General features: G+C 68.4%; 45 protein-coding genes and 6 pseudogenes (1 of these 51 only partly in view). 24 read left to right on the top strand and 27 right to left on the bottom strand.

The features are described from left to right. A protein-coding gene (locus tag OG730_RS40970; RefSeq protein WP_327309069.1) for a GNAT family N-acetyltransferase crosses the window boundary here: on the bottom strand, positions 1-131 show its beginning. Its footprint begins 505 nt before the window's first position; the window shows 131 of its 636 coding nt (coding positions 1-131); it begins with the start codon at positions 129-131; its stop codon lies beyond the left edge, outside the window. 116 nt (positions 132-247) lie between these two features. On the opposite strand from OG730_RS40970, the gene OG730_RS40975 reads away from it, so the two are divergent. From OG730_RS40975 to OG730_RS40985, 3 genes are all read left to right on the top strand, one after another. Beyond that, the gene (locus OG730_RS40975) at positions 248-1,312 is read left to right on the top strand and encodes an alpha/beta hydrolase family protein (RefSeq protein WP_327309070.1); all 1,065 of its coding nucleotides are present in this window, start codon (positions 248-250) and stop codon (positions 1,310-1,312) included. A 190-nt stretch (positions 1,313-1,502) separates the two neighbouring features. Next, positions 1,503-2,432: a site-specific integrase gene (locus tag OG730_RS40980; protein ID WP_327309071.1), complete on the top strand. Its 930-nt coding sequence runs from the start codon at positions 1,503-1,505 to the stop codon at positions 2,430-2,432. After that, positions 2,425-2,781 carry a hypothetical protein gene (locus OG730_RS40985; protein WP_327309072.1) on the top strand — a complete coding sequence of 119 codons (357 nt, stop codon included), beginning with the start codon at positions 2,425-2,427 and terminating at the stop codon, positions 2,779-2,781. Before OG730_RS40980 ends, OG730_RS40985 begins: the two co-directional genes overlap by 8 nt. Before the next feature lie 69 nt (positions 2,782-2,850). Here the strand turns inward: OG730_RS40985 and OG730_RS40990 are convergent, their stop codons facing one another. Next, positions 2,851-3,756, bottom strand: a complete 906-nt coding sequence (locus OG730_RS40990) for a hypothetical protein (protein WP_327309073.1) — start codon at positions 3,754-3,756, stop codon at positions 2,851-2,853. Between the two features lie 167 nt (positions 3,757-3,923). Here OG730_RS40990 and OG730_RS40995 point away from each other — a divergent pair, with 167 nt between their 5' ends. Beyond that, the gene (locus OG730_RS40995; RefSeq protein ID WP_327309074.1) at positions 3,924-8,588 is read left to right on the top strand and encodes an AAA family ATPase; all 4,665 of its coding nucleotides are present in this window, start codon (positions 3,924-3,926) and stop codon (positions 8,586-8,588) included. Positions 8,589-8,803: 215 nt separating this feature from the next. Beyond that, a complete protein-coding gene (locus OG730_RS41000; protein WP_327309075.1) occupies positions 8,804-12,094 on the top strand; it encodes a hypothetical protein in 3,291 nt (1,096 codons plus the stop codon). Between the two features lie 95 nt (positions 12,095-12,189). On the opposite strand, the gene OG730_RS41005 is transcribed toward OG730_RS41000, so the two are convergent. Beyond that, positions 12,190-12,387 carry a hypothetical protein gene (locus OG730_RS41005; protein WP_327309076.1) on the bottom strand — a complete coding sequence of 66 codons (198 nt, stop codon included), beginning with the start codon at positions 12,385-12,387 and terminating at the stop codon, positions 12,190-12,192. Between the two features lie 741 nt (positions 12,388-13,128). Between OG730_RS41005 and OG730_RS41010 the strand changes: the two genes are divergently transcribed. Continuing rightward, entirely contained in the window at positions 13,129-13,836 is a 708-nt protein-coding gene (locus OG730_RS41010) for a restriction endonuclease (protein WP_327309077.1), read from the top strand. Between the two features lie 119 nt (positions 13,837-13,955). Here OG730_RS41010 and OG730_RS41015 read toward each other — a convergent pair whose 3' ends face one another. Then, the gene (locus OG730_RS41015; RefSeq protein ID WP_327309078.1) at positions 13,956-14,603 is read right to left on the bottom strand and encodes a putative DNA-mimic protein; all 648 of its coding nucleotides are present in this window, start codon (positions 14,601-14,603) and stop codon (positions 13,956-13,958) included. 54 nt (positions 14,604-14,657) lie between these two features. Continuing rightward, positions 14,658-14,801 (bottom strand): hypothetical protein, encoded by a 144-nt coding sequence (locus OG730_RS41020; RefSeq protein ID WP_327309079.1) that lies wholly within the window; start codon positions 14,799-14,801, stop codon positions 14,658-14,660. 78 nt (positions 14,802-14,879) lie between these two features. Here OG730_RS41020 and OG730_RS41025 point away from each other — a divergent pair, with 78 nt between their 5' ends. Both OG730_RS41025 and OG730_RS41030 read left to right on the top strand, forming a co-directional pair. Beyond that, complete coding sequence (locus OG730_RS41025; RefSeq protein ID WP_327309080.1) at positions 14,880-15,401, top strand: hypothetical protein; 522 nt, start codon at positions 14,880-14,882, stop codon at positions 15,399-15,401. A 60-nt stretch (positions 15,402-15,461) separates the two neighbouring features. Further along, positions 15,462-16,361 (top strand): zeta toxin family protein, encoded by a 900-nt coding sequence (locus OG730_RS41030; RefSeq protein WP_327309081.1) that lies wholly within the window; start codon positions 15,462-15,464, stop codon positions 16,359-16,361. 206 nt (positions 16,362-16,567) lie between these two features. On the opposite strand, the gene OG730_RS41035 is transcribed toward OG730_RS41030, so the two are convergent. Together OG730_RS41035 and OG730_RS41040 are read right to left on the bottom strand one after the other, a co-directional pair. Continuing rightward, positions 16,568-16,912 carry a hypothetical protein gene (locus OG730_RS41035; protein ID WP_327309082.1) on the bottom strand — a complete coding sequence of 115 codons (345 nt, stop codon included), beginning with the start codon at positions 16,910-16,912 and terminating at the stop codon, positions 16,568-16,570. A gap of 253 nt (positions 16,913-17,165) precedes the next feature. Then, positions 17,166-18,209: a polyprenyl synthetase family protein gene (locus OG730_RS41040; protein ID WP_327309083.1), complete on the bottom strand. Its 1,044-nt coding sequence runs from the start codon at positions 18,207-18,209 to the stop codon at positions 17,166-17,168. A 621-nt stretch (positions 18,210-18,830) separates the two neighbouring features. Between OG730_RS41040 and OG730_RS41045 the strand changes: the two genes are divergently transcribed. After that, a complete protein-coding gene (locus OG730_RS41045; protein ID WP_327309084.1) occupies positions 18,831-19,694 on the top strand; it encodes a site-specific integrase in 864 nt (287 codons plus the stop codon). Between the two features lie 139 nt (positions 19,695-19,833). Here the strand turns inward: OG730_RS41045 and OG730_RS41050 are convergent, their stop codons facing one another. The 4 genes and pseudogenes from OG730_RS41050 to OG730_RS41065 all read right to left on the bottom strand — a co-directional run. Beyond that, on the bottom strand, positions 19,834-20,085 hold the full coding sequence (locus tag OG730_RS41050) for a hypothetical protein (protein WP_327309085.1): 252 nt from the start codon (positions 20,083-20,085) through the stop codon (positions 19,834-19,836). A 444-nt stretch (positions 20,086-20,529) separates the two neighbouring features. After that, on the bottom strand, positions 20,530-21,126 hold the full coding sequence (locus OG730_RS41055) for a hypothetical protein (RefSeq protein WP_327309086.1): 597 nt from the start codon (positions 21,124-21,126) through the stop codon (positions 20,530-20,532). Between the two features lie 200 nt (positions 21,127-21,326). Further along, the gene (locus OG730_RS41060) at positions 21,327-21,659 is read right to left on the bottom strand and encodes a hypothetical protein (RefSeq protein WP_327309087.1); all 333 of its coding nucleotides are present in this window, start codon (positions 21,657-21,659) and stop codon (positions 21,327-21,329) included. Between the two features lie 259 nt (positions 21,660-21,918). Continuing rightward, positions 21,919-22,254 (bottom strand): annotated as a pseudogene (locus OG730_RS41065) (RHS repeat-associated core domain-containing protein); the annotation flags it as partial. 116 nt (positions 22,255-22,370) lie between these two features. Between OG730_RS41065 and OG730_RS41070 the strand changes: the two are divergent. The 3 genes from OG730_RS41070 to OG730_RS41080 all read left to right on the top strand — a co-directional run bounded on the left by OG730_RS41070 (position 22,371) and on the right by OG730_RS41080 (position 24,162). Further along, a complete protein-coding gene (locus tag OG730_RS41070) occupies positions 22,371-22,925 on the top strand; it encodes a hypothetical protein (protein WP_327309088.1) in 555 nt (184 codons plus the stop codon). Continuing rightward, positions 22,912-23,637 carry a ricin-type beta-trefoil lectin domain protein gene (locus tag OG730_RS41075; RefSeq protein ID WP_327309089.1) on the top strand — a complete coding sequence of 242 codons (726 nt, stop codon included), beginning with the start codon at positions 22,912-22,914 and terminating at the stop codon, positions 23,635-23,637. The genes OG730_RS41070 and OG730_RS41075 overlap by 14 nt, the downstream gene beginning before the upstream one ends. 282 nt (positions 23,638-23,919) lie before the next feature. Further along, the gene (locus OG730_RS41080) at positions 23,920-24,162 is read left to right on the top strand and encodes a hypothetical protein (RefSeq protein ID WP_327309090.1); all 243 of its coding nucleotides are present in this window, start codon (positions 23,920-23,922) and stop codon (positions 24,160-24,162) included. Between the two features lie 84 nt (positions 24,163-24,246). On the opposite strand, the gene OG730_RS41085 is transcribed toward OG730_RS41080, so the two are convergent. After that, positions 24,247-24,648: a transposase family protein gene (locus OG730_RS41085; protein WP_327309620.1), complete on the bottom strand. Its 402-nt coding sequence runs from the start codon at positions 24,646-24,648 to the stop codon at positions 24,247-24,249. Then, the gene (locus tag OG730_RS41090; RefSeq protein WP_327309091.1) at positions 24,588-25,118 is read right to left on the bottom strand and encodes a helix-turn-helix domain-containing protein; all 531 of its coding nucleotides are present in this window, start codon (positions 25,116-25,118) and stop codon (positions 24,588-24,590) included. The genes OG730_RS41085 and OG730_RS41090 overlap by 61 nt, the downstream gene beginning before the upstream one ends. 113 nt (positions 25,119-25,231) lie before the next feature. Between OG730_RS41090 and OG730_RS41095 the strand changes: the two genes are divergently transcribed. Then, positions 25,232-25,753, top strand: coding sequence for a hypothetical protein (locus tag OG730_RS41095; protein WP_327309092.1), 522 nt, complete (start codon positions 25,232-25,234; stop codon positions 25,751-25,753). Positions 25,754-25,877: 124 nt separating this feature from the next. On the opposite strand, the gene OG730_RS41100 is transcribed toward OG730_RS41095, so the two are convergent. Next, positions 25,878-26,297: a nuclear transport factor 2 family protein gene (locus OG730_RS41100; RefSeq protein ID WP_327309093.1), complete on the bottom strand. Its 420-nt coding sequence runs from the start codon at positions 26,295-26,297 to the stop codon at positions 25,878-25,880. Between the two features lie 169 nt (positions 26,298-26,466). Here OG730_RS41100 and OG730_RS44410 point away from each other — a divergent pair. Beyond that, positions 26,467-26,688 (top strand): annotated as a pseudogene (locus OG730_RS44410) (transposase); the annotation flags it as partial. A gap of 22 nt (positions 26,689-26,710) precedes the next feature. On the opposite strand, the gene OG730_RS41110 reads toward OG730_RS44410, so the two are convergent. Together OG730_RS41110 and OG730_RS41115 are read right to left on the bottom strand one after the other, a co-directional pair. Further along, positions 26,711-26,956, bottom strand: a complete 246-nt coding sequence (locus OG730_RS41110; protein ID WP_327309094.1) for a hypothetical protein — start codon at positions 26,954-26,956, stop codon at positions 26,711-26,713. Then, positions 26,922-27,263 carry a hypothetical protein gene (locus OG730_RS41115; RefSeq protein ID WP_327309095.1) on the bottom strand — a complete coding sequence of 114 codons (342 nt, stop codon included), beginning with the start codon at positions 27,261-27,263 and terminating at the stop codon, positions 26,922-26,924. Before OG730_RS41115 ends, OG730_RS41110 begins: the two co-directional genes overlap by 35 nt. Positions 27,264-27,286: 23 nt before the next feature. Here OG730_RS41115 and OG730_RS41120 point away from each other — a divergent pair, with 23 nt between their 5' ends. Next, the gene (locus tag OG730_RS41120; protein ID WP_327309096.1) at positions 27,287-29,047 is read left to right on the top strand and encodes a HEAT repeat domain-containing protein; all 1,761 of its coding nucleotides are present in this window, start codon (positions 27,287-27,289) and stop codon (positions 29,045-29,047) included. Positions 29,048-29,109: 62 nt separating this feature from the next. On the opposite strand, the gene OG730_RS41125 is transcribed toward OG730_RS41120, so the two are convergent. After that, positions 29,110-30,303, bottom strand: a complete 1,194-nt coding sequence (locus tag OG730_RS41125) for an IS110 family RNA-guided transposase (protein WP_327309097.1) — start codon at positions 30,301-30,303, stop codon at positions 29,110-29,112. A gap of 313 nt (positions 30,304-30,616) precedes the next feature. Here OG730_RS41125 and OG730_RS41130 point away from each other — a divergent pair, with 313 nt between their 5' ends. Continuing rightward, on the top strand, positions 30,617-31,105 hold the full coding sequence (locus OG730_RS41130; RefSeq protein WP_327309621.1) for a DUF4265 domain-containing protein: 489 nt from the start codon (positions 30,617-30,619) through the stop codon (positions 31,103-31,105). A 277-nt stretch (positions 31,106-31,382) separates the two neighbouring features. On the opposite strand, the pseudogene OG730_RS41135 reads toward OG730_RS41130, so the two are convergent. Continuing rightward, positions 31,383-31,643, bottom strand: a pseudogene (locus OG730_RS41135) (ATP-binding protein); the annotation flags it as partial. 20 nt (positions 31,644-31,663) lie between these two features. On the opposite strand from OG730_RS41135, the pseudogene OG730_RS41140 reads away from it, so the two are divergent. Continuing rightward, positions 31,664-31,924: pseudogene (locus tag OG730_RS41140) on the top strand (ATP-binding protein); the annotation flags it as partial. A 449-nt stretch (positions 31,925-32,373) separates the two neighbouring features. Here the strand turns inward: OG730_RS41140 and OG730_RS41145 are convergent. Further along, a complete protein-coding gene (locus OG730_RS41145; RefSeq protein ID WP_327309098.1) occupies positions 32,374-32,826 on the bottom strand; it encodes a lamin tail domain-containing protein in 453 nt (150 codons plus the stop codon). Positions 32,827-33,421: 595 nt separating this feature from the next. On the opposite strand from OG730_RS41145, the gene OG730_RS41150 reads away from it, so the two are divergent. After that, entirely contained in the window at positions 33,422-34,087 is a 666-nt protein-coding gene (locus OG730_RS41150) for a non-ribosomal peptide synthetase (RefSeq protein ID WP_327309099.1), read from the top strand. Between the two features lie 195 nt (positions 34,088-34,282). Here OG730_RS41150 and OG730_RS41155 read toward each other — a convergent pair whose 3' ends face one another. Beyond that, on the bottom strand, positions 34,283-34,738 hold the full coding sequence (locus OG730_RS41155) for an HAD family hydrolase (protein WP_327309100.1): 456 nt from the start codon (positions 34,736-34,738) through the stop codon (positions 34,283-34,285). 31 nt (positions 34,739-34,769) lie between these two features. On the opposite strand from OG730_RS41155, the gene OG730_RS41160 reads away from it, so the two are divergent. Continuing rightward, the gene (locus tag OG730_RS41160) at positions 34,770-35,126 is read left to right on the top strand and encodes a hypothetical protein (RefSeq protein WP_327309101.1); all 357 of its coding nucleotides are present in this window, start codon (positions 34,770-34,772) and stop codon (positions 35,124-35,126) included. A gap of 149 nt (positions 35,127-35,275) precedes the next feature. On the opposite strand, the gene OG730_RS41165 is transcribed toward OG730_RS41160, so the two are convergent. Both OG730_RS41165 and OG730_RS41170 read right to left on the bottom strand, forming a co-directional pair. Then, complete coding sequence (locus OG730_RS41165; RefSeq protein WP_327309102.1) at positions 35,276-36,157, bottom strand: hypothetical protein; 882 nt, start codon at positions 36,155-36,157, stop codon at positions 35,276-35,278. A gap of 156 nt (positions 36,158-36,313) precedes the next feature. After that, positions 36,314-36,490 carry a helix-turn-helix domain-containing protein gene (locus OG730_RS41170; RefSeq protein WP_327309622.1) on the bottom strand — a complete coding sequence of 59 codons (177 nt, stop codon included), beginning with the start codon at positions 36,488-36,490 and terminating at the stop codon, positions 36,314-36,316. 187 nt (positions 36,491-36,677) lie between these two features. On the opposite strand from OG730_RS41170, the gene OG730_RS41175 reads away from it, so the two are divergent. The 3 genes from OG730_RS41175 (at position 36,678) to OG730_RS41185 (ending at position 39,083) form a co-directional block, all read left to right on the top strand. Continuing rightward, positions 36,678-37,931 carry an IS256 family transposase gene (locus OG730_RS41175; protein WP_327309103.1) on the top strand — a complete coding sequence of 418 codons (1,254 nt, stop codon included), beginning with the start codon at positions 36,678-36,680 and terminating at the stop codon, positions 37,929-37,931. Next, positions 37,928-38,332: a hypothetical protein gene (locus OG730_RS41180; protein WP_327309104.1), complete on the top strand. Its 405-nt coding sequence runs from the start codon at positions 37,928-37,930 to the stop codon at positions 38,330-38,332. The genes OG730_RS41175 and OG730_RS41180 overlap by 4 nt, the downstream gene beginning before the upstream one ends. A gap of 562 nt (positions 38,333-38,894) precedes the next feature. Beyond that, positions 38,895-39,083 (top strand): hypothetical protein, encoded by a 189-nt coding sequence (locus tag OG730_RS41185; protein ID WP_327309635.1) that lies wholly within the window; start codon positions 38,895-38,897, stop codon positions 39,081-39,083. Between the two features lie 59 nt (positions 39,084-39,142). On the opposite strand, the pseudogene OG730_RS41190 reads toward OG730_RS41185, so the two are convergent. Next, positions 39,143-39,823 (bottom strand): annotated as a pseudogene (locus OG730_RS41190) (IS5 family transposase); the annotation flags it as partial. Positions 39,824-40,145: 322 nt separating this feature from the next. On the opposite strand from OG730_RS41190, the gene OG730_RS41195 reads away from it, so the two are divergent. Then, a complete protein-coding gene (locus tag OG730_RS41195; RefSeq protein WP_327309105.1) occupies positions 40,146-40,871 on the top strand; it encodes a DsbA family protein in 726 nt (241 codons plus the stop codon). Here OG730_RS41195 and OG730_RS41200 read toward each other — a convergent pair. From OG730_RS41200 to OG730_RS41215, 4 genes and pseudogenes are all read right to left on the bottom strand, one after another. Then, positions 40,868-41,959, bottom strand: coding sequence for an IS630 family transposase (locus tag OG730_RS41200; protein WP_327302727.1), 1,092 nt, complete (start codon positions 41,957-41,959; stop codon positions 40,868-40,870). The genes OG730_RS41195 and OG730_RS41200 overlap by 4 nt on opposite strands. A 151-nt stretch (positions 41,960-42,110) precedes the next feature. Further along, positions 42,111-42,410: pseudogene (locus tag OG730_RS41205) on the bottom strand (transposase); the annotation flags it as partial. Between the two features lie 49 nt (positions 42,411-42,459). Further along, on the bottom strand, positions 42,460-43,317 hold the full coding sequence (locus OG730_RS41210; protein ID WP_327309106.1) for an IS3 family transposase: 858 nt from the start codon (positions 43,315-43,317) through the stop codon (positions 42,460-42,462). Beyond that, on the bottom strand, positions 43,314-44,555 hold the full coding sequence (locus tag OG730_RS41215) for a HEAT repeat domain-containing protein (protein WP_327309107.1): 1,242 nt from the start codon (positions 44,553-44,555) through the stop codon (positions 43,314-43,316). The genes OG730_RS41210 and OG730_RS41215 overlap by 4 nt, the downstream gene beginning before the upstream one ends. Before the next feature lie 386 nt (positions 44,556-44,941). On the opposite strand from OG730_RS41215, the gene OG730_RS41220 reads away from it, so the two are divergent. Further along, a complete protein-coding gene (locus tag OG730_RS41220; protein ID WP_327309108.1) occupies positions 44,942-45,268 on the top strand; it encodes a hypothetical protein in 327 nt (108 codons plus the stop codon). Positions 45,269-45,744: the final 476 nt, after the last annotated feature.

Consider the following 45,744-nt stretch of genomic DNA (forward strand, 5'->3'; position numbering starts at 1 on the left):
TTCAGCGCGGGGCCGAGTTTCCGGCCGAAAGCCTCCCAGTACAGCTCGGCCGCCCGCCGCTCGGCGCCGGCCGGAAGGCCCCGCCGGACCGTCAGCGGTCCAGTACCGGCGCCTGCCGTGTCCAGTCCCATGCCGTGCCCTCTTCTCCTCCACTGCAACGCGGAACTCAAAACTATCATTCCTATGACGATCGTGCTCGCAGTGATAGTTTCCAGACTGGTTCACCGAACAGAGGCGGTCCGATCCCATGCATCCGAAGATCCAGCCCCGACGGCGCGGGCTCCGCATAGCCGTGTGGTCACTCGTCACGGCCCTGTTCGTGGCGGCCGGTCTCGGCGGTGTCGTGCTGTGGCAGAACTCCTACGCCATGGACGAGCAGCGGGTATCGATCCGTCATGGCGGCCACACCCTCAACGGGGTACTGGCCACCCCCAAGGACAGCCGAAAACGCCACGGCCTGGTCGTGTACGTCCACGGCGACGGCCCCGTCGACGCCACCCATGACGACGGGTACAAGCCCCTGTGGGAAGCGAACGCAAAGGCCGGCTACGCCTCACTGTCCTGGGACAAGCCCGGCGTCGCGGGCGCGCCCGGGAACTGGCTCGGTCAGTCCATGGACGACCGGGCCGACGAGGCGGCCGCCGCCATCGCCTGGGCGCGCGCCCGCCCGGACATCGACGGTGACCGAATCGGCCTCTGGGGCGTCAGCCAGGCGGGCTGGGTCCTGCCGAAGATCGCCGCCAAGACGCCCGTCAGCTTCGTCATCGCCGTCTCGCCCGCGATCAACTGGCTCCAGCAGGGCCGCTACAACCTCCTCGCCGAGCTGCGCGCCGACGGCGCGTCAGCAGCCCGTACCGACGCGGCGATCGCCCGGAGTGACACCACCCGACGGCTGCTGGAACGCCGCGCGGCCTTCGAGGAGTACGTCAAGGCCATGGGTGGCGACGCGGAGGGCATGACCGCCGACCGCTGGGGCTTCATCTCCAAGAACTACACCGCGGACGCCACGCAAGACCTTCGCGCCCTGCGCGGCGTACCGGTGCTGCTGGCCCTCGCGGGTCATGACATCAACGTGGACATCGCCGACACGGAGCGCGTCTACCGCGAGGTGCTGGACACGGGCGGTGCATTGACGGCCGAGCGCTACCCGGACGCGACCCATTCATTGCTCAAGCAGTCCGTCGAGCAGTCGGACCTCAAGCTCACGCTCACCGCGCTCTTCTCGCCCCGCTCGCTCTTCGCGGACGGATTCCTGGACGGCCAACGACGGTTCCTCAAGGATCTCGACCGAGGCGGCAAGGCCACTCCGTGACAGTCGGGAGAAGTCCGCGCCGGCCCGGAGGCGCCCTCCCCAGCCCTCCGCCCCGCTGGACGTGGAACGGCTGCCGCCGAGCTCTCCCTCGCCCACCCAGCTCCTCGACGGCCTTGACGGCCTCGACCAGCGTTCCCAGTCTGCGAAGCCTGCCGCTCCGGCGTTCGGGCCGAACCGCTAATTTGGTCCGATGGAACACGATGTCGCCGCAGGGCTGGTCGAGGAGTGGCTGGCGGGGCCGAACTCCGAGGCCAGCGGCCACTTCAGCTACCAGGCCATCGAGCACTACCGGCCGGCCGTCCTGCACTGGCTCACCACCGGCCGCGGCACCGGCGACGGGAGCCCGGACCCCGAGGTCCACCTCCGGCCGACCCCGGCGGCCCTGCAGGACTGGGCCGTCGGCTATGCCGGCGCCGCCCGCTCACGCGACGCCGCCTGCGGGGCCGTAGGGTCCTTCTACCGCTGGCTCGAAACCCCGGCGGGCGCGGGCGGACCGGGCCTCGTGCCGGCCGGGACCGCCAAGTCGCTCCAGTTCCAGCGCGGCGGGAACTTCGCCGCCGGGCTGCCCGGCCGCGAGCTGTGGACCCCCGACCAGTGCCGCTGGCTCGCCCAGGCCGCCGACCGCTACCAGGGCACCCGGCGCGAGGGCCCGCACCGCGCCCGGGCCCTCGTCTACCTCTGCCTCAACCACTACCTCTGGGGCCGGAGCTCGGAGGCCGACGTTCTACGGCCCGGCCAGATCGCCGCGATGCGGCTGAGCGGCCGCCACCAGGAACAGCACCGCACCACCTGGGACGTCCCCCAGAAGAACGCCGCCAGCGACGCCACCCACCTACAGCCCGTCCACCACGACGCCGTCCGCGCCATCGACGAGTACCTGCCCCACCGCGCGGCCGCCCTCCCCGACACCGGCCACCTCTTCACGACCGTCAACGGCCGCCCCCTCGAACCCCAGTCCCTGCTGCGGATCCTGCGCACCGTGGCCGCCACCCACCCGGACCTGGGAGAGACCGCCCGCACCCTGTCCGCCGACGCGGTCACGCACTCGCCGGCGGACCCTGCCCGCCCCGCGGCGGGTTCGTCCGGGGACGGCCCGAACACCGGAGGCACCCGTGCATGAAGACCTCATCGCCGCGCGGGCGAGGGAGTACGAGAGGGCGTACGAGGAGCTCCTCGCCCTCGCCGACCGCCTCGATGTGCTCCGCCACCTACAGGAGGGGGTCGAGCCACGCGCCGGCGCGGCCCTGCACGCGGTCCGGTTCGCCGCCTCCATCCTGCGGGCCACCGATCCGGACACCCCTGTGCCCGGCTTTCGTCAGGACACCGGACGCCTGCTCGCACTGGCCGCCAACTGGCGCGAGGCGGTATTCGAGATCGGCGAGTTCGCCCTGCCGGACACGGAACCCGCTGAGCCTCCGGCCGTTGCCCCGCCCCTGCGCCTCGTCACCGATCCGAGTACGCCGTCGTAAAACGCCGCGCTGAAACCGGGAGGGTGCCCTGGCCGCCTCGCTCCGGCACCCGCCCGCCCCGCGCGGTCTTCAGAGCACCCGCGCCTTCGCGATGCGTTCCGCGACCACCGGCTTGTCGAGGTAGCGGCGGACGTCGTGGGCATTCAGCGTGCCGTTGTCCACCTTCACGTCCGTGACCCCGGCCGCGAGGTGGGACAGACCCCCGCGCCTGCTCACCAGGTCGTTCCCCGCGTAAAGGTTCGTCCACTCCACCCCGTCCGGAACGGCCAGCGGGGCACCGCCCGTGTGGACGCCCTTCCTGACGGCCAGCCAGCCCAGCGGGGACCCGCAGGTGATCAAGGAGGTCATTGCCGGGCCGCTCCCGTCCGTGGCGGCCGGGACCTCGCCGCGGCTCAGCATGTCGTAGAACACGACGCTGCCCAGGGAGTGCGCGATGACCATACGGGCGCCCGTGGCCGTCAGTGCGGCTCGGATCTCGGCGCGTACGGCGGCCCCCGTCTCCTCCTGACGCAAGTAGCCGTGCGCCTCGCGCACCAGCCACAGCAGACGGTCGGTCACCCCCCTGCCGGCCACTCGGTCCACGGCGCGGGCGCGCCTGAGGATCCGGGGCGTGAGCCGGCCCTCTCCCGGGCCCAGCGTCTGGCCGGCCATGGGGGAGTCGTCCTCCTCGGCCACGGCCGACGGGGCGTACGCGGCCAGGGACCGGAGGATGAACTCCTCTTCCTCCTCGCCGACGGGTGTGTCCTCGTCCGGACCGGCGGTGTCCGGGCCCAACCGCATGTGCCGGGTCATCGTCTGCGGGTAGACGCCCTGGTACGAAGGGACGGTGAGCCTGACCGGGCCCGCCGTCGCGGCATGCCCCGAGTCGGCCAGCCCTTCGTCCACCGGTACCTGCCAAGTGCGGCTCAGGGTGGCTGTCGTGGCCGACTTGCCCTGCTTGATGCCGTGCACGCCGACGATCTGCAGCATCTTCACGCTTCCCCCGTTGCGCCGTTGAGCCGTTCCGCCGGGCCCGTTCCGTCCGGCCCCGCCCCAGAGGCGATCGTATCCGCGGCAACCCTCCGGCCGCCGTCGCTGCCGCGGATAGGCTGGGGCAGCCGTGCGCCGCACCTCGCGCGCGGGCCAGGGGGAGAGCTGTGGGTATGGAAGAGTTGGGCGGGAGCATCCGGCGGCGGCGGCTGATCGTGGTCGCGGTCGACGGTTACGAGGAGAGCCCCGTCGGGTTCGACGAGGCGATAGCCGCCCAGGTGGAGCGGATCACGGGCTGGCTCGCCGACCCGGAACTCGACGCGCAGCGCCGCTTCGAGGTGAGCCGTGCGCCCTCGGTGCGTTCGGCGGCAGAGTTGCGCGAGTTCCTGCGCAAGGAGGACCTCGCCGCGGCAAGCTACCGCGACGCCGTCGTCGTCTACATCACCGGTCACGGCATGCAGCGCGGCGCGGCGCACCGCCATTTCCTCATGCTCCCCGAGACCAAACCCAATCGTCTGTTCGCCACGGCCTTCCCCACGAGCGAGCTCATCACGGAGGTTCTGGACAGCCACTCCGAGCACGTGCTGGTGCTCGTGGACTCGTGCTTCTCCGGCATCCTCGACGCCGAGCTGACCGGCCTGCTCCTCGCCCTGTCCGAGGAGCGTCGGAACCTCACCGGTGCGGCCGTCGTCACAGCCGGCGACTACGACGAGCAGCCCCTGGTCGGCTCGTTCACCGAGCGGGTGGCCCTGGCCTGCGCCCGCATGCGGGACGAGGCTGCCGGATTTACCGCATCGCACTTGTCGTTCGCGGAGTGGGCGAAGCTCCTGGACGACGTCGGACGCGACGCGCACGGCATCGAGAAGGACCTCGTCGACGCCGAGTGGGTCGTCCCGAGGAAGTTCCGGCACGGCCCAAGCGCCTGTCTGCCCAATCCCCGTTACCGGGCGCCCGTCAGCACGGTCGCTCCCGCTCTGCGGCAACTGGCCCTGCCCTCGATGGCGGATGTACCCGCCGAAGCAGACGCAGCCGACACAGACACAGGCACAGATGCAGCGCTGACCGATCTTCCGATCCCGGGATCCCTGGACGATTTCTGGATCGACCGCGCCTCGGGACGCGCCGCCGACGACGACATGGGCTGGTACTTCAGCGGCCGGACCGCACAGATGACCCGCCTGACCGGCTTCCTACGAGGCTCCGAGGAAGCTCTCGTGGTCACGGGTGCCGCCGGCTCCGGGAAGTCCGCGCTGCTGGCCCGTCTGGTCACCCTCTCCGACCCGGGGTTCGTCGCGGATCCGCGGAACGCGGCCGTGGTGGCGGACACTCCCGCCGGACTGCGGCCGGAACCGGGGTCGGTCGACGTCGCCGTGCTGGCCCGCAACAAGCCCGCCCAGGTGATCGTCCGCGACCTGCTCAACGGCCTCGATACCCGGCTCGGTAGCCTCTTCAGCCCCGAGCACTGGGCCCCCGCCCCGTCGCTGCGCCAGGAAACGGCACCGCCCCTCCAGGCCCTGCTCCAGCGGGTGCTGGACCGGGCCACGGCCGCGGTGCGTCCCGTCGTCGTGGTCATCGACGCGCTGGACGAGGCCGACGACCCGCTCGCCGTCTTCAACGACGTGATCCTGCCACTCGCCCGTCTGCGGGGCCCGGGCGGGGGCCGCCTGGTCCGTCTCCTCCTCGGCATCCGCAGCTCCCCTGACCTCGCCGACACAGCCGACGCCGCCGGAGCGGACCTGCGCGACGATCGTGCCGACCACCTGCTGCTGCGGCTGACCGAAGCTCTGAAGGCCGAGGGCCTCACTCCCGGCCTGCTGCGCAGCGACGGCCCGGACTGCACGGTCGACATCGCCGCCTACGCCGCCACGCTGCTGCTCCAGACGGCCGGGAGCCCGTACCAGGGCGCCCCGGAGGAGGCCGCCGAAGCCGCGGGCGTCATCGCGGACGCGGTCAAGCCGTCCTTCCTGGACGCCCGGATCGCCGCCGACCAACTGCGCCGGGCCGAGACCCGCCAGGCCCTGGCCGAGGAGGGGTGGTTGAGCCGCCTCGCCATGAGCACGATCGGTCTCCTCCGTGAGGACATCAGGGACGTGTCCCGGGCCACCGACGTACCCGCCGCCCTGCTGGTCGCCGCCCTGCGGGCGACGGCCTTCGCACCAGGGGCCGGCCTGCCCTGGGCGGAGGTCTGGCCCGCCGTCACCCGCGCGCTCGCCGGCAGCGAGTACGGGGTCGGCCACGTCAGCGTGAGCGTGAGCACCGCCAGGGACGCCGTCCGCACGCTCCGCGACAGCCGCCTGACCGGGTACCTGGCCACGGCCGAGGAGGAAGCGCGTACCGTCTACCGGCCCGTCCACCAGCGACTGACCGACCTCCTGATCGCGGACCCCAGCTGGCTGCTGACACCGGCATCGGCATGGGCATCACCCTCGGCCACGGGCTCCCCCCTGCGGTTCGCCGACACCGGCCCGGAGGTACGCGTACGCGCGCACGCCTCGATCGCCCGCGCCCTGGCCACCCTGGTCGAGGACTCCCGGCCGCACCCCGCCCACCCGTACATCCGCAGGCACTTCCTCCACCACACGGCCGCCGGGGAGGTGCTGGACGATCTGCACGTGTCGCTGGACCTCCTGGCCCAGGAGACCTCCGGAAGCCTGCGGACCCGCCTGGGGTTGCCCCTGCCGACGGCGGACCCGTCGCTCCTGATGCTGACGGCCGCGGCGCTGATCGAGCCGTACGTCGACGAGACGGTGGACGCGGCCTCGCGCGCGGGCAGCATCGCGTTCCAGCGCGGCGTACGGGACGGGTCGTGGGAAGGGCCGGCCGGGCTGCCGGCCTTCCTCGCCTGGGGCCGGTGGGCCGCGCGGGTGAACGTACTGGCGCCGACCCGCGGGAGTACCAGGAGCCTGTGCGTACTGCCCACGCTGGACGGACGGGAGCTGATCGCCGTGCTGTCCGCTGCCGGGAACGTTCGGATCTGGGACTCCACGACCGGCCGCCTGGCCGCCGAAGTGACCGCCGAACCGGCGGGCGCGCAGCGCTCGGTGCACGGCATGTGCCCCATCCTGGCGACCGGGGGCCGGACGTTCCTGGTCACATGGCACCGAGAAGGGGTCACCATCCACGACCCCGGTTCGGGGCACCCCATCACCGCGATGTCACTGCCCGAGGTCCACACCGTCCGCGTCCTGGAGGAGGGAGCGGCGCGATGGAAGCTGCTGGTCCTCACCCCGTACGGATCCTTCCTGTGGAAGCCGAGCTCGCGCGGCACCGGCCCGGGCAGCACCGTCAAGACCGAGGGTATTGCGGCCCTGTCCCGTGAGGACGGGGCCTCCGCGATCGTGGTGCGCCGCGCGAGCGGACACGCGCTCGTGGCCATCCCCTCGCCCGAGGGAATCCGGCTCTGCGACCCCCTCTCGGGTCCGGTCGCCGACCTCCCGTTCGGCGACGCGCGAGCCCGCCCGGCCCTGGTCGTGTCCAGGCCAGGGGAGGACGACCTGCTCGTCATCTTCCGCGGACGGGTCGGCATGTCCCTCGCGCAGGTGTGGAACCCCTTCCTCGGCGAACAGGTGCTGCACGCTCGCATCATGGGCCGGTCCCCTATCGCCCTGCCGGACGGCAAGGCACTGGCATCGGTCGACGGCAACCGCATCGTCATGCGGGACCTCGACGGCAGCGGGGGCAAGACCCTCGACGCGGAGGTCCCGTCTGTCCAGGCTCTCGCCGTACTGGACGCGGACTCGGGCGTGCGTTTCGTTTCGGCCGGTCCCCAGGGGATCAGACTGTGGGACCTCCGTCAGGACACCCCTCTGTACGAGGACGGCCTGGCGGAGACGCTGTACGACGAGCCCCGGGGGTGGTCCGGGCGTCGCCGGATGTGGCCACTGTGCCGGGCCGGCCATCCGGGTACCGAAGGGGCCAGGGAGGTCGTCGTGCTCGGAGCCCGTGACAAGCCCGGCACCGGTGGAGTCCCCGACGCCCGACTCCAGCGCGGGGCCCACGGCTTCCTGGAGCTCCGCGACGCGATGACGGGACGGTTGGTGACCTATCTGAACACCGGCCCCGTCCTCGCGGTCGAGACGATCCCCTCACCAGCCGGTACCGCCTACGTGTCGGTAGAGGGCCGTGAGTCGTGGTCGGTCTGGGACCTCGTGTCCGGCAAACCCGTCCTGTCCGTGGCGAGCCGACCCACCACCTACTCGTCCATGTGCTTCATCACAACGCCGGACGGCATGCCGATGGCCGTCTGGGTGAATCGGAACCGGATCTTCCGCGTGCTCTGGGACCTGATCGGCGGCGCGGACAAGGCCTCTTCCTTCTTCCTCAACCATGACATCGGCGAACCGGACTCACTGACTCCGGTACCCTCACCGGACGGCGTCACCACCGCGATCGCTGCAGTGGGCAGGCGTGGGATCACCCTCATCGACCTGACCTCCGAAAAGATCGTCACCACCTTGAGGCCCCAAGGCCGCACCGGTACGCGCTTCCTGCGCCCGTGCGTCTTCGGGACCCACGACCGGATGCTGCTGGCCTCCGCGACCTCCACGGACATCCAGCTCTGGGACACCGCCGACGGATCGCCGGTCGCCCACTGGAACACCCCCGACACCCTGGCCCTGGCCGCGATCCCCCTCGACGACGGCCGCACCCTGCTCGCCTCGGGCGACCAGAGCGGCGTCCGCATCTGGGATCCCCTGACCGGCGAACTCCGGCACACCCTGCTCACCGGTGCCCCGGTCCACGCCCTGGCCGTCGGCACCGGCCCGACGGGCCCGGCCCTGCACGTCCACGGCCCGGCCGGCCTGGCGACACTGACACTCGACCCGCGACTGCTGTGACCGGCAGCGCCGTTGCCGGGCGGCACGCTCTCAAGTGAAGCCCAGCCCCAGCCGGGGGCATGACCGGCCTCGGGAAGTCGAGGCCGACGCCCGGCATGCGGTGTTTTGCCTGGTCAACAGGGGGGATGGCCGTGCCAAGCCTGTCCGGGGCGGACCGTACAGTGTGACGCCCATGTGGAGGTCCACATCGGAGACATCGCTTCGGGGGGAACGAAATGCTCAACTCCGCGCGTTCGCGCGCCGGGTCCAGATCCGCGAGAAGGCTGCTGGTCCCTGCTCTACTGGCGGCGCTGCTGACGCCCGTCGTCCCGGCCGGGAACGCGTTCGCCGCGACGCCGCCGGTCACCGCGCCCACGGGCGCGGCGCCCGTACCCGAACCTACGCCCGTACCTGCGTCGCAGGCTGAACCGGTGCAGCGCCCGGCGAGCCCGGCCCGCGCGGACAAGGCCGCGGATTCAGGGCCGAACCGGGCAGGTTCGGCCGCCGAACCCTGCACAACGCTCGCGCTCACCCCGCTCGGCGAGCCGGGCACCGCAGTCGGCGCCACGACGATCCCATCCCAGGGCACCGCCTGCTTCACGGTCGCCGTGACGACGCCGGGCCTGCACCAGATCCTCGTCTCCACCCCGTACCTCAAGCCTTCGCTGAGCTCCGGTGGGAGCCAGATCGAATGCGGGGACGTGTACGGCTACAGGTGTGAGCTCGCGGCCGGAACGTACACGCTCTCGGTCTTCAACAGCTCCTCGAAGGCCATCAAGAACCCGGTTTCCCTCGTCCCGCTGATCGACGGCCCCGGGTGTCCGGCCGTGGCCGGCACGCGTTACGACTCCGCCCCGGCCACCGGGCAAGTGACGGGCACGTTGGGCATCGTCTGTCACGCCTTCACTGCCGCGCCTCGTGAGCGGATCACCGCCGACTTCCAGCTGCCCGGGTTCGGGAGCTACGAGCACTGGATCACGGACGGCACCGGCAAGCACATCTGCGCAAGTGAGCCGTGCGTCCTGCCCGCAGGCGTGGGCGGCTACCGCGTCCTCGCCACGGTCAGTCACTCCATCGCAGGTTTCCCCAGCGCCTACAGCCTGAAGGTCCGGCGCCTGTCGAAGCCCGAGGGCTGCGTACCGGTCGCCATGACCTCGTATGGCTCCGCGCCCGCGCAGGCAGCCCCGCAGACCGGGTGCAGGACCTTCACTCCCGCCGCCACCGACCTCTACGACGTCCAAAGCGTCGACGCCCTGGGCAAGGCCTCCGGGATCACGGTGTACGCGGTGAACGGCACTGTCGTCTGCGCCGTCGGGCAGAACTGCTCACTTACCGCCGACACCCCGTACACCCTGATCACCGACGTTGCCGTGCGGATCCTGTCCCGAACGGCAACGGAGGGCTGCGAGAACGGGGTCGCACTCGCCCGCGATCACAAGGGCACGCTCACCGCGCCCGGCGAGGTCGACTGCCTGAACCTGCCGGTACCCCAAGGTGCCCACATCGCCGTCATGTCGGACGAGGCGGCATCCATCACCCTCATCGACGCCAAGGGGGCGGCCTTCTGCACGGAAGAGGGCGTCCTGCACAACGGCACCTGCACCCTGGGCGGCACCGCCCCGTACCGCGCACTCCTCTCCAAGCGGGACCCGTCCCAGGACGGCGACGTCTACCGTCTCGTCGTCCACCGCACGGATACAAAGAGCACCTGTCGCACCTTCCTGCCCGGCGACTTCACGGCGAAGCCGGTCCGGATGAGCTTGAAGACCGGCACGGAGGTCTTCGCCGACTGCCTGTCCATCGCGGCCGGCGACCACTCCGCGCACGAGATGTTCCAGGTCCAGCGGGTCTCGGGCGACTCGCATGCAACGGTCAGCGTTCTCGACGAGAAGGGCACGCCGGTCTGCTCCATCAGCACGTACTACGGCACCTTGGCCACCTGCTCCCTGGCGGCCAAGGTCGCGTACACGGTCCTCGTCCGGAGCCGGAACGTGCCCGCCGAGTTCGCCCTGACCCGCCTCGACATCACCTCCACCGCGCGCGGCTGCGTCCCGACGCCTGCCGTAGCCGTGGGCGGTCCCTCCACCAGCGGCGTACCGGCCAAGCCCGGCACGTTCCTGTGCCACCAGGTGACCACGGCCTCCGCCGCGGACACCCTGCACCTGAACGCCCGGGACGCACAGGGCACCGTCCGCCTGCTCGGCTACAAGGCGAACGGCGAGGCCGTCTGCGACTACTTCGACGCGGGCTGCGCCGTCACCGGCTCCACCCGCTACCAGGTCCTCGCCCAAGTCCCGGAGGGCAAGACCGCGGCACCCGCCTACCGACTGGACGCACTGCGCATCGGCACGGCGGCCGGCCCCGCCCCGGAGTGCGTCAAGGTCCCGGACGTCAGCAACGGGTTCGGGCCGCTGACCGCCACTCTCAGCGAACAGAAGACGGCGATCTGCGCCGTGCTCCCGACGGTGACGGGCGACAGTTTCGACCTGAAGTTCACACCCACCGGAACCTACGAGCAGTCACCGACACCCTGGCTGTACGACCGGTCGGATCTGAAGAACGGTTGCTGGGGCTACACCTGTTCCCTCCCGGTGGCCGCCCCTCCGACGGCCTCCCGGCCGAGCACGCTCGTGATCGGTCTGCCGGAGAAGCCCGCGAAGGCCTCCACCGTGGTACGACTCGAAGCCACGTGCTCCTCCCACTCCTGCGGGCAGGAGGACCCGGTCCCCAGCGCGGTGGGGCCGTCCACGATAGGCCGGGGCAAGGTCACCATGACCGTCACGGGCACCGGTCTGAACAAGGACGTTGAGGTCTATGTGTCCAACGACAGGTTCGGGATCCAGGCGACGATCGTGTCCATCGCTTCCGACCGGCACAGCATGACGGTCGCCCTGGACCTCAGGGAGGCCCCGCTCGGCCCGCTGTCCGTGAGAGTGACTGCGCGCGGCGACGAGTGGGTCAAGAGCACCGTCACCGTCGTCGCACCGATCCGTTCGACAGTCGCCCCCACCGTCAAGGGCACCGCGGTCGTCGGTGGCAAGGTCACGGCGACGACCGGCTCCTGGTCCCCGGCCGCCGACTCCCACACCTATCAGTGGCAGGCGGACGGGAAGAGCATCGCCGGGGCCACCTCCGCGTCGTACACCCTGCCCTCCGCGCTCCAGGGCAAGCAGCTCACCGTGGTCGTGACGGCCCGCAAGGCCGGACACCCCACGGTCAAGGCCACCAGCGCCGCCGTGCTCGTCAAGGGCGTCGCACCCAAGGCGACGACGGCCCCGACCCTCACGGGAACGGCCAAGGTCGGGCGCGTCCTGACCCTGAGCCGCGGCACGTGGACTCCGACGCCGACCTCGTACACCTACAAGTGGTACGCGGACGGCAAACTCATCACCGGCGCGACCAAGTCCACCTTCACCCTGACCAGCGCACAGCGCGGCAGGCGCATCACCGCAAAGGTGACGGCCACTCGAACCGGCCACCTGACCGGCACCGCGACGACTTCCGCAACGGCAACGGTCGCCGCCTGACCCACCCGCACGAAGCAAAGCCCCTGGGGCGGCCATCCGGCTGTCCCGGGGGGCTTTTCCGTCGAGATAGCGCCGGCAAGCTGGGCCTGCGGGCTTCACTCCACGCTGAATCCGCCACCGCCGGCCGTTTCGCGCAGCCACCCGATCCAGTCACACCAGAGTTGGTCGGCCTCCAGCTCGAAGCGGAGAGTCGGAGCCGAGATCTCGTAACGGTTCAGCGCCTCCTCGACCTCTCCGGCACCTACCAGCCAGGGGCCGTTGCTCAGCAACTTGAACGCGGGGATCCCCGTCATGCCGGGCACCGTCTGCGCCGAAGCGGCCCGCTCGGCCTCGTTGAAGGAGTCTCGTCGACTCTGCTCGGCTGTCTGCCAGTCGTCCAGCCCGGTGAACGGCCATCTGGGGAACGCTCGCGGCTCTGCCTGGAATGGACATCCCCGTACGCCGCATCCCCTCACGGCAGAGCGCCATACCAGCGGCATTGAGGTGAAACTGGTAGGGCTCCGGGGCTGAGAGGTAGGCCTCCGCGCAGACCGAGTCGTGCTCGCACGGCAGGCCCAGGTCAGTGCATGCCTCGAAGCGCACACGAGCAGCAGCAGCCGGCTCAGGCAGCTCCACCCACTCCAAGTCGTGACTCACAAGCCCCCCACTCGGCATTCGGCACAGCGAGCACAGGATGCCACCCGCACCGAACCAAGATCTCTCCCGGGCCGTCTCGCGACAGACTGCGTTCTGTCCTGCCGTCAAAACCCGCTTCGAGGTGCCCCACCACCTGAGGGGAGAGACGGGCATCCTGCCGACAGTCGAACTGGCCGGGAACTACCCACCTGCCCAACCAACTCCGAGCTGTCGACCGGCACGCCCGCCCACCCCGGCATACTGACCCCGCTCTCACGCCCCACCCGGCGGCCGCGCAGCGCATGGCCCCGGGCAGACCCAGGACTGGATCCGTGGACTACCTGCTCGTACACCCCCGATCCCGAACAATGAGCACCCCCCTACCCCCGCATGTCCGTAAGGAGCTGACCCTCAGGGCGATGACGAGCAGCCCCCTGTCGGACGGCACGCGCTACTACTGCGGGGATCACACCCCTGGCGGTGAACACCCGTGTCTGCTGCCCTTCCACGGCAAGTACGGCTGCCCCCTGCACGGCTGGTACGACCGCATGCACGAGATACTGCGACGGGACCCTGCACGCGCCACCCTGCCCGCGGCGCAGCGCCCATCGTCTCCGCCCTGGAAGATCCTGATCCAGCGTGCCGGCCGGACTCCCGAAACGGCGCCGCTCTACCGGCAGCTGGAACTGGAGTGGCGCTGGTACGGGTTCATGGAGGACTGGCAGCAGCTCGAAGAGATATGCAGCCGGTGGCTCCGACAGGAGCGGTGCGAGTGCATCCAGATCAAGGGCAAGTCCGGTGACGGCGGCGTGGACGTGGTGATGCGGACACTCGGCGGGCGGGTCGTCGCGATCCAATGCAAGCGCTACGAGCGGGATGTTTCCCCGGACGACATCAAGCGGTTCCACTTCGACACCACCTTGGGGTGGGAACAGACCGCCGCATGGAGGGACAGCCGGTCACCGCACCCGGACCACCGCGTCTTCGTTACGACCGGCAGGTACAGCGAGAACGCGAAGCGCTCTGCCGGTCACGCCGGAATCCACCTCGTGGACGGATCGACCCTGGCCGTGTGGTGCGGGTTCCGCATCCCCCTCCAGGATCTGCTGGGCCTCGACAGCTGGTGAGCGCCTACCTGGGTGCTATCCGCAGCTAGGCCGCATGTGGCCGCCGTGGCCTGGCCTACTGCCGCGACCCCATGCCGGACGAGGTCAACTTGACCCGTTCGCCACATGCGGTGTGTTTCTCAGGTGAAGGCGATGGCTGCGCCGGTCGAGACCGAGAGTTTCGCAGCGCGGAGGAGCTGGAGACACACGTAGGACTCGACGTGGTAGCGCTGCCACCCCTCGGCGGCCGGATCTTCGGCGTCGAGGGCGTCGGATACCTCTTCCGAGTCCGGATCGAGGTGTTCCGGAAGACCGAGGGCTTCAGCGAGTCGGCGGGTTTCCGCAAGGAGTCGCACCGAAGAGCCCAGGGAGCGGCCCGGTGCCTTCTTGTCGACGATGACGTGGGCGAAGTCGACGGGGACGTAGTAGCCCTCGCAGTCCGAATGATGGACCAAGTGGTCGAACGGTCCGGGATGATCGCTCGGGGCAGCCTCGTACACCTGGCTCAGGAGCGGGTCGTCGGTCGCCTGCTGGGTCCTGTCGAGCGGTTCGGGCAGGCGCCCGTCCGCCGCAAGGTGGACGGCGAGACGGCGAATGGTGTGCAGGCCCGAATAGCCCCACACCTCGAACTCCGCGCCCTCGTCCCCATCCAGGTCGGGCTCAGTCCACTGTGGCGCTCCCGCACGCGCCAGTAGCTCGCTGATCGCGACGAAGTCAGCGCGGACCATCTCGGTGTAGTCGTCGTCCTCGGCATCGACGAGGGCACCGACGACCATGTTCAATCCCATGACCCGATCTTGCCATCGGCCATCGGAGGACCACACCCTGCCCTGCTGCCGGGGTCACTCCGCCTGGTCGTAGCCGTCGGCCTCCTGCCGGCCGTCTCCGCGCAGCGGGCTGAAGCCGACGTGCAGGTGCGGGTCGTACGCCTGTCCTCCTTGGCCGAAGCCAAGGAGGACAGGCCCGATCCCGACCGTAGAACTCACGAGTCTCGCCAGTTTTTCTGAAACTTCTCCTATCTCCTGAAAGTTGGCTACTTTGATGGAATCGACGGAGGGGGTTCCATGTCGGAGGCCGAGGGCACGCCGCGCGCCCTGCGCATCAGCTTCGAGTTCCACGTTCCGAGGGCGGGACGCCGCAACATTCACTGGTCGAAGGTCGAAAAGGCGCTGGACACCATCACCGAGCGGGTCCTGGGGCTTGCCGGGGAGGTCTTTCCGGCGGCGGACAAGGCCACCGTCCGCGGGGAATGGATCTATCCCTGGGCGGACCGGCGCCAGGAGTACGTCCTGGCCGACGGCAAGGCCGAGCTGGTGGCCGAGGTGGACACCGTCGAGGCGGGACCGGGCACGCCGCGCGCCCTGCGTGTCAGCTTCGAGTTCGAGGTACCACGCGGGTTCCGGAGCGTGCGCAGCGCGGAGTTCGAGCGGGCCCTGGATGCCATCACCGAGCGGGTGCTGGGACTGGCCGAGGGCCTGTTCCCCTGGGCGGCCAAGGCGGTGATGCGCAAGGAATGGCTCTACAACTGGACCGACTATCCCGACGTACGCACGCTGGCACCGACCGAGTTCAACACCCCCGAATAGTCGTCCGCGGTGAGGGGCTCGTCCTATGGACGGGTCCCTCACCCCTCTTCAGGAGAACCGGTGAACGCAGCGGACACCGCCGTGAGCGGGCTGCCTGGTGAGGAGAGGCGTGCGGTCCTGGAGCAGGTGATCCTGCCCGAGGCCACGAGGGGTGCGATGGCACAGGAACGGCCGGTAGTCGTGGTCGTCGCGGGGCAGCCGGGGGCCGGCAAGACGCACATCGCCGACCTCGTACAGCGCACCCTGGACGGCCGGGGCGGTGCCGTGCGGGTCTGCCGTGATCTGTACAAGCCGCTCCACCGCCGGTATGCCGAGGCGTTGGCCACCGACGTACGCACCGCCGGCGCCGCGATCCGCCCGGACACCGCAGCGTGGCAGGAGGCGGTTGAAGAGTACGTCCGGCTGCAGGGGTTCAACGCGGTGGTGGAGTCGTCGCTCACCGATCCGGACGAGTTCCGCACCTCCTCGGCTGCCTACCGGGCATCCCGTGCGCGGATCGAGATCGTCGCGGTGGCGGTGGCCGAAGCCTGGAGTCAGCTCGGAACCCTCGACCGGTTCCTGGTCGGTGGCGGAGTCCGTTACGTGTCCCGGGACAACCACGACAGGTGCGCGGCTCAGATGCTGGTCACGCTGGCAGTCATAGAGGCCGAGCAGCTGGCCGACCGGGTTACCGTCGTGCGGCGCGACGGCACGGTGCTGTACGACAACGAGCTCGTCGAAGGGGCATGGCGCCGAAGGCCCGCAGCCGAGAGGGTCGTGGTGCGCGAGCGGTCCCGGTCGTGGTCGGTGGGGGAGACGGCCGTTTTCGACCGGGCGCTGGCCTCGGCCGAGCGGCACCCCATCTACCGTGCCCTCGCAGAACACCACAGGACCCAGTCGTACCTCGACGCCGTCGAGATGGCCCACGCCGACTTCGCTGCGCTCCGCCGACGCTCAGCGACGCCTACCGCCACCACCTGACACAGCCGCTGGGCTGCCATGACAAGCGCTGTGGCGGCGAGGTGCGGTGCTGACGTTATGTAGGCGGGGTCCGTGAGCTTGGGGTGCCTGGTCAGCGCCCCCTGACAGGTGATCTTGACCGATTGGCAAGTGATCTTGACTGGAGCCGGGTCGTCCCTGCTGGTGCGTCGGAAACTGGGATGCGTGTGGGCCGGGCGGCGACCGGCTTACGCCCCGTCGGCGAGGATCAGTTCGGCCATCGCGAGCAAGCCTCTGAAGACCCTGAGTCCCTCTCGGTACTCCGCCGAACGCGCCAGCAGCGCTACGGCCGCACGGAGCTTCGGTAGGCAGTCCCGGAGAACCTCGACGTGGCCCGGGCCGAGAACGCCATCGTTGCTGAGGTAGGTCATGACGCAGCCGGCCATGTTGAAATCCAGGTACGCCAGATCGTGTCTGTGATCAAACGGCACGTCGGGGAACGGCCCGGGGTGGTGCGCGGCCCGCAGGAGGGCCACCTCGCTGACGATCGCCCGGTGTCGGTCTGGCCCGGGAGGCGGGATGAGGGTGTTCACGAAGCGATCCTCCCGCACCAGCTGGGCCCCACCCGCCGCCGGGCCTCCTTCGACCTGGCCGACATACGGCCTCAAGCCACATGCTTGAGGCCGTATGAGGAGCTCTTCCCTGGCGCCTTCAGCCATGTCTGCTTAGCGATCCAGGCGTAGGCGGCCTGAACCTCGTCGAGACGGACAGGCGCCGGAGTGGAGGCGCTGGGGCCGTATCCGTTCTCGCTCAGCCGCGGGGTGGGCGGCGGTGAGGGCGTTGATATCAGCCTGAGTGACGGTCATGTCGGCTCTCCTCCTCGTTACCGTAGAGGGTGGGCGGCAACCAGCGCGGGTCCGGCTGGAGGAGGATCTGCGCCGACAGGTCCACCAGCTGCCGCAGAGCCGGCAGATACCTTTCGTCGCCGCCCAGTTCGCCGAGGATGCGGTCAGCCTCGTCCCGGTACGTGCTGACGTCCTCGCGGAACCCGTCGAGCACGGGCGGGGCGAGCAACAAGGCGGTGAGCTTCGATCGGGCCGGGGCCGAGATCCTCGCGGCAGCACACAGGTCCAGGATGTGGGCCCTGGCCTCGGGTGCGGCGTCCTCAAGGGCGCAGGCGAGCAAGTAGGTGACGGTGCCGTTGGCGAGGTCTTCGTTACGGCCGGAGGCGACGTCCTCCTGGTCGTTGAACATCTGCCACAGGAGACCGAAGACCTGGCCGAATTCGCGCCACAGCGCGATGCGCTCGGTCGTCGTGCCCGACAGTATGGCGGCCATCGCCGTGATCATGGCGAAGGGGCCGCCGGACTTGCCTCGGTACACCTCGAGGACACCCTTGCGGGTGGCCCGGCCGGCCTCTCCGCGCATATCGGCCAGCTGGCCTTCGGCGCCCATGATGGAGGCCTCCGTCAACTCGGCTATGAGCGCGCTGCGGACCGGTTCGGGAACGTCCTGCGACTGGATGAGGCGGACGGGCAGCACGTTGCCGGTGATGACCGATGCGAGGACCGCTTCGTTCATGTCGAGGCGCTCGGCGGCCCCGCCGCTCTGGCCGTCGGCCAGGTCGTCGAGGTAGCACGCCGAGGTCCACCACAGCAGGTGCAGGGCTGACAGCGGCACGGCTGGCCCCGTCCTGCCGGTCTCGGCGGCGTGCACGAGTAGCGGCAGTACCGATAGCGGGTGTTTCATCTGCTGGTGGCGCAGGAGCTTATCGACGGCCTTCCTGACCGCGTCCGCTGAGGGGCCGAGGAGGTCCAGGGCGGCCGCTATCTCCGCATCGATGTCAGGGGAGACCTGCTGGTGCAGCTCCGAGTACGACACGGAATCCACCTGGACCGATCCTTTGTTCGACTGGCGATTGGGCCCCGATTCGATCATTCCGGGCGGCACAGATCCAGGGCGATTTTCGGCCAGAACGAACGTCGCTCAACACCCCGGGGCGCCGCGGCCGTCGTTGTTCCGGCTCAGGTGGACAGCTTCCCGTCCGACCGTGCAACCCACGCTGGCCCCCTGGGACCACAGGGCCATGCCCTACCCGGCCTCGCCCAGCTTCGGACTGAGTCTGCTCACTGGACGGTTGCGGGGCCGCCACCCGGGTCCTATCGGCCCGAAGAAGCGCGCGCAGATCGACATCGCGGCGGCTCGTTCAGCAGTCCGCGGTGGACGACGGGGACAGCGGCGAGACCGTAGAGGCCGAGCTCGTCGCGGAGGACGAGCTGCTACCGGCACCCACGATCCACCGGCAACACCCTCCTCGACCAGCACACGATCCTCCACCCGGGGGAGGCCATCCCCACGGAGGCGGACGCCCCGACGTACACCCGTACGGACTTCGAGGTCTCCGCGGGCACGGCGCAGCGCCTTCGCGACAAGTCCGCACCCGCCAACACCAGCCGCAACTAAACCAGTCAGCGCAGCAAGTTCGCCGAGTGGTGCGAGGAGATGGGCCGGGTGGCGAGGCCCTGCACGACGGCCACCTACGTGGAGTGGGTCGCCGGCCTCATCGCCCGCGGGATGGCGCCGAACACCATCCGCACCTACCTGTCGGGCGTCCGCACGTGGATGCCCGAGGACCGCCACCCCGGCACGACCGAAGAGCGGGGGATGCTGGCGGAGTACCGCAAGGAGTGGGGCAAGCGGAACCGGGTCCGCAAGGCGCCGGCCATCACCGAGCCGATGCTGCACGCGATGGTCGACACCTGCGACCTCCGCTCACCGGCCGGCCTACGGGACCGCTGCGCGCTCTTGGTGGGCCGCGGGGCACTGAACCGCCGCATCGAACTGGCCGACCTGGACATCGCCGACGTCGAAGTCGAGGACGGCGGAGTCGACCTGTGGATCGCCCACTCGAAGACCGACCAGGAGGGAAAGGGCGAAAGCACCTTCATCCCGGCCGACCCCGCCTCCCCCCGCTACGACCCGGTCGCGGCCGTACGGGACTGGCTGAACTGCCTGTACCGCATGGGAGTCCACAAGGGCCCCCTCCTCCGCGCCCTCACCTCCACAGGCCGGCTCCAGAACCGCTCCACGGCCACCGCCCGCGGCGACTACGTCACCGGCGACGCCCTCAACGACTGGATCCGCCACCGCGCCTACTTGGCCGGCCTCCCCACCTGGCACCTGGTCACCTCCCACGGCCTACGCCGCGGCGGAGCCCAGCAAATCGCGGACGCCGGCGCCGACCCGACGCAGCAAGGCCGCTGGAAGCCGGGCTCGGCCACGGTAAAACGCGAGTACCTCGACCGCGCCCAATCCCGCACCCAAAACCCCTGGCACCAGGTCCGGGTTGCGAGCACCAGCGCCAACGGTCGGTGACCCATTCGGACCGCCTGCTCCAGGGCATCGGCCAGCGCATGTGTGTGGACCAGTTTAGATTCGACCCCTCGATCCGCCACGACGGCCTTGGCGGCGCCGTCCGGTCATCAGCGAGTTGTAGCCGTGCACGGACCTCAAGTCAGGGCTTACACCGCCCCGAGGACGGCTTCAGAAACTTTGCGCGGTCCATGACCTTTTCACCTTTCGTACCCGTGAGGACTTCACCGGCGCCGAGGTTATTTATTTTCTCGACGGTAAACTCCACACGCCCATCCAGACCGCGAGTCTCGATTGCCCCGTCGACTTTGGCGACGTAGGGGTCCGGATTTCGCAGCTCAGTCAGGGTGGTGGTGTTGACATCCCAGCCCCCAGGAGGGGTGAAGAGTTCCACCTCCCCGGGCGACCCGACGCGCGCCTTGTTGCTCAGAGACCAAAGCCCAAGGGGTCCGGTTTCACTGTCACTGAACACGGAGAGAGCGAGGGCTCGGTAGCCGGGACATGGGGCAATTAGCAGGCGCGTGCCACCAGCTTCAGTTTTCTCCACCGCGAGCAGTGGCGCAGAGGCCGGCGAGCAGCCAGATATTCCTATCACTGAAAGTATCATCGCGGCAGAAAACGCTGCCCGCATCAAGACACTCCGCCGAGGTGCGACTGACCTCACCATTCCCAATATCCTCCATTTAATTAAACGGGTCGGCGGGGAAGTCATCGGGGCGCCCATGTCCACGACGCATTCGATCGCCGGGCGTTCGAAGAACTACTACCAATCCCTCTTTCACGCGTCGATCCGCCGCGATGGCCCAGGCTGGCGGATACACACTCCCGCCCGCCTGGGCTACCCGACCATCAGTGAATTGTGGCCCCGTGAACCTGTTGAGGTCCCGCCGCTGATGACTGAGCGGCGAGACCTCAGGTCAGGCTTGCACCGCCCCGAGGACGGTTTCATGAACTTCGCACGGTCCACGACCTTGTCCCCTTTGACGCCGGTGAGGACTTTGCCAACTTTGAGTTTGTCGAGCTTTTTTGCGGAGAAATGCAACTCGCCGCGCAGACTGCCCTCCCCTTCAACCGATCCGTCGACGCCGGCTATATATTCTCCATAGTTCTCCAGAGAGGTCAACGTTTCTTCCGTGACCTTGAATCCCTTAGGGGGCGTGAACAAGTCGATCTGTTCAAACGACCCGGCCATCCGCTCCCTGCTCACCGTCCATGTCTTGATTTGAGGCCCATCGTCGTAGTCGTGGAAGACCGTTACGCTGCGAAACCTGAAGTCAGGGCATGGGGCCATGAGCAGCCGCGTACCACCCGTTTCGGTGCGTTCCACGGCAAGCAAGGCCTTGGGAGCAGGGGAACAGCCAACAACCAACTGCGCCAACAGCACGGCCCCCAGTAGAGGAACAATTCTACGCCCGGTGCTCTTGTCCGTACCCACAGACGCCTTCTCGCTTGCTGCTATCAAGGCCGGAGATATTCGTATTTGTTCTCACCATACCCACCCCAGTTCACGTTCGCTTCGACTTCATAGCCATTCCCCTTGGCGGCGTCTCCAGTCTTCCAGTAGGACTTGATGGTCTCCCAAGTGAAATACTTGACCACGAAAGTCTCACCTTTGAGATTCTTGGCCCATTGCCCTCAGTGGATTGCTTCGTAGCGCTCAATGTCGGGGCCGTATTTAGCCGCCTCTGCAGGGCCGTGGATACCGGCAATATTTGCACGGAACTTGGCTTCTTCCTCAAGTTGCTTCCGGAAGGCCTGCTTGGTGCCCGGGGAGAAATGAACATCGCCTATGGTAATAGGCTGCCCGCCGGCCGGTGAGGGTCCGAAGCACAGGAACTGCTCGGCTCGCTTCGTGCAGCCGGTCGAGAAAGTAACCGCGTAGTCGTGAGCGAGGATGTTGGAACCGTTCATGACGTTCATGTTGTGGAACGGGTCGGTGACCAAGGTGTCGAGATCGATGTCCACCATGCATTCGACCCGCGCATCGGACGTCGTGCAGTTCGTTGGAGCAGGCGGAGGGGGCGGAGGGGGAACGGGATTGAGTAGCCATGTCTGCGGCGGCGGCCCACAGCTGATCCTGCCGAGGAGGCACCCTGTGCCGTTGTCGGGCGGGGTCACAACGCCTCCTAGATCGGGCCCCTTGATCTCCTTTCCAATCTGCGAGGGTGTACGAGGTTTGGGCTCGTGGCCGGGTCGGGCAGTCCATCTCGGGGCACATTCCGGTGGGGTCAGAGGCAGTGACCGGGGTGTTGCTGGCGTAGCTATAGCCGTTGAATGCCTGCGGGGAGTCTAGGACGAAGACCGGGTCCACGGAGAGGAATCGGCCTGCTGCGGGGTCGTATTCGCGGGCTCCGACGTGGGTGAGGCCGGTCGACTTGTCCTGGGTGCCGCCGACAAATCCCCGTTCGCCGGGCCAAGTGGTCGGCTTGGTGCCGCGGTCTTCGCCGAAGGGCTTGGTGGTGCGGCGTTGGACGCTGAGGGTGGTGGCGTCGATGGCGGTGGTGCCGGTGTTGTGGTGGTCGGCCGCGACGTAGGAGAGCTTGCCTGCGGAGGTGCGGACGATCGTGGTGCCGCCGGGGGCCGTGTAGTAGCGGGTGCCGGTGACCTTGTCCGTGGCAGTGTCACGGGTGAGTTCGGCCCGAGGCCAGCACCACGACCCAGCGGAACGACCTGCTCACCGTGGAGAGCAACGGGGCGGGCGGCACGCAGCTCATCCTGTTCCAGGGCAAGGCAACCACGGGTCAGCTGATCGATCCGGGCACGTTCGTCCTCAGCACGAGCGGCTGGGAGGACCTCACCCTCATGGCCCCCGGCGACGCCACCGGCGACGGCCTGGCCGACCTGTGGGCCCGGGACGACACGACCGGCTCCATCTACCAGTACGCCAACGTCGCCGGGCACCCGGAAGCGCTCGGCGACCACAGCAAGCGCACCAGGATCCGCACCGGTGTCACCGCCGAATCCTTCCCCGTGATCGGTTCCTCTGGCGACACCAGCGCCGACGGCGTCCCCGACCTCTGGTCCCTCGACAGTCGGCACCGCCTGCGCACCTGGAACGGCGAGACGGCCAGCGGCAAGGTCACCAGCTTCGAAAGTTCAGAGGTCATGGGCGATGCCCGGATCTCCACGCACCACTGGAAGCTGAACGAAGAACCAGGACGGACTGCACGCCAGCGGCCTCATGATCTGGCACGACCAGGACGGCACCTGGCGGTTCGGAATGTCCCAGAATGACGACGACAACTGGGCCTACGACCAGACCCTCGTCATGAACGGCGCCGCCAAGGTCCGCACCAAGGAGTGGACCCATCTCACCGCCACCTACGACGAGGTCACCGGCCTGATCGCCCTCTACGTCAACGGCACCCTCGCCGGCACCGGCCACCACCCCAAGGCCAACGTGTGGAAGGCCACCGGCCCCCTCGTCCTCGGCCGCTACAAGGCCGCGAGCAAGCCCTCCTCCTATTGGAACGGGCGAATCAGCAACGTGGCCGTCTACGACCACTCCACCGTCCCGACCGCGACCAGCACCACCCTTGTCTCGGCGGTCAACAACAGCAAGTGCGCGAACGACAATGGCGGCAACACCGCCGAAGGCAACCCCATCTCCATCCACGACTGCAACACACCCTCCGGCACCGCCCAGACCTTCCAGGTCGGCGAGAACGGCGAGCTGCGCGTGTCCGGCAAATGCGTGACCGCCAAAGCCGGAGGCACCGCCATCCGCACCCTCATCCAGCTCAACACCTGCAACGGTGCCAACGGGCAGCAATGGCTCCCCACCGCCGACAGCGGCTTCTACAACCCGCAAACCGGCTACTGCCTCGACCTGCCCGCCGCCCGCACCGACAACGGAACCCAACTCGAACTCTCCGGCTGCTACGGCCTCAACGCAGAACGCTGGCTCACCCCCGGCCTCGCCACACCCCTCGGATCCACCGGCTGACCCGGACAGCTGACGCGCAGCCGCTGGCCCGCCTCCTCCTGGAGGCGGGCCAGCGGCCTGCGTACGGATGCCGGTGCAGCATGTGCGCGCCGTCTGAGCGGAGCGACCCAGCGACGGTGACGGCCGCTCGGCCGTCTCCAGCCCGTTTGGGGTTGATGCCTCGACATGGACCCCGTCAAGATCACTTGCTCTCCCCGCAGCCGACTGACAGAGTCCGGCGGACGGCCGCACTGGGCGGCACGTCGGGGGAGGGGTGCTGTAGGTACGGGAATCGCGTTGCTCGTGTTCGGACTGGTCAGCGTGGGCTGGGGGGCGATGTACCTGTTCAACTTGCGCGGTACTGCGGACAAGGCCGCGGCGCGCCGCAATGCCGGACGGGCTGTGAGTGCCGCCCGGACGATGGACTTGAGCCTCACGGAGCCGTCGCAACTCGGCGCCTGGTTCTTCAGGCTCATGGGCGGTTTCATGCTGCCCGCCGGCTTGGTCCTCTGCCTCGTCGGCCTCGTTCTGATGGTGGAAGGGTGACCTGCCGCTTCACGTACGGGTCCTAACGAGCTCGTGCATGCTTGGCGGTGACGCGTCGAAAGGTGCAGGTCGGCCCGGTGGTCACTATGGCTGACGGGCCCCGCGGGTGGTGGTCTGCTGGTGTGAAAGCAGTCCGGAGATGGCTTGGATCGTGTCGCTCAGGTGCTCGCGTCGGCCGTGGTGGCGGGCGAGGGCACGCCAGCTCTTGAGGTGTGCGATGCGGTGCTCGACCCGGATCCTGCGTGAGGAGTGCGCTTTGCGTTGGCGTTCGTAGATTTCCTCGTACCACTCCGGCGGGCTCTTCTTGAACTTGCAGTGTGGTGGTGTCACCACGCGGCCGCCGGTCTGGGCGCCCAGGCCCTGGTAGCCGGCGTCGGCAAGGAGCTCCACGGCCACTGGGCTGGCGGTCAGGTGCTTGACCAGGCCTAACTTTCGGGCGTGGGTGATGTCCGCGCAGCTGGCCGGCTGGGCCGGACTGCAGAACAGGAGCCTGCCGCTGGCGTCGGTGAGGACCCCATGGCCTTGACCGCGTTCTGCTTGTTCTTGCCGGAGATGAACTTCTCCCGGTCTTTGCGGCCGACGGCGGGCCTGCGGACCCGGATCTCGGTGTCGTCGATGATCCCGGTCTGCCCACTGGCACCAAGGTGGTCGATGACCTCGGTGAGGGTACGGAGCCGAATGCCGGCCGCGATGGTGCAGCCCCGGGCCGCGAGCAAGGGCCCCACCTGGCCGATCGCCCTGGTGATAGTGGAGCGGTTAACGCCGAACCAGCAGGCCAGCACGTCGTGAGTAGCATCGGGGCGAAGGTGGACAAGCGTGACCAGCAGCCGGCCGATGAAGACCAGCCGGTGCTTTGCGCCAGCGCCGACGGCCCGTTTCCGCGGCCTGGCCTGCAACCTCGCCTGGTGCCGTTCGTGCCGTAACGGACCTACCTCGGGCATGAGTTCGGCGATCACCTCGGGCGTGAGCCCTGCACCCGGCCCGCACATCACAAGGTCGGCACGAAACCCCGCCGCGGCTCAGAACCGAGTACGGCAGGGTGAATCTCCCGGCCGACAGCATGGAGGTCGTGCAAGGATTCGTCGGCCAGCAGAGCCGCGAGCGGGAACGAAGGACGATGGAATACATCAATCTGAATGCACAGGTCGGCAACCTGTCAGGCGTCCTGTCCCCTGCTCGATACCTGGAGCACCTGCCGTCGCTGGCTGACGATCTGCCAGCCGGGGCCCGGAGATTCGCCACTGCGCCAGAGCACTACGACTTCTCCAGCAAGCGGTGTGTGAAGGACCTGGAGCTCCAGCACATCCGCGGCGTCGGATCTGATGACCGGCAGATGGAGATCCATTTCCGGCACAACTGCTGGAAGCACGACGAAGACCTGGTCATCCGCTACATAGGTGTCTCCAGCTTCGATGGCGGAAGCATCGAGGACAACGACTGGGCGACCGCCGCGACGGTCATGCTCGACGAGGTCCTGCCCCACCAGAACGGTTGCAGTCACGAGATCGCGTTCTGGAACGGCTCACTCGCCGTCGTCTGCCATGATCTCGTCGCGACCTGGACCGCGGCTGACTGCCCCGACAATTCATAGACCAGCAGGTCCCCCGCCCGTCGAGGTTAAACGGCAAGTTTAGGGCCCGTCTGGCAATTCGCGTCGGATCAGGCCGGGCGGGCCGGACCCGGCGGGAAGGGGCAGGTAGGCCCCATGCTGGACCCTACGGCTGGGCCGTCCCGTCCGGCACCGGCGTGGCCTGGTGGTAGTAGAGCCGGAACTCCCTGGCAGCGTCGCGGCGCCAGATCGACGAACGGCGGGCGTGCCGGTCCTCGATGAGGGTCTCGTAGGTGAGGTGGACGATCCCGGGGGCGAGGACCGTGCCCTCGAAGTGCTCTGCGGTGATGGGGGTGCTGTTCTCGGCCCCGCCGTGGAGCGTGGGCAGGGCGGCGACCATCTCCGCGTGCGTCCACCGCCGCCCGGAGGCGCCAACCTCGATGAAATCGGGGTCGAAGAGGGCCTCGGCGAGGGGGCCGGAGAGGCGGACGGAGGGGTCGTGGAGGCGTCGCTCCCGGACAATCGCCTCGGTGACGTCCGGATGCTGCGGGAGCGCCGCGGGCGCGTGCCGGTCGTTCTCGATCATGGTGACATGATGCCCGGTCGCGGCCGGCGGGCCCTCGTCGGCCGGGCGGCCTTCAGCGGCGGCGGGCTCCGGAACTGTCTGATAATTGATCTTGTGGTGGGGCGTGGTGAGCGGCCGTGGCGGGATCACCGGCAGGTGATCAGCGGGATGTTGTGGCGGTTACGGACCCGCCAACCGCCAGCGGCGCGGCCAGGCCAGCGGCAGGCCGCGGGCCTTCGACCGCGAGCTCTACAAGGCCCGCAACGTAGTTGAACGCTGCTTCGGACGCCTGAAGCAGTTCCGCGCGATCGCCACCCGCTGTGACAAGCTCGCCGCCCGCTCCAGGGACGGAGTCCACCTCGCCGCATTCATCCTCTGGCTCCGCGAATCGACACAAGATCATTTGCCAGACAGCGCCCAGGGGACAGCGTGTGTCAGTCGCGGTCGGCCTCGTCATGGTGGAGTCGGCGGGCGAGGTCGTCGGACCAGAGTTGCGCCCACGCCCGCAAAGCGGCCATGGCCCCCTCGTCCAGGCCGTAGGCGGTGAACTCCGCGTCATCGATCCAGTCGGCGCCGGCCAGACGGCTCTGGAGGTCCTCGGGGCTGAACCGACCTCGTGCGTGGCGGCGGCCGAACTCTTCGAGGTCAGAGGTGGTCCATCGCCGGGAAGCGGCGTACACGTCGAGGAAGACGCGGGCAGCGCCTCGGTCGGCGAGGGCTCGGACCCATGGTGTCGATCACGTCCTCCTCGCCGAGGACGGGACCGTAGGCGGTGTGGGCGAGGGGCCGCCAAAACACTTCCTTGAGGACGTCGACCTCGCGCACGGCGCCGGTGAGCGGGTCGGTGACCTGGAAGCGAGTGGACAGCGGGGCGATCTCGACGTCGGCGACCTGCCAGCCGCGTTCCGTGAGCCCGTCGCGCGCCGAGGGCCTCCTTCGAGGGCCTGGAGAGCGCTGCGACCTGCTGCTCGGCGCCGTGGATGTCACTGATCCCTTGCAGACTGACATCCATGATCAACGCACACGACGTCGACTGGATGGCCGGCCATCTGCCCGACCAGACCTGTGGGGTCCCGGGCCACCTCATGAACATGCTCTCCACGGACCCCGCAGTTCGGCGGAAGGCGTTCGAGGAGTTCTACGCGGAAGCCCATGACCAAGGAGCCGTCGACCCGTGCACCGCGGCGAGCTTGCCGTTCCTGTTCGCTATGGCCGACGACCCCGCCACCCCCGACCGGGCCGAGATCGTCAGGCTGCTCCTCAGCATCGGACGGGAAGCTCTGCAGTGTGACCCCGAGAGCGTTTATTTCACGGTGAACGGAGTCGAGTCGACTGCTCACATCGGCATCAGCGCTGAAATGCCTGCGCGGGCGGATACCTTCATCCGCTACGCGGCGGACCCGGACCCGCTGGTGCGCCGCCCAGCAATCGAGGCCGTCGGTGTCTTTCTCGCCGACGGCGGGCGTGCCGCTCGCGTCCTGGGCGAGCGCCTACCGGCCGAGCGCGGGGTCGTGGAGAGGTTGCTCATCGTCCACACGATGGCACGTCTGGCAGCCCGGCTGCCGCAGGCGGGGCCGACCACGGTCGCCTGGCTGGACGACCTGATCGACGGCCCCACGCGGTCCCACACCGACGCCCCCGTCCGGCTCTCGGCCCTCATCCATCGGTTCCTGATCGACCCGAAACGAGACACCGCCGACCCGGTGCCCCGCGCGATCAACCTGTTGCGGGAGATGACCAAAACCCCGACCGCCGAGAGCCCGTGCGACGGATGCAGCCGGTGTCAATCTCCGATGCACGTCCGCGGCCAACACGTCGCCCCCGCGGTCCGCCCCGCTCACCTGGCTGCCGATTTCCTCGACCCCGGCCACCCCTGGAAGGTCCACTCCCCGATTAGCAGTGTGCTGCGCACCCTCCACACCGCCTTGGGCGACCGGGTCGAGCACCGTTCCGCCCTTCTCATCGCACAGCTCACCAGCCCCGACGCCGCCACCCGGTACGACGCCATCGCCATGGCCAAAGACCTCCCGGGCTCCCTGCCACACCCCGTACTGACACATCTCCTCGACCTGCTCCCGGACGACTGGCCCGCAGCCGAGATCACCCGCGCATTGAGCAAATGGCGGGGAGGCGGACTCTCGATCGCCCCCGAGGACACCGATTTGCTCCTCGACACCCTCACCGACTACACGGCCAACCTGCGCACCGCACACGGCCCTGACGTCTGGTCGACCCACAACCCCCTCGTGCGCACGGCCTATCAAGAGGCAGTCATGACCCTCGCGGACCACCAAGACCCCCGCGCCCTTCCCGACCTCATCCGCTCCCTCGAAACCCGCGTGGACGACTGGCGTGCCCTCTACGGCGTCGGCGGCTACCCGCAGGCCGCCGACCGGCTTGTCCCCCTCCTGGCCGACGGACTGAGACACATCGATCCGGACCGCCCGCACGCACCCATCCCCGCCGGCCTCTACCTGTCCTGCCTGGCCGAGCTCAAGGACCCCATCGCCATACCCGTGATCACCGACACCCTCACATGGGCCGGCCGACACCAGAGCTGGACCGTAGTGGCCTCCGCCCTCAACGCCCTCACCACCTTCGGACTCGCCGCACAACCCGCCCACACCCTCGTCCGCCCCTTGACCAATGCCTCTGATGACGCGGTGCGCGCCGCGGCCCGAGCCGCGCTCGATGCGCTCACCGGCCGGCAGGAACTCACGCCCGCCCGGTCGACGCCCGAGAAGGGCTACGCGCTGGAGCCGCCCCGCTGAGCCCCGCAGCGCCCCCGTGCAGGCTCGAGGCGAATTCCGAGCGTCCAAGTTGTCCGTCCGGGTCATCCGCCGTGCTCAGTCACCGGTGGGACGGCCTCGTAGCACCGTCCGTCGCGGAGGAGGGCCCAGAGGACATTGACCCGGCGGCGGGCGAGCGCGAGGACGGCTTGGGTGTGGCGCTTGCCCTGGGCTCGTTTGCGGTCGTAGAAGCGGCGGGACTCGTCGCACCTGCGGATGCTGAACAGCGCCGAGGTGTAGAAGACGCGCTGGAGTCGCCGGCTGTATCGCTGAGGACGCCGGAGATTTCCGCTGATCTTGCCGGAGTCCCGCGGGACCGGGGCGACTCCGCCGAAGCCGGCGAGGCGATCGGGAGTGCCGAAGGTCGTCATGTCGCCGCCGGTGGCGGCAAGGAATTCGGCGCCGAGGATGATGCCCAGGCCGGGCATGCTGGTGATCACGTCGAAGTGCTGGTGGTCGCGGAACCGGGCCTCGATGAGCTTGTCGAGCTCGGCGACCTGCCGGTTGACCGCCATCACCTCGGTCGCCAGTGTGTGCACCATCTGGGCGGTCAGCTTCTCCCCAGGCAGGCTCGTGTGCTGGCGCTCGGCGGCCTCGACCGCAGTCTCGGCGAGCTGATCGGCTCGGAGAACCTTGCGGTTTCGCAGCCAAGTTTCCAGGCGCTTGGTGCCGAGCCGGCGGATGGCGGCTGGGGTCTGGTAACCGGTCAGCAGGGTCAGCGGGCCCTTGTTGGTGAGGTCCAGGGCCCGTTCCAGGCCGGGGAAGATCCCGGAGGGCTGTGCCCGGAGTCGGTTGACGGTGCGGGTGCGGTCGGCGACCAGGTCCATGCGGCGACCGGTGAGGATCTTGAGATCGATGACGGAGTCGTCGCCGGCCCGTAAGGGGGTCAGATCACGGCGGATGCGGACCTGGTCGGCGATAACGGCCGCGTCCTTGGCGTCGGTCTTGCCTTTGCCGCGGTAGGTCTCGGAGGCGCGGTGGATGGCGCGGCCGGAGATGTAGTTCACCGGCTGGTCGTGGTTGAGGAGGATCGTGATTACCAGGGCGGCTCCGCCGTCGGCCAGGTCGATTCCCCAGGTCACCTCGTCGCCCAGGGCCCGGACTTCGGTGAGGAGTTCGAGGAGTTCGGGCTCGTCGTTGGCGACGCGTCGGGACAGCAGCCGGTGGCCGCTCTCGTCGATCGCGACGCAGTGATGATGGGTCTTGCTTGCGTCGATGCCGGCCCAGATGGCGGCCATGGTGCCTCCGTGCGGTGGGGTGTGCTGGTGCCTCCCGACGGACGACCTCGCTGTCGATTCCCTACGGAGCGATCATTCGCAATTCCTGATTGGCAGCCGAGTCGTCGTGGGGCGCCGGGCGGCCAATCGTTGTTAGCCACAAGCGGCAGAAGTTTGAAAGCCACACCCGACGCCCCTGGGTGGGAGAACCATACGAAGGGCTCGCCCGGTCCCGCAGAACAACGTAGGGAAGTTTGACGGCCTGCCGATTTGTCTCAACGGACCTTGATTGCACAGTTCAGCCCCGGTGCACGCTGACGTTGCCGGGTCGAGCATGATTGGCGCCGTGGAGAACACGGTCGAGAAGGTCAAGGTCTGGTTCCGGTTCGTCCCGCGCGAGGGCTGGTTCCCGCAGGACATCGAGGGCCTGTGGGCTACAAGGCTCAGCGCCGGCACGGCCGTAATCGAGAATGTCCCGTTCCTCCAGGACGGCGTTGCCGAGGGGGACGTCGTACAGTTCCAGACCGACTCAGATGGACTGCACTGGGCTGTCGGGCGGGTCAGCTCAGCCGGCAACTGCACGGTGCGCGTCGTGCCCATCCCCTCCGGGCCTCTGGCCCGCAGCCCTCAAGCGGTGCACCAACGACTGGCCGCCTTCGACCTCGGCGGCGAGGTCATGAGCGCCGACTTTCCCATGGTGGCCTTTAACGTTCCGGCCGACGCGGACTTCGCCGGGATCAAAGCGCTCCTGAACCAAGGCCAGGACGAAGGTTGGTGGCACTACGAAGTCGGCTGCGGCACCGACGAGTGGTGGAACGCCTAGGCGATTGATGGAACCCTTCGAAGACGGCTGCGGTCGAGCTTCGTGACGGGCGATGGTCGGCTACGAGCATCCGATGTACTCGCGGGCGCCGAGGGGGCGGAGGGCATTCTGGTCTGGTCGCCGACTCGTGAACTGCTCGAAGAGCAGCTGGACATCCCGTCGACCGTGATTGCTGTCAACGGTCATTGAGATGCCCCGGTGGATGGCAGTTGGGTGTCCAGGCTGGTGGCCATCAGAAGTCCAGGCGTGTGGCCAGTGGTGTTCCTGGGGGTGGGGGTCAGTTCAGGGGGATCGATCCCTTCCCGGCGAGGGCCTCGGCGAGGCGGTGTGAGCCGCCGGTGGTGGTCACGAGGTGAGCGTGTTGCATGAGGCGGTCGGTGCTCGCGCCGGCGAGGGTCTTCGGCATGATCGTGTCGAAGCCCGAGGGGTGAATGTTGCTGGTCACGGCGATGGAGCGTCGTTCGTAGGCGGCGTCGATGACGCGGTAGAACGCTTCGGCGGCGTCTTCCCCGACGGGCAGCAGGCCGATGTCGTCCAGCTATGTCGATATCCACATAGATCGACGAGCTCGGCTACATGGAACTCGACCGCCGCGGCGCCGAACTCCTCTTCCAGGTTCTGACCGAACGCGAGGAAAAGAACAGTGTGGCGATCGCCTCGAACGAGTCGTTCGGAGGCTGGGCGAAGACGTTCACCGACCCGCGGCTCTGCGCGGCCATCGTCGACCGCCTGACCTTCGGCGGCAACATCATCCAGACCGGAACGGAGTCCTACCGCCTCGCCGCGACCAAAGCCCAAGCCGAGCGAGCAGCCGGCTGAACGGCCGAGGAACTGCGTCCTGCGACGCTGACGGGGCTCCAGCTTCGATCGTCCTCAGCAGTTCGCCCCCATCGTCATAGAGCTCAAGACTGAACCGCAGGCCGAACCGGGTCAGCAGTGCTGCCAGGTCTTCGAACCGTTGCGGATCGACGACTCCGTTCAGGAGCGTGTCGCCCTCGGTCGGGTCCACCTCGATGCGGCACCAGCCGGTCTCGACCTCATACGACTCCCACGACGCCGATCTGGAAGTCCAGCCTGCCCCGATGAACCGCTCGGCCACGGACGAAGCACTCGGGGCACCTGCGAGGCCACCGCACACGTTGTTGTTGATCTCATGCCAGACGGGATCGAGCGGCTGTCCCTCATCGGATATGTCCACAGCTGGATTATGAAGCAGACCGCAGCCCTCGGTCCCACGCGCTATCGACATCAAAACTCAACGTTGTTGATCACTCAACCCCGAGCCACACGCCTCCCGAACTCCTCGACAAACGACTCCCCAAGAAGTCGTCATAGCCACGGTGCAGGGTCGCGGTGTCCTTGCCGTTGTTCCAGACGTAGGCCGCGCGCTGCTGGAACAGGGTCGTCGTGGTGTTGGTGCCCTTGCCGGTTTTGACCGTGACTGCCTTTCCGGCCTTCAGCGTGAATGCGGCGAAGGTGTAGACGTGGCTGGAGGTGTCGGTCAACGTCCACCCCTTGAGGTTGACCGCGCTGGTGGTGCCGTTGGTGATCTGGACCCATTCGCCGTTGATCGAGGTGTTGGTGCGGGTGTCGCTGCCGGGGGAGTCGTACCAGATCTTCGAGATGCGCAGGGTGCCTGCGGCGTGGGCCTGGCCGGGAAGGAGGAGCAGGGCCGCGGCGGTGATGGCGGTGCCGGCGGCGAGGTGGCGGGTGCGGGGCATGAGCAAGGTAGAGCACGTCCTGTCCGGTGAACGGCCCCCGCCAAGGTGGCGGTGGCGCTGCGGATCTCGGACGTTAGGGTCCGCAGCCCTTGAGTAGGGCTCTCGTGACATCCTCGTGACACAACGTCACCCTTTGGTGTCTGATCCCCTGCTCACCCCGAACCGAGAGGCCGGCAGACCAACTGCTAGCCGCAACCGACACCAACCAGGAGGAGCCAGCATGGCCCACACCACTCCGCCCCGGCCGTTCGACGTCACCGCGGCGTTCCCGCAGCTGGCCCCCCTGGCCCGCACGGCGACCCGGCTCCATCCCCGGCCCGGGTCGCCGTCAAGGCAGGAAAGCTCGGTCGGCGGCCCACTGCTGTGGCCTGCCACCGAACCATGGCCTCACTGCGACGGTCCGCACATTTGGGACCAGCACACCCAGGCGACAGCGCCCGACGACGTCCGGCTGCAGCGACGCATCCTAGAAGACGCGGCCCGCCGCGCAGAGGGTGACCCCGATGCTCTCCGGTACACGCCCGAGGAACTGGCGGACTTCCAGCGAGCCCGTGCGGGTCGCCCCTGGCCCAACGAGCCGATTCCACTGCTTCCCGTGGCCCAGCTCTACCTGCGCGACGTTCCATCGCTGCGCCCGCCGGGCTCGGCCGACCTGCTCCAGGTGTTGTGGTGCCCCTTCGATCACCCCGCGCTGCCCAGGACGGCGGTGTTCTGGCGGACTGCTGCCTCAGTCACCGATGCGCTGACCACACCGCCCGAGCCGCCCGCAATCCAATCCGCCGGCTATCTTCCGCAGCCGTGCCTGCTCTCGCCTGAAGTTGTGACGGAGTATCCCCACTCGGAGGACTTGGACGATGAGGTACGTCGGCAGATGAAGACCTGCCACACCTGGCAGGTACCCGCGGAGCCAGATGAATGGGACGAGGAAGAGCCCACTCCAGAGGACGTTTACAACTCATCGCTGTCAGTAGCACCCGGCTGGAAGGTCGGTGGCTGGACCCGCTGGGGCTTGACCGACCCGCACCCGCGGCTCTGCGATGCCTGCGGCACTCAGATGGATTCACTGCTGACCATCGCCTCGTCAGAATGGGGTGAGACGAGCAAGTCCTGGATCCCCCGAGAGGACCGAGGTATCTCTCGATCCAGGCTCGACCCCTACCCTGCAGAGTCGACCAAGGTCCAGATCGCGGACGGAAACAACCTCCACCTCTACATCTGCCCAGCGTCCCTTGAACACCCGCACCTCGCCCTGATCCAGTGAATGCCGGCAAGCTCTGGAGGCGGAGCCGGAAGGGCTCTCTGCGGGGGAGTGGAGCAGCGCCGGGCCGATAGTCTGCACTGATCATCTGCGTATTCTGGGCAGTGAGGTTTTCTCAGCGGGGATCAGTTCCATGCGTATTGAGAATGAGCTTTGTCGCGACTTGGGCGTCGCTCGATGGCGTGCCTCTACGGCCCGTCAGGAGGCGGCCGCCCCGTGTGCGCATGGAGAGACAACGTCACCGATCACGCTGACACGCGTCCGGGTCCCGTCACCGTCGTCGAGGTCACCGCAGAGGTGGACCGCTGGCCATCCCCTACCCAGCGCCGAGAGCACATCCCCGTCCAGGCTGTCGCCCACAACAAGACACACAGTCTGATCGCGGGTGAGCGCGTCGCTCACGGCCTGGAGGAACCGCGGATGCGGCTTGGCATAGCCGACCTCTGAAGAGACGAACATCCTGGCGACATGTTGATCTAGGCCGCTGAGGCTCACCTTGAGTCGTTGCAGGCGAGAGGCCCCGTTGGTGATCAACCAGACCTCGTGATCGCAAGCCATCCGCTCCATGAACACCGCCGCTCCCGGGAAGGACCGCACCAGTGCTTGCCGGTACCGCACGAACTGCCGCGCGCCATCCTCGCCGGATGCGCCCACGCCCGCCGCCTGCAGCGCCTCGCCCGCCGACGTGGAACTGCCGGAGGAGGAGGTTCAGGCGGCGGTCGCCCTGACCGAGGCGCTCTCGGGCCGCCCCGTGGAGGATCTCCACGACGAGTACCGCGAGGCGCTCGAAGCCGTCATCGCGGCCAAGGCGGAAGGCGTCCGGGCCCAGCCCCCTGAGCCGGCCGAAGCACCCAGCGGGCAGGTCGTCGACCTCATGGCCGCCCTGGAGCAGTCGGTGCAGGACGCGAAGGCGGCCCGCAGTGGGCATGGCCAGGAGGACGCGACCGTCCACGAGATCAAGACCGACGCCCCGGCCAAGAAGAAGACGGCGCCGAAGAAGACCGCGGCCCGCGCCCACAAAACGTCACCCCCCAGCGCCTGACCCAAGCCCACGGCCGCCTTCGCGCGGAGGCCACCGTGAAGACCCACGTGGCCCGGATCTTCGCCAAGCTGAGCCTGCGCGACCGCGCCTCAGGCGGTCGTCCTGGCATACGGGACGGGCCCGGTCACCCTGGGGACGGGGTAGGCGCCTCACCGGTCGGGGAAGGAGCCGGCCTTGCGCACCGCCAGGGACTGGGCCATGGCCCGGAGGTCGCTCTCGGGAACGGTGGGCCCACCACCGGTGAGGACCACGATGACGCCCTGGCGGCGCGCGATGTAACGGACGGAGTCGTACGTGGTCGCGCGCCAGGTCTCGGGGGCCACTAGCTCGCACCGGCCCGTGGACTCCTCCGCGCTGCCGCTCATGACCCGGCACACCTCCGGGGGCGCGAAACCGGGCAGCTGCGGTCCGACGGTCACCCGGATCCCGAGAGCTTCCCGGTCGTCGGCGCTGGTGGGGACCGACGACGGGAGGATCAGGTAGCCGAACGTCCCGCTGAACTCGTTGGCCTCCGCGAAGTACAACCGGTGGCCGTCCAGCTCGGGCGCCAGCAACGGGACCTTGGAGGCGGCGAGTTGCCGCTCCCGGTACGCGGACACCTGCTGATCGCCGAGCACGCCCGACAGCGGCCACAGCAGTACGAGGACGCCGGCGAGCGCCCCCCAGCGCCGCGGCGAGCCGACGCCGGGCGCCACGGCGGCCGCGGCCGCGTACGCAGCGGCCAGCACGAGCGGAGCGGCGAACGAGAGCCACGGGCCCGTACCACCCGCCCGGGAGGACAGGACGGCGGCCAGCACGCCCAGGAGCGTCCCCACTCCGGCCACCCGCCAAGCAGGACGGACCCCCGCCGCCCGCAGCACGACCCACCCGAGCAGAGCCAGCACGACGGGTGTGGCCGCCAGCACCATGAGGGCGAACCCCAGGCACCCCCAGCCCTCGCTCCGGCAGAAGTCGTCGAAATCCCAGGGCAGTACAGCCACCAGGATCCACAACCCTCCCAGCAGCGCGCCCACGCCGGCGGGCCGGGCCATCGGCCGCAGCCCTGCGCGCCCGTGCCACCCCCTCCCGCCGCCTCCTCCGCCCTGTTCCTCCACCGTCACGCCCATGCCCGCCGTCCCCCTCGATGAAGATCCGTCCAGGCGACCCATCGTGGTACCCCTGCCGTGCTCACGCATGAGTACGGATACTCATGCGCCCGGGCCGAAGACGGCCAAGAGGCGCAGACGCAGAGCGAGTTGGAGCTCCAGAGCGCGGGCAGGGGCGTTCCAGTCCTCGCCCAGGAGCCGGCCGATCCGGACGAGGCGCTGGACGACGGTGTTCACGTGGATGTGCAGCGCCTTGGCTATGTCAGTGGTTGTGGGGATTCGCTGTCAAAGCCACTGGAGAGCTGAGATGGACACCGACCCCGAAATGCGCAGAGCAATGCTCAAGACCTGTGGATCGGACCCGGGAGGGGTGCCTGGCGGAACGCGGAGGGCGTACCTTCCCGAGTGATCGACTTCTGGTCATCGAGTAGGCCCGCGTTGCAGCGCGGGTCGGGAAGGCACGCCCGTGCTGAGCGTAGTCAACGAGGACGGCACCACGCAGAGCAGCTCCCTGATGGACGACATCGTCCGTGAGCGCACCCGTCGGATGCTCGCTGCGCCCCTGGAAGCGGAAGCCACTCAGTACATAGCCGAGTTGGGTTGCGAGCGCGACGAGGCCGGTCGCCGTCTTGTGGTCCGTAACGGCCACCATCGCGAGCGGACGGTGACCACTGCCGCCGGCCCGATTGCAGTGAAGGCGCCGCGAGTGAACGACAAGCGGGTCGATGGCGAGACGGGCGAGCGCAAGCGGTTCTCGTCGAAGATCCTCGCCCCATGGTGCCGGAAGTCCCCGAAGATCAGCGAGGTTCTGCCCCTGCTCTACCTGCACGGTCTGTCCTCCGGCGACTTCGTGCCCGCGATGGAGCAGTTCCTCGGCTCGGCCGCTGGGCTCTCGTCGTCCACGGTGACCCGGCTGACCAAGCAGTGGAGCGATGACCACGCCGCCTTCCAGGACCGAGACCTCTCCGGATCTGACTACGTGTATGTGTGGTCCGACGGCGTCCGCCCCAAGGTCCGCCTCGGCCAGGCCCGCTCATGCGTACTGGCCCTCATGGGCGTGCGAACCGACGGTAGTAAGGAGTTGATCGCGCTCGCCGAGGGCCTGCGCGAGTCGACCGAGTCCTGGGCCGACCTCCTACGAGACTGCCGTCGGCGCGGCATGCACGATCCCGAGCTCGTCGTCGGCGACGGCGCCAGGGGGCTGTGGCGGGCCCTGGCCGAGGTGTTTCCACAGGCCAGGCATCAAAGGTGCTGGGTTCACAAAACCCGGAACGTGATCAACGCCCTGCCGAAATCGGCCCAGCCCGGCGCGAGAAAGGCGCTGCAGGAGATCTACAACGCCGAGGACCGCGATCACGCCGAGAAAGCGGTAGAGGACTTCGGGCGGGCCTACGGCGCGAAGTGGCCCAAGGCCGTCAAGAAGATCACCGACGACACCGATGAACTCCTGGCGTTCTACGACTTCCCGGCCGAGCACTGGGTGCACCTGCGCACGACAAATCCGATCGAGTCGACCTTCAGCACGGTGAGGCTACGGACCAAGGTCACCCGCGGCGCCGGCAGCCCGGCCGCGGCCATAGCGATGGTGTTCAAGCTCGCCGAGTCCGCCCAGGCCCGCTGGCGCTCGATCACCGCACCCCACCTCGTCGCCCTCGTCCGAAACGGCGCCCGCTTCGAAAACGGTCACCTTGTCGAGCGCACCGAACAGGGAGCTGCGTGAACAGCATCAACCGAACGAAGTCGTACTCAACTCAACCAGTGAGGAACCGCGTGGCTTCCTTTCCCCTGCCCTGGCGCACATGGGCCGCACCCATCGCCGTCAATCTCATCCTGGGCCTCATCGCCATCATTCCTCTGTGGGGGCTGATACTCTTTGCAATAAACTTCCTATTGGCCGGCCTGGACCTCACTCAAAGAGAGCCCACCGAGAACGACGGCATGCTGCCTTGGCTGATGATCCTCGTGCCTATGTGGGCTGTTCTTCTTGCTCTGTGGCTGCCGGCCAACGCGGCGATGCGCCGGAAAAGGGGAACTGTGAACGGGGGGCACTATTGGACTGCAAGTTCGCTTCTCTGCCTCCTCCCGACAGCAACACTCATGTCGCTGATCACGATTCTGTGAAACAAGGGAAGCACCCGATCCACAAGTCTTGACTATTACTCCAGTCGGGCCGCCGGCGTGCGCGTATCTGGAGAGCCTGCGGGGGCCGGACTCATCGGTGAACACCGAGCAGGCCTAGGCCGTCTCCTTCGGATCTTGCTGGTCGGATTGCGCTGAGTAGAGCGGCATGGATGATCATTGGGTCGTGAGCACGGATTATTGGGCGGTCCTGGGGGACTCCGAGCGAGACCAGTGGCGGTACGTCCCACTCCAGACCATTGGGCCACTGGATTTTGGAATGAGCCGGGAGGACACCGTCGCCGCCATGGCGGGGCAGGGCTTCACTGCGGAGCAGCACAACATGGGGGGTTGGCACTCGACGGGCCGTACACAGTGGCGGGTGGAGTTCTCCAAGCCACGGACGGCCTGGAGAACTCGACCAGCGGTGAAGTGCTACTTCGTCGAAGGCGCGGGATTGACGTGCGTGCTGGTTGATGGACGGCTTGGTCCACAGGTGACTCACGAGGGGATCCGTCTGATCGGCCGTGTTCCGTCGGAGCTCTTGGAAGACATGGAGTCCTACGTGGACCAGCACAACGTGGGGCTCCGCTCCAGTCCCGGCGGCGACCTGTACGTCGACGGCTTCGAAATCGAGCTGGGCGCACAGCGCGCCGGCGACGTCGTGGTGACCTGGGCGCTCTTCTGTAATCCCGGAGAAATCGCAGGCACCTCCTGGGACATCGCCCCCGCAGAAGTCTGGCACCACTGGTAGGACGCCGGTCCCGAGCTCAGCCTGGCCAGCAGTTCCTGGTCACCTCGTCGACCAGATGAGATGCCTGCGATGTGGAGGGCGGCGAGGTAGTTGGTGGCGGTCTTGTCGTAGCGGGTGGCCAGCCCGCGCCACTGCTTGATCTTGTTGATGCACCGTTCGACGGTGTTGCGTTGCTTGTTAGGAGTCACGATCGAAGGCCGGCGGACGGCCTCCGAGCCGACCGCGCCGTTTGCGGTTGGCGGTCTGGTCGGCGGGCTGCGGGATCACCGCCCGGATCCCGCGCTGCCGAAGATGGGTTCGAATTGCGCGCGACGAGTACGCCTTGTCGGCCAGGACCGCATCCGGGGTGGTCCTGGGTCGACCGATCTGCCGCGGCACCCACAACTGGGCCATGACCTCGGGGAACGCGGGCGCGTCACCAGCCTGGCCAGGCGTGAGGACGAACGCGAGCGGGCGACAGCGGCTGTCGGCGGCGAGGTGGATCTTCGTGGTCAGTCCTCCGCGGGAGCGTCCGAGGGCATGGTCGGGTGGCTCGTCGGCCGGGGCCCCTTTTGACGGGCCCCGGCGGCGTGCTGATGAGCGCGGACGATGGTGGAGTCGACCGCGATGCCCCAGTCGAGATCGCCTTCGGCGTCGGCCTGGGCGAGCAAAGCGGTGAAGACTCTCGCCCAGGTGCCGTCGGCGGCTCAGTTCGGCAGCCGGTTGTGGGCGCCCTTCCATGAGCCGAAGTGCTCGGGCAGATGGGGCAGTCCCCGGCGAGTCCGAGGAGTGCTTGGACCTCCGCGTCTGGCGATCGAGATGCTGGGAAGTCTGGGCGCTCTGGCCGGAGGGGCAGAAGCAAACGACCATGGTGTGTATTGCTGGGTCGCGTAGGGGGGGGCAGGTCCGGAGCCAGATAGTGAGGGCCGGCTGAGGTGCGGTGCCGAGGAAGACACCGGGTGATCACGCACCGGGCGACCAGGGGCCCCGCTGTCCAGGTTCGCCGTGCCGTAGTACGAAACCGCTGTGCGGCCTGTGACCTTCAGCGCTTAGAGTTTGCACCCTCAAGGGGAGGGAACCACGGTGAGAAGCATACGAGGGTTGGCCGCCGCGCCGGCGGTGGCAGCCATCGCCGTCGTTACGACGGCCGGCTGCGCGCAGACAGCACAGTCCACGGGCGCAAGCGCACCGCGCCCGGTGCCGTACGCGACGGTCGGCGAGCTGCCGGAGACGCTGGCCGCGGACGGCACCACCATCGTGGTGGGCGACCCGGCCGCGGCCACCACAGTCCGGCTGTACGAGGACCCGCGCTGCCCTGTCGTGGACGAGTTCGAGGCGACCGGAGCGCCGGCGCTCCGGGCGATGACGCTGCGCCGCGAGGCCAAGACTGAGTACACCTTCGCGTCCTTCAGGGACGACCGCGTGGGTGGTGACGGATCGAGGAAGGCGGTCAACGCTCTGCGCGCAGCGCTGGAGGCCAGCCTGTTCACCGAGTACCACACTGTGCTGATGGAGAACATGGCAAAGAGCGAGCGCGCGGGTGGGTACACCAACAACTCCCTGCTGGTCCTGGCCGACCAGGTCCCCGGTCTGCGCAGCGAGGCCTTCGACTCTGCCGTGGCGACGATGAAGTACGACGACTTCGTCGCCGCATCGGAGAAGACGTACGAGGCAGCCGGCGGCGATGACCCCCGCGGGCCCGGCACGCCCACGGTCGTCATCAACAACACCCAGGTCACCGGGGCCCGGTACGGATGGCTCTTCGAGGAGCGATCCTTCGGCCAGCTCTTGAAGTCCGCGCGCGGCTAGTGACCTGAGTCAGAGATTCGGTGGCAGTAGGCGGCGACTTTGTCGAGGATCTCGTCGGCTGTCTTCGTCCAGACGAAGGGCTTGGGCTGGTCGTTCCAGTCGGCCAGCCATGAACGGATGTCGCGCTCGAGAGCCTGGACGGAGCGGTGGACTCCACGCTTGAGCTTCTTCTGGGTGAGCTCGGCGAACCACCGCTCCACCAGGTTCAGCCACGACGCACTCGTCGGTGTGAAGTGCAGGTGGAACCGCGGGTGTGCCAGCAGCCATTTCTTGATGTCCGGCGTCTTGTGGGTCGCATAGTTGTCGAGGATCAGATGGATCTGAAGATCCGCCGGCACTTCTTTGTCGATCTTGGCCAGGAACTTCTTGAACTCGGCGGCCCGGTGGCGGCGGTGGAGGGACCCGATGACCTTGCCGGTGGCGACCTCCAGGGCCGCGAAGAGGGTGGTTGTGCCGGCGCGGATGTAGTCGTGACTGCGGCGCTCTGGAACGCCAGGCATCATCGGCAGGACCGGCTGGGACCGGTCCAGGGCCTGGATCTGCGACTTCTCGTCCACGCAGAGGACCAGAGCCTTCTCCGGCGGGTCCAGGTAGAGGCCGACCACGTCGCGGACCTTGTCGATGAACAGCGGGTCCGTCGACAGCTTGAACGTCTGCGAACGATGCGGAGCCAGCGCGAACGCCCGCCAGATCCTTGAGACGGTCGACTGCGACATTCCCGTGGCCGCGGCCATCGACCTCGTCGACCAGTGCGTCGCGTTCTTCGGCGTCTCTTCCAGTGTTTTGACGATCACCCGCTCGACATCAGCGTCGGTGATCTTCCGCGGGACACCCGGCCGCGGCTCGTCGCCCAGCCCGTCCAGGCCGTGCTCCAGAAACCGCCGCCGCCAGGTGCGGACCGTGTCCGGCGCGATCCCAAGCCGCCGCGAAACTTCCATCACCGAATGCCCGCCCGCGCACTCCAGCACGATCCGCGACCGCTGAGCCAGAGCCTGAGCTGTCGAACGACGACGTAACCAGCCCTCCAGCACAGCACGCTGGGCATCAGTCACCGACAACGGCGGAATCTTCGGACCGGGACGACTCATGCCGAACCAACGACAAACCTCAGACTCAGGTCACTAGTAGTGCTTCGTTAGGTTCTGGATCTGCTGGCGGTCAGGGGGCGGCCGCAGGTGGTGCAGGTGCCGGTCCAGCACCTCAGCAGGTTCTGGAGCACGTCCAGGACTTGGTAGAGGGTCAGGCCGGCGTGGGTGCTTTTGGGTCGAGCCGCCTGAGGGTGAGGAAGGCCTGTGCGGCGGTGACGAGGGTGACGTGGTGGTGCCAACTGCGCCAGGTCCGGCCTTCGAAGTGGTCCAGGCCCAGGCCGTGCTTGAGTTCGCGGTAGTCGTGTTCGATCCGCCAGCGCATCTTCGCCCACCGCACCAGGTCGGCGATCGGGGTAGTGGCGGGCAGGTTGGTCATCCAGTAGCCGGTCGGCTCGTCCGCTCCTGCGGGCTGTTCGACCAGCAGGGTTCGCAGCGGCAGGACCCCGTTCCACTGGCTGCGTCCACCGGCCTGGGGCCTTGACCCCGGATGTTGAACACGTCTATGCGGCTTGGGTCAGGGTAGTTGCTGCTGGTCGGAGGGCGTTCTCGTAGGCGGTCGGGGACCGCTGGCCGAGGCGGGAGTGCCGGCGGCGGGTGTTGTATCGGGTCAGCCAGCCGAAGGCGTCGAGTCTGGCCTCACGCTCGCTCGACCAGGCCTTCCGGCCTTTGAGCGCCTCTCTCTTGAAGGCGGCGTTGAAGCTTTCCGCGGCGGCGTTGTCCGCGCTGGAGCCGACCGCGCCCATGCTCTGCCGGACCCCCGTTGACCTGCAGAGTTCCGCGAAAGCTCTGCTCGAATATTGAGATCCGTGGTCGGTATGCATGATCGCTCCGGCAAGGCTTCCACGGGTCTGCTCGGCGACCGTCAGGGCGTCGATGACGAGCTCTGTCCGCATGTGGTCGGCGATCGCCCACCCGGCCAGCCGGCGCGAGGCGAGGTCGATGACGGTCGCGAGATAGAGCGGCTTCGAACCGCTGACCGGCAGGTAGGTGATGTCGCCGACGTACTTCATGTTCACCTCGGCTGCGGTGAAGTCACGGCCGATCAGATCCGGTGCCTTCGCCGCGGCCTGGTCCGCGACGGTGGTGCGGTGCCGGCGGCGCAGACGGACTCCCTCGAGCCCGATGGTCCGCATGATCCTGGCGACGCGCTTGTGGTTGACCGCCGGGCCGCCCTCGTCGCGGAGTTCTGCGGTGATTCTGGGGGCTCCGTAGGTACCGTCGGAGTCCTGGTGGACCTTGCGTATCCGGGCAGCGATCCCGGCCTCGGCACTCTGCCGAGCCGCTCTCGCGGATGCGGTGCGGCGCCAGTAGTAGAAGCTCGAGCGGGCCAGGCCGAGGATGTCGCAGAGCCGCTTCACGCCGTGTCGGCGCTCCTGTGGGGATGAAGCATTACCCCGCCGAGTTCAAGGCGGACGCGGTCGCGTTCCAGGACAGCGAAACGCGAGGTCATCGCACCCCCGCCGATGCCGTCCCGCACTTGGGGAACAAGACAGCGCGGATCGTTCATCCTGGCCAGCGCCCACAAAGCAGCCTCGCCGATGGTCTCCCGCTTTCGGGTCGTCCTCGCGGCGTTGTCGCCGAGCAGCGCGGCTACCTCGTCGGCGTGGGCAGAGGCTGCGGGACCAAGGCAGGCCAGCAGCTCGGCTGCCCGGAATCGGGCCTCGCAGGCAGGGTCGTTCAGACGGGCGGCGACGAGGGGGAGAAGAACAGCGGCAGGGGAGCGCCACTGGGCCAGCAGCCCGGCTGCCTGGGCTAGGGCGCTGGTTCGCTGCTCTTCGGCGGGATGGTCGTTCAGCAGGCCAAGAGCGAAGCCGGTGCACGGCCCAGGGAACAAGGCTGCGGTCCGGTGCTGGACACCCTGTGCCCCGGAGTCCATCGCCGTGGTGTGGTGCCACAACTCGACACTGGGGTCCCGGACAGCCTCCAGCAACAGCTCCAGCCGCTGTTCGGGAAGGTCCGGCTTGCTTTGGGCGAGTGCGTGCACTGCGGCCAGGCGCACTTGCGCCTCAGGGGCATCGAGCAGCCCCTGAAGGAGGTCGAAGACTTCGGCGGCGTGCCCGCCCGCGGGCTGTCGCAACACAGCCTGCCCGAGTGCGAGGATCACATCGAGCCGGGTCGCTGGATCATCCTCGGCCTGCCACCGCCTCAGCAGCGAAGGCAGAGTCAGCTCACCAGAGCTGCCGCAGACACCGACCACGTCAGCGGCGTCCCGCCGAATCCAGGGCTCAGGGTCCTCCAGCAGGACCAGAACCTCAGGCAGGACTCGCTCCCACGCTGGCCACCAGCCGGGATCGAGGAACCGCTCGCGGACCTGCTGCGCCTCCGAGGCCAGCCTCGCCACCAGCTCCATCACCGTGCGGCGACATTTCACCTCAGCCGCCGAGGCAAGACGCAGGAGGAAGGGCAGCGCAGCTGATGCGGCAGAGCAGACCCAACCGCCCTGATGAAACAACAGGTTGAGCAGGTCGGACGCTGCGTCCTCGGCATCGTCCGGGTCCGGCCCCGCGCACTGGCGCAGCAAGTCGGGCACGTCCTCGGCCGACCCGTAGTTGTGCTTCAGCGCCGCCCAGTCGACCTCATCCAGTCCCACCCACATGCACGCGACCCTACCGCCGCACCAGGTGTGGTGCTCAACCTCGTTTCCCGAGTTCATCCGGGTGCCAGATTGAGTCACAGAATGGTGGTGGCCCTGGCTGCTGGCAGCGCGGTGAGGGTGTGGTGGTCTGGTGGTCTGGTGGGTTCGAGAAGCAGCACGAGAAGGATCACCTGACTGTGGGGAGTAAGACGTTGGGTCCGTGGGACGTCAAAGAGGACGGGGATCGTGAGCAGTGGGCGTGGAAGCCGCTCGTGGGGGTGGGGCCGTTGGAGTTCGGTATGAGGCCGGCCGCGGCGCTCAGCGGCCCGGAACTTCGCACACGGTCGTGTGCCGGGTATCGCGACCGCAGTGCAGTGCCCAGCTGGGAGAGGTACCCCGACCCTGGTGTGGCGCTTTACTACACGGGCGCGGGCCACCTGGCGGCCGTGGCTGTCGATGCCCTGAACGGTCCTCAGGTCACGCTGGACGGTACGGGGTTGGTCGGGCGTGTGCCCTCAGTGGCTGAGGACTGGCTGCATGTTTATGCCGAGGAGCATGCGCACACGGATTTGAAGTACGCCGTGGACGGGAATCCGGTCTCAGGCGACCTGGGCCTGTTCATCCGGGTCCAGCGGGCCGGCGACATTGTCCTGACCCGGCCGGTCTTTCTCTTCAAGGGTTGGACCGGAGACATGTGGGACTGCATTCCCGCCGAGGAGTGGCACACCTTCTGACCCACCTCGCCCCAGGGCAGTGCAAGCCGTCCCATTGCAGCGACGCTGGACTGCCTGGACCCATCGACCTTCCCCCAGCACCAGGAGACGGCGAGCCCGCGCTGACTGCTGCCGGCCGCCCGCGGAGCGGGCTGGTCCTGGAGGCGGAGCCGGAAGGGCCTGGAGTGGGAGCCGGAAGGGCCTGGAGTGGGAGCGGAGCGGACACCCCAACGAGCCGAAGGCTCGGACCCCGTGAAACGGGGTCATCCAGGCCCGCGAAGCGGGCCGTTCGGGTAGAGCGCAGCGGAACCCGAACCCCTGTCCGGAGCGAAGCGCAGGACTCCGGCCCGAAGGGCCGGCCCTGGCTCGGCGAAGCCGAGCCCCGCCAGCGAAGCGAGGCGCTTCATTGCTCCGGAGCGAAGCGGAGGCCAGGCGCCGAAGGCGCCTCGGCCGCGCGCAGCGAGGCCGGTCTCTCCTGAGCGCGCAGCGCTCAGGTA

This window comes from Streptomyces sp. NBC_01298 (assembly GCF_035978755.1).
Classification (GTDB): Bacteria; Actinomycetota; Actinomycetes; order Streptomycetales; family Streptomycetaceae; genus Streptomyces.

Bases quoted from the DNA above. Each gene is read 5' to 3' on its own strand.
- OG730_RS41120 (WP_327309096.1), top strand. From the start codon at position 27,287: ATGATCAACGCACACGACGTCGACTGGATGGCCGGCCATCTGCCCGAC.
- OG730_RS40980 (WP_327309071.1), top strand. From the start codon at position 1,503: ATGGAACACGATGTCGCCGCAGGGCTGGTCGAGGAGTGGCTGGCGGGG.
- OG730_RS41005 (WP_327309076.1), bottom strand. From the start codon at position 12,387: ATGACGGGGATCCCCGCGTTCAAGTTGCTGAGCAACGGCCCCTGGCTG.
- OG730_RS41025 (WP_327309080.1), top strand. From the start codon at position 14,880: ATGTCGGAGGCCGAGGGCACGCCGCGCGCCCTGCGCATCAGCTTCGAG.
- OG730_RS41075 (WP_327309089.1), top strand. From the start codon at position 22,912: ATGTCCCAGAATGACGACGACAACTGGGCCTACGACCAGACCCTCGTC.
- OG730_RS41200 (WP_327302727.1), bottom strand. From the start codon at position 41,959: ATGAGTCGTCCCGGTCCGAAGATTCCGCCGTTGTCGGTGACTGATGCC.
- OG730_RS41130 (WP_327309621.1), top strand. From the start codon at position 30,617: ATGATTGGCGCCGTGGAGAACACGGTCGAGAAGGTCAAGGTCTGGTTC.
- OG730_RS41125 (WP_327309097.1), bottom strand. From the start codon at position 30,303: ATGGCCGCCATCTGGGCCGGCATCGACGCAAGCAAGACCCATCATCAC.
- OG730_RS41060 (WP_327309087.1), bottom strand. From the start codon at position 21,659: ATGGTGGACATCGATCTCGACACCTTGGTCACCGACCCGTTCCACAAC.
- OG730_RS41165 (WP_327309102.1), bottom strand. From the start codon at position 36,157: ATGGCCCGGCCCGCCGGCGTGGGCGCGCTGCTGGGAGGGTTGTGGATC.
- OG730_RS41000 (WP_327309075.1), top strand. From the start codon at position 8,804: ATGCTCAACTCCGCGCGTTCGCGCGCCGGGTCCAGATCCGCGAGAAGG.
- OG730_RS41215 (WP_327309107.1), bottom strand. From the start codon at position 44,555: ATGTGGGTGGGACTGGATGAGGTCGACTGGGCGGCGCTGAAGCACAAC.
- OG730_RS40975 (WP_327309070.1), top strand. From the start codon at position 248: ATGCATCCGAAGATCCAGCCCCGACGGCGCGGGCTCCGCATAGCCGTG.
- OG730_RS41100 (WP_327309093.1), bottom strand. From the start codon at position 26,297: ATGATCGAGAACGACCGGCACGCGCCCGCGGCGCTCCCGCAGCATCCG.
- OG730_RS41010 (WP_327309077.1), top strand. From the start codon at position 13,129: ATGACGAGCAGCCCCCTGTCGGACGGCACGCGCTACTACTGCGGGGAT.
- OG730_RS41145 (WP_327309098.1), bottom strand. From the start codon at position 32,826: ATGCCCCGCACCCGCCACCTCGCCGCCGGCACCGCCATCACCGCCGCG.
- OG730_RS40995 (WP_327309074.1), top strand. From the start codon at position 3,924: ATGGAAGAGTTGGGCGGGAGCATCCGGCGGCGGCGGCTGATCGTGGTC.
- OG730_RS41015 (WP_327309078.1), bottom strand. From the start codon at position 14,603: ATGGGATTGAACATGGTCGTCGGTGCCCTCGTCGATGCCGAGGACGAC.